At 44.4% G+C, this 45,961-nt stretch carries 42 protein-coding genes, 21 tRNA genes and 2 rRNA genes; 15 read left to right on the top strand and 50 right to left on the bottom strand.

Going from position 1 to position 45,961, the window contains the following annotated elements:
* The first annotated feature begins 34 nt into the window (after nt 1–34).
* Nucleotides 35–265 (top strand): hypothetical protein, encoded by a 231-nt coding sequence (locus tag ACQCVE_RS07925; RefSeq protein WP_426843420.1) that lies wholly within the window; start codon nt 35–37, stop codon nt 263–265.
* Nucleotides 266–611: 346 nt separating this feature from the next.
* Here the strand turns inward: ACQCVE_RS07925 and ACQCVE_RS07930 are convergent, their stop codons facing one another.
* Nucleotides 612–1,586, bottom strand: a complete 975-nt coding sequence (locus tag ACQCVE_RS07930) for a TIGR03943 family putative permease subunit (RefSeq protein WP_426843418.1) — start codon at nt 1,584–1,586, stop codon at nt 612–614.
* A gap of 12 nt (nt 1,587–1,598) precedes the next feature.
* Nucleotides 1,599–2,600 (bottom strand): permease, encoded by a 1,002-nt coding sequence (locus ACQCVE_RS07935; RefSeq protein WP_426843417.1) that lies wholly within the window; start codon nt 2,598–2,600, stop codon nt 1,599–1,601.
* A 158-nt stretch (nt 2,601–2,758) separates the two neighbouring features.
* Between ACQCVE_RS07935 and ACQCVE_RS07940 the strand changes: the two genes are divergently transcribed.
* Complete coding sequence (locus ACQCVE_RS07940) at nt 2,759–3,931, top strand: FAD/NAD(P)-binding protein (protein ID WP_426843416.1); 1,173 nt, start codon at nt 2,759–2,761, stop codon at nt 3,929–3,931.
* Nucleotides 3,932–4,197: 266 nt separating this feature from the next.
* Here ACQCVE_RS07940 and ACQCVE_RS07945 read toward each other — a convergent pair whose 3' ends face one another.
* The 4 genes from ACQCVE_RS07945 to ACQCVE_RS07960 all read right to left on the bottom strand — a co-directional run bounded on the left by ACQCVE_RS07945 (nt 4,198) and on the right by ACQCVE_RS07960 (nt 6,007).
* Nucleotides 4,198–4,536 (bottom strand): hypothetical protein, encoded by a 339-nt coding sequence (locus ACQCVE_RS07945; protein ID WP_426862350.1) that lies wholly within the window; start codon nt 4,534–4,536, stop codon nt 4,198–4,200.
* A gap of 16 nt (nt 4,537–4,552) precedes the next feature.
* On the bottom strand, nt 4,553–4,822 hold the full coding sequence (gene rpsN, locus ACQCVE_RS07950) for a 30S ribosomal protein S14 (RefSeq protein WP_426843414.1): 270 nt from the start codon (nt 4,820–4,822) through the stop codon (nt 4,553–4,555).
* 171 nt (nt 4,823–4,993) lie between these two features.
* The gene (locus tag ACQCVE_RS07955; RefSeq protein WP_426862351.1) at nt 4,994–5,431 is read right to left on the bottom strand and encodes a FixH family protein; all 438 of its coding nucleotides are present in this window, start codon (nt 5,429–5,431) and stop codon (nt 4,994–4,996) included.
* Between the two features lie 102 nt (nt 5,432–5,533).
* Nucleotides 5,534–6,007, bottom strand: coding sequence for an S-ribosylhomocysteine lyase (locus tag ACQCVE_RS07960; RefSeq protein WP_426843412.1), 474 nt, complete (start codon nt 6,005–6,007; stop codon nt 5,534–5,536).
* 148 nt (nt 6,008–6,155) lie between these two features.
* Between ACQCVE_RS07960 and yidD the strand changes: the two genes are divergently transcribed.
* A complete protein-coding gene (gene yidD / locus ACQCVE_RS07965; protein ID WP_426843411.1) occupies nt 6,156–6,389 on the top strand; it encodes a membrane protein insertion efficiency factor YidD in 234 nt (77 codons plus the stop codon).
* On the opposite strand, the gene ACQCVE_RS07970 is transcribed toward yidD, so the two are convergent.
* Nucleotides 6,331–6,933: a beta-class carbonic anhydrase gene (locus ACQCVE_RS07970; protein ID WP_426862352.1), complete on the bottom strand. Its 603-nt coding sequence runs from the start codon at nt 6,931–6,933 to the stop codon at nt 6,331–6,333. The genes yidD and ACQCVE_RS07970 overlap by 59 nt on opposite strands.
* A gap of 125 nt (nt 6,934–7,058) precedes the next feature.
* Here ACQCVE_RS07970 and ACQCVE_RS07975 point away from each other — a divergent pair, with 125 nt between their 5' ends.
* The 3 genes from ACQCVE_RS07975 to ACQCVE_RS07985 all read left to right on the top strand — a co-directional run bounded on the left by ACQCVE_RS07975 (nt 7,059) and on the right by ACQCVE_RS07985 (nt 11,612).
* Nucleotides 7,059–8,243, top strand: a complete 1,185-nt coding sequence (locus ACQCVE_RS07975) for a GTP-binding protein (protein WP_426862354.1) — start codon at nt 7,059–7,061, stop codon at nt 8,241–8,243.
* Nucleotides 8,244–8,383: 140 nt separating this feature from the next.
* Nucleotides 8,384–9,475 (top strand): metal ABC transporter solute-binding protein, Zn/Mn family, encoded by a 1,092-nt coding sequence (locus tag ACQCVE_RS07980; protein ID WP_426862356.1) that lies wholly within the window; start codon nt 8,384–8,386, stop codon nt 9,473–9,475.
* Nucleotides 9,476–9,983: 508 nt separating this feature from the next.
* A complete protein-coding gene (locus tag ACQCVE_RS07985; RefSeq protein ID WP_426843407.1) occupies nt 9,984–11,612 on the top strand; it encodes a M4 family metallopeptidase in 1,629 nt (542 codons plus the stop codon).
* A 56-nt stretch (nt 11,613–11,668) separates the two neighbouring features.
* Here the strand turns inward: ACQCVE_RS07985 and ACQCVE_RS07990 are convergent, their stop codons facing one another.
* The 3 genes from ACQCVE_RS07990 to ACQCVE_RS08000 form a co-directional block, all read right to left on the bottom strand.
* Nucleotides 11,669–11,926, bottom strand: a complete 258-nt coding sequence (locus tag ACQCVE_RS07990) for a type B 50S ribosomal protein L31 (RefSeq protein WP_426843406.1) — start codon at nt 11,924–11,926, stop codon at nt 11,669–11,671.
* Nucleotides 11,927–12,243: 317 nt separating this feature from the next.
* Nucleotides 12,244–12,816 (bottom strand): copper resistance CopC family protein, encoded by a 573-nt coding sequence (locus ACQCVE_RS07995; protein WP_426843405.1) that lies wholly within the window; start codon nt 12,814–12,816, stop codon nt 12,244–12,246.
* Between the two features lie 223 nt (nt 12,817–13,039).
* A complete protein-coding gene (locus ACQCVE_RS08000; RefSeq protein WP_426843404.1) occupies nt 13,040–13,174 on the bottom strand; it encodes a hypothetical protein in 135 nt (44 codons plus the stop codon).
* 169 nt (nt 13,175–13,343) lie between these two features.
* Between ACQCVE_RS08000 and ACQCVE_RS08005 the strand changes: the two genes are divergently transcribed.
* From ACQCVE_RS08005 to ACQCVE_RS08025, 5 genes are all read left to right on the top strand, one after another.
* The gene (locus tag ACQCVE_RS08005; protein WP_426843403.1) at nt 13,344–14,165 is read left to right on the top strand and encodes a sensor histidine kinase; all 822 of its coding nucleotides are present in this window, start codon (nt 13,344–13,346) and stop codon (nt 14,163–14,165) included.
* A gap of 3 nt (nt 14,166–14,168) precedes the next feature.
* The gene (locus ACQCVE_RS08010; protein ID WP_426843402.1) at nt 14,169–14,813 is read left to right on the top strand and encodes a response regulator; all 645 of its coding nucleotides are present in this window, start codon (nt 14,169–14,171) and stop codon (nt 14,811–14,813) included.
* 182 nt (nt 14,814–14,995) lie between these two features.
* Nucleotides 14,996–16,360, top strand: coding sequence for a cytochrome ubiquinol oxidase subunit I (locus ACQCVE_RS08015; protein WP_426843401.1), 1,365 nt, complete (start codon nt 14,996–14,998; stop codon nt 16,358–16,360).
* 28 nt (nt 16,361–16,388) lie between these two features.
* Complete coding sequence (locus tag ACQCVE_RS08020) at nt 16,389–17,435, top strand: cytochrome d ubiquinol oxidase subunit II (protein WP_426843400.1); 1,047 nt, start codon at nt 16,389–16,391, stop codon at nt 17,433–17,435.
* A gap of 61 nt (nt 17,436–17,496) precedes the next feature.
* Nucleotides 17,497–17,658, top strand: a complete 162-nt coding sequence (locus tag ACQCVE_RS08025) for a DUF1540 domain-containing protein (protein WP_426843399.1) — start codon at nt 17,497–17,499, stop codon at nt 17,656–17,658.
* A 178-nt stretch (nt 17,659–17,836) separates the two neighbouring features.
* Here ACQCVE_RS08025 and ACQCVE_RS08030 read toward each other — a convergent pair whose 3' ends face one another.
* From ACQCVE_RS08030 to ACQCVE_RS08080, 11 genes are all read right to left on the bottom strand, one after another.
* The gene (locus ACQCVE_RS08030) at nt 17,837–18,730 is read right to left on the bottom strand and encodes a metal ABC transporter permease (RefSeq protein WP_426843398.1); all 894 of its coding nucleotides are present in this window, start codon (nt 18,728–18,730) and stop codon (nt 17,837–17,839) included.
* Nucleotides 18,727–20,049 carry an iron chelate uptake ABC transporter family permease subunit gene (locus ACQCVE_RS08035; RefSeq protein ID WP_426843397.1) on the bottom strand — a complete coding sequence of 441 codons (1,323 nt, stop codon included), beginning with the start codon at nt 20,047–20,049 and terminating at the stop codon, nt 18,727–18,729. The genes ACQCVE_RS08030 and ACQCVE_RS08035 overlap by 4 nt, the downstream gene beginning before the upstream one ends.
* Nucleotides 20,039–20,815, bottom strand: a complete 777-nt coding sequence (locus ACQCVE_RS08040) for a metal ABC transporter ATP-binding protein (RefSeq protein WP_426843396.1) — start codon at nt 20,813–20,815, stop codon at nt 20,039–20,041. The genes ACQCVE_RS08035 and ACQCVE_RS08040 overlap by 11 nt, the downstream gene beginning before the upstream one ends.
* Before the next feature lie 60 nt (nt 20,816–20,875).
* Nucleotides 20,876–21,796: a metal ABC transporter solute-binding protein, Zn/Mn family gene (locus tag ACQCVE_RS08045; protein WP_426843395.1), complete on the bottom strand. Its 921-nt coding sequence runs from the start codon at nt 21,794–21,796 to the stop codon at nt 20,876–20,878.
* Nucleotides 21,797–22,100: 304 nt separating this feature from the next.
* Nucleotides 22,101–22,265 (bottom strand): hypothetical protein, encoded by a 165-nt coding sequence (locus tag ACQCVE_RS08050; protein ID WP_426843394.1) that lies wholly within the window; start codon nt 22,263–22,265, stop codon nt 22,101–22,103.
* 131 nt (nt 22,266–22,396) lie between these two features.
* Nucleotides 22,397–23,503 carry an o-succinylbenzoate synthase gene (gene menC / locus ACQCVE_RS08055; protein ID WP_426843792.1) on the bottom strand — a complete coding sequence of 369 codons (1,107 nt, stop codon included), beginning with the start codon at nt 23,501–23,503 and terminating at the stop codon, nt 22,397–22,399.
* Entirely contained in the window at nt 23,503–24,966 is a 1,464-nt protein-coding gene (locus ACQCVE_RS08060; RefSeq protein ID WP_426843393.1) for an o-succinylbenzoate--CoA ligase, read from the bottom strand. Before ACQCVE_RS08060 ends, menC begins: the two co-directional genes overlap by 1 nt.
* Before the next feature lie 69 nt (nt 24,967–25,035).
* On the bottom strand, nt 25,036–25,857 hold the full coding sequence (menB, locus tag ACQCVE_RS08065; protein ID WP_426843392.1) for a 1,4-dihydroxy-2-naphthoyl-CoA synthase: 822 nt from the start codon (nt 25,855–25,857) through the stop codon (nt 25,036–25,038).
* Nucleotides 25,858–25,871: 14 nt separating this feature from the next.
* Entirely contained in the window at nt 25,872–26,675 is an 804-nt protein-coding gene (menH, locus tag ACQCVE_RS08070) for a 2-succinyl-6-hydroxy-2,4-cyclohexadiene-1-carboxylate synthase (RefSeq protein ID WP_426862358.1), read from the bottom strand.
* Nucleotides 26,668–28,419, bottom strand: coding sequence for a 2-succinyl-5-enolpyruvyl-6-hydroxy-3-cyclohexene-1-carboxylic-acid synthase (gene menD / locus ACQCVE_RS08075; RefSeq protein WP_426862359.1), 1,752 nt, complete (start codon nt 28,417–28,419; stop codon nt 26,668–26,670). The genes menH and menD overlap by 8 nt, the downstream gene beginning before the upstream one ends.
* Nucleotides 28,406–29,824, bottom strand: a complete 1,419-nt coding sequence (locus tag ACQCVE_RS08080; protein WP_426862360.1) for an isochorismate synthase — start codon at nt 29,822–29,824, stop codon at nt 28,406–28,408. Before ACQCVE_RS08080 ends, menD begins: the two co-directional genes overlap by 14 nt.
* A 245-nt stretch (nt 29,825–30,069) precedes the next feature.
* On the opposite strand from ACQCVE_RS08080, the gene ACQCVE_RS08085 reads away from it, so the two are divergent.
* The 3 genes from ACQCVE_RS08085 (at nt 30,070) to ACQCVE_RS08095 (ending at nt 32,552) form a co-directional block, all read left to right on the top strand.
* On the top strand, nt 30,070–31,008 hold the full coding sequence (locus ACQCVE_RS08085; RefSeq protein WP_426843388.1) for a 1,4-dihydroxy-2-naphthoate polyprenyltransferase: 939 nt from the start codon (nt 30,070–30,072) through the stop codon (nt 31,006–31,008).
* 83 nt (nt 31,009–31,091) lie between these two features.
* Nucleotides 31,092–31,832 carry a yteA family sporulation protein gene (locus ACQCVE_RS08090; RefSeq protein WP_426843387.1) on the top strand — a complete coding sequence of 247 codons (741 nt, stop codon included), beginning with the start codon at nt 31,092–31,094 and terminating at the stop codon, nt 31,830–31,832.
* 258 nt (nt 31,833–32,090) lie between these two features.
* Nucleotides 32,091–32,552 carry a TspO/MBR family protein gene (locus ACQCVE_RS08095; protein ID WP_426843386.1) on the top strand — a complete coding sequence of 154 codons (462 nt, stop codon included), beginning with the start codon at nt 32,091–32,093 and terminating at the stop codon, nt 32,550–32,552.
* A gap of 245 nt (nt 32,553–32,797) precedes the next feature.
* On the opposite strand, the gene ACQCVE_RS08100 is transcribed toward ACQCVE_RS08095, so the two are convergent.
* The 6 genes from ACQCVE_RS08100 to glgB form a co-directional block, all read right to left on the bottom strand.
* Nucleotides 32,798–33,628: a LysM peptidoglycan-binding domain-containing protein gene (locus tag ACQCVE_RS08100; RefSeq protein WP_426862362.1), complete on the bottom strand. Its 831-nt coding sequence runs from the start codon at nt 33,626–33,628 to the stop codon at nt 32,798–32,800.
* A gap of 277 nt (nt 33,629–33,905) precedes the next feature.
* Nucleotides 33,906–36,302, bottom strand: coding sequence for a glycogen/starch/alpha-glucan phosphorylase (locus tag ACQCVE_RS08105; RefSeq protein ID WP_426862364.1), 2,397 nt, complete (start codon nt 36,300–36,302; stop codon nt 33,906–33,908).
* A complete protein-coding gene (glgA, locus tag ACQCVE_RS08110; protein WP_426843383.1) occupies nt 36,289–37,743 on the bottom strand; it encodes a glycogen synthase GlgA in 1,455 nt (484 codons plus the stop codon). Before glgA ends, ACQCVE_RS08105 begins: the two co-directional genes overlap by 14 nt.
* Nucleotides 37,740–38,768: a sugar phosphate nucleotidyltransferase gene (locus ACQCVE_RS08115; protein ID WP_426843382.1), complete on the bottom strand. Its 1,029-nt coding sequence runs from the start codon at nt 38,766–38,768 to the stop codon at nt 37,740–37,742. The genes glgA and ACQCVE_RS08115 overlap by 4 nt, the downstream gene beginning before the upstream one ends.
* Nucleotides 38,769–38,803: 35 nt before the next feature.
* Nucleotides 38,804–39,973, bottom strand: a complete 1,170-nt coding sequence (locus ACQCVE_RS08120; RefSeq protein ID WP_426843381.1) for a glucose-1-phosphate adenylyltransferase — start codon at nt 39,971–39,973, stop codon at nt 38,804–38,806.
* A complete protein-coding gene (gene glgB, locus ACQCVE_RS08125) occupies nt 39,918–41,849 on the bottom strand; it encodes a 1,4-alpha-glucan branching enzyme (RefSeq protein ID WP_426843380.1) in 1,932 nt (643 codons plus the stop codon). Before glgB ends, ACQCVE_RS08120 begins: the two co-directional genes overlap by 56 nt.
* A 433-nt stretch (nt 41,850–42,282) precedes the next feature.
* On the opposite strand from glgB, the gene ACQCVE_RS08130 reads away from it, so the two are divergent.
* Complete coding sequence (locus ACQCVE_RS08130) at nt 42,283–42,801, top strand: GNAT family N-acetyltransferase (RefSeq protein WP_426843379.1); 519 nt, start codon at nt 42,283–42,285, stop codon at nt 42,799–42,801.
* A 31-nt stretch (nt 42,802–42,832) separates the two neighbouring features.
* On the opposite strand, the gene ACQCVE_RS08135 is transcribed toward ACQCVE_RS08130, so the two are convergent.
* The 23 genes from ACQCVE_RS08135 to ACQCVE_RS08245 all read right to left on the bottom strand — a co-directional run.
* Nucleotides 42,833–42,904: transfer RNA gene (locus tag ACQCVE_RS08135), tRNA-Glu, on the bottom strand.
* 14 nt (nt 42,905–42,918) lie between these two features.
* A tRNA-Ser gene (locus ACQCVE_RS08140) sits at nt 42,919–43,009 on the bottom strand.
* A gap of 61 nt (nt 43,010–43,070) precedes the next feature.
* Nucleotides 43,071–43,145, bottom strand: a tRNA-Asn gene (locus tag ACQCVE_RS08145).
* A gap of 10 nt (nt 43,146–43,155) precedes the next feature.
* Nucleotides 43,156–43,229: transfer RNA gene (locus ACQCVE_RS08150), tRNA-Ile, on the bottom strand.
* A 20-nt stretch (nt 43,230–43,249) separates the two neighbouring features.
* Nucleotides 43,250–43,323: transfer RNA gene (locus tag ACQCVE_RS08155), tRNA-Gly, on the bottom strand.
* Nucleotides 43,324–43,329: 6 nt separating this feature from the next.
* Nucleotides 43,330–43,405: transfer RNA gene (locus ACQCVE_RS08160), tRNA-His, on the bottom strand.
* Between the two features lie 10 nt (nt 43,406–43,415).
* Nucleotides 43,416–43,491, bottom strand: a tRNA-Phe gene (locus tag ACQCVE_RS08165).
* A 170-nt stretch (nt 43,492–43,661) separates the two neighbouring features.
* Nucleotides 43,662–43,738: transfer RNA gene (locus ACQCVE_RS08170), tRNA-Asp, on the bottom strand.
* A 4-nt stretch (nt 43,739–43,742) separates the two neighbouring features.
* Nucleotides 43,743–43,819, bottom strand: a tRNA-Met gene (locus ACQCVE_RS08175).
* 183 nt (nt 43,820–44,002) lie between these two features.
* A tRNA-Ser gene (locus ACQCVE_RS08180) sits at nt 44,003–44,095 on the bottom strand.
* 12 nt (nt 44,096–44,107) lie between these two features.
* Nucleotides 44,108–44,184, bottom strand: a tRNA-Ile gene (locus ACQCVE_RS08185).
* A 5-nt stretch (nt 44,185–44,189) separates the two neighbouring features.
* A tRNA-Met gene (locus ACQCVE_RS08190) sits at nt 44,190–44,266 on the bottom strand.
* A gap of 17 nt (nt 44,267–44,283) precedes the next feature.
* Nucleotides 44,284–44,359: transfer RNA gene (locus tag ACQCVE_RS08195), tRNA-Ala, on the bottom strand.
* A gap of 12 nt (nt 44,360–44,371) precedes the next feature.
* A tRNA-Pro gene (locus ACQCVE_RS08200) sits at nt 44,372–44,448 on the bottom strand.
* An 8-nt stretch (nt 44,449–44,456) separates the two neighbouring features.
* A tRNA-Arg gene (locus tag ACQCVE_RS08205) sits at nt 44,457–44,533 on the bottom strand.
* 10 nt (nt 44,534–44,543) lie between these two features.
* Nucleotides 44,544–44,629 (bottom strand) — tRNA-Leu (locus ACQCVE_RS08210).
* Between the two features lie 10 nt (nt 44,630–44,639).
* A tRNA-Gly gene (locus ACQCVE_RS08215) sits at nt 44,640–44,714 on the bottom strand.
* A gap of 7 nt (nt 44,715–44,721) precedes the next feature.
* Nucleotides 44,722–44,806, bottom strand: a tRNA-Leu gene (locus tag ACQCVE_RS08220).
* A 19-nt stretch (nt 44,807–44,825) separates the two neighbouring features.
* Nucleotides 44,826–44,901 (bottom strand) — tRNA-Lys (locus tag ACQCVE_RS08225).
* A 175-nt stretch (nt 44,902–45,076) separates the two neighbouring features.
* Nucleotides 45,077–45,152, bottom strand: a tRNA-Thr gene (locus ACQCVE_RS08230).
* Between the two features lie 26 nt (nt 45,153–45,178).
* Nucleotides 45,179–45,254 (bottom strand) — tRNA-Val (locus ACQCVE_RS08235).
* A 328-nt stretch (nt 45,255–45,582) separates the two neighbouring features.
* Nucleotides 45,583–45,698: ribosomal RNA gene (gene rrf / locus ACQCVE_RS08240) — 5S ribosomal RNA — on the bottom strand.
* Between the two features lie 135 nt (nt 45,699–45,833).
* Nucleotides 45,834–45,961 (bottom strand): 23S ribosomal RNA (locus ACQCVE_RS08245); the annotation flags it as partial.

Genomic DNA, 45,961 nt, shown 5'->3' on the forward strand with positions numbered 1-45,961 from the left:
TATAAAGGAAGAGATAAGAAAGGACGATTCAGTTATGAGTTTTGAAAAAATGCTATATTTCATGGTCCATTTAGCCGGCCCGCTCATCTATCTTATTTCAAATTTAGTGTGGGGAATCTTTGGGCTTTCGAAGAACTGGTGGGAGGTTCTTTCCGATCACCTCTCAATCCTAGGGATTTACTATTTAGGGGTAAGCATCCTTTGGATAACCAATTTGGACGCAATCAAAAAGACTGGCAAAGATATAAAAAAAACAGATGGGTAACCGAACCCGCTATTGCAGTTTGAACTAACTAAATCACTCAAATCTGCATCCTGTTTTTTCTAGCGTTTCTTCTTTATTCGAGCATTTCTTTTACGAGCAGTGGACCAGAAAACAATGAGGCTTTATTTTCTAATGGTGTATGAACTAATACAGCGAATCCTATCAGCTGAAAAAGCGCTGCTATATGCATCATCAACGATTTGTGATTTGCTTTGTTTGGATTTTTTGATATTTATGTTATTCCTCAATGTTTAGGACCCGCACGACTCGTCAGAGACCCCACAGCAGATTAAGAATAATTAAGCAGTTGCAGCCCGGAAGCTTACAACTGCTAATATTGGCAGCGTTAATAATTTTCGTACACATAGGGTGTGTCAGGCTGCTTGATTTTTTGAATGTTCGTGATGCTTATGACAGGCAGTTCTTTTCCATTAAAGTCAGCATGAGAAAGAATGCCTTCCACTTCGATCCATTCATCTTTTTTAAATTTTTCCGCTTCCTCATATTCTCCAATCATTCCATAAACCGTGGCATCCGCCACACAGCATGATATGCCAAAGCGGGCAATGGCAAGCTGATGATCAGAAAAACCCGGCTCGCGATACACAAATCCTTTCAGCTTTACTTTCTTGCCTTTATACATTTGGGGATTCTCATCGAGGATGTTGGTCATTTGAATAAAATCATCATCCTTGAACGAAAGAAGCTCTTGCTTTCTCATTTCTTTTTCTTTTTTACTGTAAGCTTTTTCAATCACTTCATCCTCAACGATGACTCCATCAGGATTTGCCTGAAGCATTTCCTCACGGGCTTTTTTCGTTTCTTCCTCCGTGGCTTTTGTTCTTTCTTCCAATTGCTTCATGTAGCCTTCCGGATCCTCCATATATGCCTCTGCAAGGCTTGTATCCTTGCCCTCCTCCGGTTGGCTATTACTTGAAGCTGCTCTTGCAATACCTGATTTAAATCCTCTTTTTTCGGCTACTGAACTGTCAAGGATGACCTCCGGGAACATAAAGCCGGTTAAGACCGGAAAGATAAAAATAAGATAGATGGCGACAGACACCCAAGGCTTTTTAGGGGGACTATGGTCCACTCCGCATCCGCAGGCACTCTTTTCCTGCTTCTTGGAACCGCTCCTCCACATCTGCATCATGCCAAGTATGAGAAACACAAGCATAGCAAAATACATAAACGGGATCATTCGGGGTGCAATAAAGTTCTGGATGTTTCCAGTAATCATCAATTTAAAAATCAGCATAGAAAACCCTGTTAAAATCGTTCCTCTTACAAACAGATGAAATTTAAAATCCTTTTCCTCCATGAGTGCACCTCCTTAAACCATCAATACTTGATAAATTAAAATAACTCCATACACGACCGCTGTAATGACCAGCAACAGGACGAATACAAACTTTGTGCGAAAATAAGCAAGGAGCATGATTGTATTTTTCAAATCAATCATGGGTCCGTAAACTAGAAACGAGAGAATGGCTCCTGCAGAGAACATTCCGCCGAAGGAAGCGGCCACGAAGGCATCTGCTTCGGAGCATAAGGAAAGGATATAGGCAAATGCCATCATAATTACCGGAGACTGCAAGTCATTGGAACCGATTGACTCCAAAACAGACCGGTCAAGGAAGGTCTGAAATAAACTTGCAATCGCAGCTCCGAAGATTAAATATTTTCCCATATCAAAAAACTCGTCGGCTGCATGATATAGAGTTGCTTTAAATCTGCTTGGTTCTACTTCTGAATGATCCCCATGCTCATCAGCAGCAGGGACTGACCTTTTAAGCTGATCTGAGTTCCTGAACACCAAATAAATAATGAGCCCTATCAGCAGGGCTGATATGAATGCCAGTCCCATTCTTCCATAAGCAATTTGAGGGTTGGATTGAAATGCGTAATAGGTAGAAGCAAATACAACAGGATTCAATACAGGCCCGGCCGCCAGAAAGACCATCCCTGTGTGCAGCGGCATCCCTTTTTTAATCAGCCTTCTGACAACGGGCACAATGGCACACTCGCAGACTGGAAAAATAATGCCGAGCAAGGAAGCGGGAAAAAGAGCCAGCAGTGGGTTTTTCGGGATTAGCCGCTGTACGGTTTCCTCGGACACAAAAACTTGAATCAGGGCGGAAACAAATACTCCGAGAATAATAAACGGGATAGCTTCAAGGATAATGCTTAGAAAAATCGTATTGATCGTGAGCATATAGGATGGAATATTCCATGTATCCATATGCACATCCGCAAACAGGAATAAGTAAAGAAAAATTGCAATTAAAATATACGAAGCTAAATCTCTTATCCATGATTTTTTTTGTAGGTTCATTCTATTAATCTCCTAAAGCAGTTCTTAGATAAATGATATGAGCATTGTCCACCGGATATGATTGAGCATATACAGTTTAACAAGGATTGTTGAAAAACGGAATAGAATCCGTTAATATAAATCGTAATAATTTCGTTTTATTTCAGGAGGAAGATAGTATGCTAGAATGGACGATTATTGGAGGCGGTATTCAGGGAATTGCAGCCGCGTCGTTTTTAATTGAAAGCAGGAAAGCCTCAGTAGAGGACATCCGGATTATTGACCCTAATTCTGAACCGCTCGCCCATTGGAAAAAATGCACATCGCTCATTTCCATGCCCTTTCTCAGGTCTCCATCTGTTCATCACCTAGAGTGCGATCCATTTGGACTGCTGAAATACGCTAAAGAAAAGGAGAGCTCCGGTTTATTCTACGGCCGCTACAAGAGGCCTGCGTTAAATTTATTTAATGAGCATTCTGATCAGCTAATTGAATCAGCCGGACTGCAATCCAGCTGGATTCAAGATCGGGCGAAGTCAATTGTCCGTGATGGCCAAAAATGGCGAATCACTGTCGAATCCGGTCAGTTTTATGACTCTAAAAATGTGATTCTGGCTATTGGGATTGGAGAACAGCCCGCACTGCCGAAATGGGCTGAAGACTATGCCTGTAGCTGCACAGAGCAGGTGTATCACATCTTTAACGATCATCTGCCCCCTCTCCATCAACTAAAGGGTCCCATTACAGTGATTGGCGGAGGGATTACCGCAGCCCACCTCCTAATTAAGCTTGCCGGGCTTTACCCGGGGAACATTCATCAAATCATCCGGCATAAGCACCGGATCATGGATTTCGACAGTGATCCAGCCTGGATCGGGGAAAAAAACCAAGCCCCTTTCCGAAAAATCCGCTGCTATTCAGAGCGCCGCAGAAAAATTAAAGAGGCGAGACACAAGGGCTCGATGTCAAGAGAACTCTCACTGAAGCTGCGCCGGCTCGAAGCGGAAAAGAAACTAAGCGTTGCTTACGGAAATCCTTCTTCTATCGATAAAGTGAACAGCCACTTATACAGGATTAGCTTTTTTGATCAGGAACCTTCCGTTCAGGCAGGGACAATATTGTTCGCTACTGGCTTTGAGAACAAAATTCCAGGAGCGGATTTACTGGCTCCGTTAATAAAGAATGAAAACCTCCCATGCGCAGAATGCGGCTTTCCGATCGTCACAGAGAAGCTCGAATGGGCTCCCTCCCTCTATGTCATGGGCGCGCTTGCTGAGCTTGAAATTGGTCCTATCTCAAGAAACATAGCCGGTGCAAGGCAGGCAGCAGAGAGAATTATTTCGAGTAACTAAAAGAAATTGCCGGGGAGATAGATGGAGCTTTACTATGTTAAACAGACGAGGAAACTTATATATGATTGACCGTTAGGGAAGGTGTGGAAGCATTAGTAGGGCAGTAAAAACATGGACAGGTGCAATGCCAGTCTCCTGCCTTTTTAACGCGAAGCGGGTCAGCCTCTATTAAAAAGTGCTCAGAGCATAGTTAGCTCTGAGCACTTTTTTCCATGTTCCGTTCCCCATAGAGTTCCCGTTTTTCATCTATCCATTTGGAACGGCTTTTATATCCAGCAGAGAAACTGCAGTTTTGAAGGAGTATTCTCCAAATCGGAATAATCAATCCATTTATAGGATTGGCTCTTTTCTTCCATCCGCTCCGTTATTTTATCCTCAATCATATGCATCAGTTTAAGAGTATCCTCTATGCTCATGTTGAAATGAGCCGCAGCCTGATGATGCGGTGAATAGCGAGTCAGAAGGCCCATAAACTCTTCCTTTGTGTGACTTTGCCGTGCAAGCTCGTCTTCAGTCCTTACAATATATTGATAGACATCCTTTTCTTTCTCTGGAAGTGACGCAACAATGGTGCGGACGAGAATCTCCATTACGTGTTCATTCATCCAATGCTTCCTCTCCTTACCAGCTGGCTTTTTTAACACCCGGAATCTGGCCTTTATGGGCGAGCTCACGGAAGGCAATCCTCGACATATCGAATTTTCTCATGTATCCCCTTGGCCTTCCTGTCAACTCGCAGCGGTTGTGCAGCCTGGAAGGTGAAGAGTCTCTCGGCAGCTTGCGCAGACCCTCGGTGTCTCCTTTTTCCTTCAGCTCTTTTCTGATCTCTGCATACTTAGCCACCATTGCTTCCCGTTTCTTTTCTTTCACTACTTTTGATTTTTTCGCCATAGCAGATCTTTCCTCCTGTTTTTAAATCGTAATAATTACGTTTTATTATTAAAACATATTCCCTAGATCTTATCAAGCAAAGGAAAGAATCTAAATCGTCATATTGCAGAATGTAAGGGACAATTAAAATTTCAGCCAGCGCAGAAAAAGAAAAACCCCGCAAATGCGGAGTCAATGATGGTGATGGTGTTCTGATTCTGTCTGCTCTTCCTCATGTTCTGCTGCCTGTCCAATTGTAAACGACGCTTTGGGCATAACATGCATGTCTTTAGCTGTCACATGAGTTTGCACATAATATGTACCATCGTGGTCAAACGTTTTATCGATTTTATAAATCCCTTTCCCGTCATGCGGCGCCTTAATCATTTCACTATCTTCTTTTGACCCGGACTCCCAGATTTCAAATTCCACGATGCTCGCATCCTGTACGATATCCCCACCTTGTGTGACCCTTACCTTAAGTTCATGGGATTCTCCTGCTTCCATCTTCTCAGGAATCATAATCTCAACTTCCACCATTTCAGGAACATCTGACGCTTTGCCTCCCTGACAGCCTGTAAAAAAAATAACGGCCGCCGCAATTGCAAAAAAATAAGTTAGCTTCTTCAAGGCATCACTTCCTTAAATCCATTTTCTTCTATTATAAAGGACCTTGTAAGCGGTTTCTATATCATATAAAAAAAAACTGACAGCACAATGCTGTCAGCCGGATTACCCAAAAACCTTTTCTAGCTCTTTTTTATCCTGGTCCAGCCAGAATTTCATTAAGCGCTTGGCTCCGCTTAAATCATGGAGCTTTGCCTGTCCGCACTGCTTTTCGTTTGCAGCCGGAATCTCTTCTGTATCCATTGCAGCTTTTAGGGTATCCTCAAGCAAATCAATGATTTCTGTAACGGCTGGCTCACCGCTTACCACAAGATAATATCCGGTTTGGCAGCCCATTGGGGAAATGTCAATAATATCGAAGTGGTCATATTTTTCCGCATGATCACGGATATTAAACGCCAGAAGGTGCTCGAGTGTATGGATGGTATCCGGCTTCATTGCCTGTTTATTAGGCTGACAGAAACGGATATCGAATTTATTAACCAAACCGTCCGATCCGACTTTATGAACGCCGCAATGTCTTACATATGGAGCTTTTACGGCATTATGATCAAGCTCAAAACTTTCTACTGAAGGCATTATCTCTCACTCCTCTATGATTTACTGACTATATTGTAACAATTCCGATTAAAACCATCAATATTATTGGCCTTTTGGCCGAAACAGTTTCTTTTGCTTTTTTATTCGGATTCGCTTAAATTTATTACATATAACAGGAGGGTTCAAAATGAAAAACCTTTTTTTAAGCTTCATCCGTTTTTATCAAAAATTTATCTCCCCGCTCACTCCGCCTTCATGCCGTTTTTATCCTACCTGCTCCAATTATGGATTGGAGGCCATTCAAAAGCATGGAGCCATTAAAGGCAGCTGGATGACCATTATGAGGATTCTGCGCTGCAATCCTATGCATCCTGGCGGGTTTGATCCGGTCCCTGAGAAGAAGCAGAAGCATAGCCATTAATTACTTCATCCAGTTTTCCTGTTCCCGGATCAATAACCAGCCCGTGAACCGGTACACCTTCCGGAAGCAGCGGGTGATTTTTTATCGCTTCTACGCTGTGAGTGACACTGTCCTCTACTTTTTCAAATCCCTTCAGCCATTCCTCCAGGTGTACACCAGAGTATCGCAGCATATCAATTTTCTCTGCTGATACCCCTCTTGCCTCTGCTTTTCCCAAAAATGAACCGGCATCCAGCTTGCTCATTCCGCAGTCATGATGTCCGACTACACAGATTTCATCTGCCCCGAGCTCATAGACGGCAACTAGCAGACTTCTCATGATGCCGCCAAAGGGGTGGGCCACAACTGCACCTGCACTTTTGACGATCTTTACATCACCGTTTTTAAAATTCATCGCTTGAGGAAGCAGTTCGACCAGCCTTGTATCCATACATGTAAGGATGACCATTTTTTTATCCGGAAACTTGCTCGTTTGAAATTCCTTGTATTTTTCTGTTTCAACGAAAGTGTGATTATGCTCTAAAATTTGATCTAAAAGCTTCAAGATTCCCGTCTCCTTTATTTGCAGTTTCTTATAATATAGCATACCCCTTGCATGATATGCCCCTGTGAAGTATGATATTTAACAAATCGTAACGATTACTATTTAAACGCTGGGAGCTATGAATAATGAACTTAATTCCTGTTACAGTCATAAGCGGATATCTTGGTTCAGGGAAGACCACTCTTTTAAAACATATTCTTCAAAACCTTGAAGGCAAAAAGATTGCTGTCATTGTCAATGATATGGCCGAGATCAATATAGACGCCAGTTTGATAAAGAAAGGAGGGTTTACCCGGACGGATGAAAAACTTGTTGAAATGAAGAACGGGTGTATATGCTGTACGCTGAGAGAAGATCTCCTTATTGAAGTAAAAAAGCTGGTACGGGATGGAGAGATCGATTACATTGTAATTGAATCCTCTGGAATTAGCGAGCCTGTTCCCGTGGCCCAGACTTTTTCATATTTTGATGAGGAAACTGGTATTGATCTTTCAGAGGATTGCAGGCTGGATACGATGGTAACCGTTGTAGACGGAAGCCGTTTTTGGGATGACTATGCATCAGGAGAAAGCCTGCTTGACCGGGAGCAAGGCACGGATGAATCAGATGACAGAGAGATAATTGATCTTTTGATTGACCAGATGGAATTTGCAAATGTCGTAATATTGAATAAAACGGATCAGTTAGGAAAAGAAGAGCAAATGGAACTATCCAGTCTTTTGCAAAAATTGAATCCCGGAGCCAAAGTTATTCCTTCCAGCTTTAGCCGTGTACCGCTTTCTGAAGTAATAGACACCGGACGATTCCATTTTGAAGAAGCCAGCCAGCAAGCTGGCTGGATAAAGGAATTGAACGGGGATCATACCCCGGAAACCGAGGAATACGGCATTTCCTCAATGGTTTACAGAAGAAATAAGCCTTTTCATCCAACAAGGCTGATGAACTGGCTTGAAGAATGGCCTGTTGAAATCGTAAGAGCGAAGGGTTTTTTCTGGCTTGCTTCACGCAATACAACGGCTGGGCTGCTATCCCAGGCAGGAAAATCTCTTATGATCCAGGGAGCAGGAGAATGGGTTGCAGAATATCCAGAGGAAGAAAAACAGCAGGTCCTGACTGAGGATCCAGCGCTTTTTAACAGATGGGTTGAGAATTTTGGAGATCGATTGACCGAATTAGTATTTATCGGAATTAAAATGAACCCGGAAAAATTGGCTAAAACACTGGACACATGTCTTTTGACAGAGAAGGAAATGCACTCCGATTGGACAAAATTTGATGATCCTTTACCCGAGTTTATTACAGAGGGCTGATTTTCCCAAAAGGGTAGTATAAACTATCTTTTTTTTTAGTCATTGAAGGGATCTCTGGCAATTCATGAAAAATTAACAGTTCTCAAATCGTAATCTTTACGATATAATGACTGAAGATGATAACCTGAGAGGAGAAAACAATGAAAAAGTTAGCTTTTGCCTTAAGTTTGATGCTTGCTGGAGCAGCATTCCTCGCTGGATGCTCAGCCGGAGAAGATTCAACTCAAGGAAGTAATGATAAATTGAAAGTCTTCACAACAATCTTCCCGATTGAGGATTTCACAAAGAAAATCGGCGGTGATTTGGTAGAAGTGGAAAGTGTCTATCCACCGAATGCTGACGCTCATTCCTTTGAACCAACGACAAAAACAATGGTTAAAATTGCTGAAAGTGATGCATTTATTTATACAGGTGCAGGAATTGAAGGATTTGCTGATAAAGTAGCCGAAACGTTAAAAAATGAAAACACCGAAATCGTAAAAGCAGCAGAAGGCATCAGCCTTATTGAGGCAAAATCCCATTCCCATGAGGAAGAAGCCCATACTGAAGAGGAGCATAGCCACGAAGAAGAAGCTCATTCCGAAGAGGGCCACAGCCACGAAGAAGAAGCTCATTCTGAAGAGGGCCACAGCCATGAAGAGGAAGCTCATTCTGAAGAGGGCCACAGCCATGAAGAAGAAGCTCATTCTGAAGAGGGCCATAGCCATGGTGACCAGGATCCCCATTTATGGCTTGATCCTAGGCGTTCCATTGAAATGGGAGAAACCATCAAAGATGCTCTTATTAAAAAAGACCCTGAACATAAAGAGACGTATGAGAAAAACTTCGCTTCTCTAAAATCTGAATTAGAAAAGCTGGATAAGGAATTTCAAACCACTCTAGCCGATACGGCAAAAAAAGAAATTCTTGTTTCTCATGCAGCTTACGGGTACTGGCAGGATCGATACGATATTGAACAAATAAGCGTAATGGGCCTTTCCCCTACACAGGAACCGTCCCAAAAACAAATCAGCACCATTATTGAAGAAGCTAAAGCACACAACATCCAGCATGTAATTTTCGAAAATAACGTCAGCAGCAAAATCTCTAAAATCGTACAGAACGAAATCGGAGCCGAACCTCTGACAATCAGCAATCTTGAATCCATTACAGATAAAGACAAGAAAAACAATGAGGATTATTTCAGCTTAATGAGGAAAAATCTGGACACTCTGAAAACTGCCCTTCAATAGTGAAAAACGCCGATTCCCGGCGTTTTTTTATTGGTAAACATTGGCCATTGGGGCTATCGTCTCAATATTTCTGCGGTTCACCGCAATTCCGCATATGGCTCTCCCTTGCAAGATGTCGAAAAAAATGATTGGTTTTATTAGGTTGGATAGGGCTATTACCATTTGCCGATTTGTGCTAATCCCTTCTATTACAACTATTTCATACACAATTATTATTCTAGTAAATTTTAGCGTTGGTATAGTCCGGAGTATAAATGAGAAGGATTATCGCTGCAACCGCCCTGTTAGCCCCATTAATCTTAGTTAAAATTTCGTTATTTTCCCACTTCAAAATTTTACCTATGTTAGGTGATCTTCCGTTTGCATCGTATTTCCTAGTAATTATTGCTTTATATGAGTCACAGTGATCATTTTGAATTTTTAGAAAATTTTTCAATGTATTTTCTCTCAAATGGTGCTACGATTCTATTTGTAATACTCAATTTTATATTTTGAGAGGGGAATTCATTTGAACAAAAAGTTTGCTGCAATAGTGATTGGTACCGCTTTAACATTCAGCTCCGCTTTGCCTTCCGCCTCTGCACAATCCGCCCCAAAGGAAAAGGCACTTCAGGAAAAAGCACAGCTCGTTCAGCAGCAATGGTTAAAAGACAAAGGAAGTCCTTCCTTCAGCTCTGGAAAATTGTCAGCTGCCAAGGTTACAAAAGAAGCAGAAGCCAGAAACTTTCTTAAGCAGCATAAAGCAGGAATAATCGATCCTGCCAATGAACTGACTCTTGTAAGCAGCGAAACAGATGAGCTGGGAATGACTCATTATAAATATGTCCAATCTGTAAATGGTGTGCCTGTTGATGGGGCTGTTTATATTGTTCATGCTGACAAGAACGGCAACGTCGTTGCTGCCAATGGTTCCCTTCACGAAAATATTAAAGCTCAAGTTAAATCAACTAAAGCAAAGATTTCAACCAGCAAAGCCATTCAGCTGGCTTGGAAGTCTGTAAAACTCGAAAAAAAGGATACAGAGATTGCTGGACAGAAAATACAGCCTGGACCTGTAAAGAAAAAAAGCGCTGAAAACACAGTGGAAAAAAGCGAGCTCCTCCTTTACAAAAAGAACGGACATTTTCACTTAGCCCACAAAGTACAGCTTCAGTTCATTAAGCCTTACGGAGCGAACTGGCAAATCTATGTGGATGCTAAAACCGGAAAGGTCATTGATTCCTATAACGCGGTCACAGATGCTGCTACGACCGGAACAGGAACGGGAGTGCTCGGAGACTCAAAGTCGCTGAAAACTTATTTCTCCAACAATACGTACTATCTTTATGACACAACGAAGACAGCACTTGTCGAAACGTTTACTGCAAATAACGGCTCCAGTCTTCCCGGCTACTATTCAGTAGACAGCAATAACGCGTTTACGGCTACCAACCAGCGAGCTGATGTCGACGCCCACTTCTATGCCGGAAAAACCTTCGACTATTATAAAAACACTCATGGCCGCAACAGTTATGATAATGCAGGAGGAACCATTCGTTCTACCGTTCACTACGGAAACCGCTATAACAACGCATTCTGGAATGGCTCCCAAATGGTATATGGAGATGGAGATGGAACAACTTTCCGTGCTCTGTCCGGAGCACTTGATGTGGTAGCCCATGAACTTACTCATGCTGTAACAGAGAGAACGGCGAACCTGCAGTATCAGAATCAATCAGGGGCACTGAACGAATCCATGTCTGATGTGTTCGGCTATTTCCTGGATCCTGACTTCCTTCTCGGAGAAGATGTTTATACTCCTAATCGAAGCGGAGACGCACTGCGCAGCCTGTCTAATCCTGAAGCATACGGCCAGCCAAGCCACTTCAGTGATTATGTCTACACTTCTTCTGATAACGGGGGCGTTCATACAAACAGCGGCATTCCGAACAAAGCATTTTACTACACCGTTCAATCCATTGGAAAATCGGCATCTGAGAAAATTTACTACCGTGCTCTGACGAGATACCTTACCCCGACAAGCAGCTTCAGCGCTGCCCGTGCAGCTCTCCTGCAATCAGCGGCTGATTTGTACGGCAGCGGCAGCAGCACATACAACAGTGTCGCAAGCGCATGGAGCCAGGTGGGAGTAAACTAATAATCAAAAAGCACACTTCCTGTTCGGGAAGTGTGCTTTTGATTACTGTGAGCCTCTTACTCTGCTTCACTCTTCATATTGTATTTCTTCCTGAAGCGCTCAGCCCGGCCGCCTTTATCTGCAAACTTCTGTCTGCCCGTATAGAACGGATGGGTATCTGCGGTCGTTTCCATTTTAATCAAAGGGTAGATGTTGCCATCCTCCCATTCGACTGTTTCGCTGGAGCCTTTTGTTGAACCGCTCAAAAATTTAAATCCGCTATTAACGTCCATATAGACGACTTTTTGATAATTTGGATGGATATTGGGTTTCATTTAGCATTCTCCTTTCAAGGCAAAACGTAACGTTTACGATTTAAATTATATCAAAGACGCTTATGGCTGTCAATTTTGCAGGCTCATCTGCTCAGGTGCTTCATACCTGAGGTCCTTGGTTAATAGCTACTGATCTTTATATGCAGCAGGATAATCATCTTGAAGCATGAAGCATAGTGAATGAATAGGAAAGACATGAGACCTTTACAGAAACCAGGCAGCCCTAATTTTAATTTTTTTTTGAGAGCATTTGATGATAAATTACCAATACATTTTAAAAAAAGCATCGGGCTTTTGCCGGATGCTTTTTTATTATCCTATTTTTTCTTTCTCATGCTGATTGCAATTACAATCACGGCAAGAACAAGGATACCTCCTATAATTGGCAGCAGGAAGGAGGACTGACCTTGTTCATTATCAGAAGAAGTTTCCTTCTCGGTGCTTTCTCCTTTCTGCAGCTCCTCGTCATCAGGTGGGGCTGTCTCTTCCTTCGGTTCTTTCTCCTCAGGGGTTTGTTCTCTTTCTTCGTCAGCAGCTTCCTCTCTTTGTACAGTAAAACTCAACGAGTCTTTTATGACATGAGTATCTGCACCAACGATATCCCAATTCACGCTATAGGAACCATTCTCCAGATTCTCAGGTACAGTTCCGCTTAGTGTATCCCCCTCAATACTGATATTCTCCACAGGGATGTCCTTCTCACCTTCATAAAGAAATGTAAATGTACTTGATTCTTCAATTTCCGTATTAAATTTAAGGGTTATTTCAGAAAGCGGGCCTGTAACGGTCTCCCCTGCTTTTGGGGATGAACTCTCAAGCTTCGAATGGGCGCTTGCCTGCTGATTATTTACCATCAGCGCAATTAGTAATAGCATTATTATTTTTTTCAATGTAAGCATCTCCTTTTGTAATTTGCCAGGATGTCAGTTAACTAAGCATGTAATCGTTTATTCCCTTTTAATGATAAACCGTTCGATTTGAAAAACAGCAGGAATGAATATTCCCACTAGCGGCAGAATGATACTTGCCCAGACAATTCATACTGTGATACCTAAGCTGTACTTAAGCTGTAACGGAAAAACCTTACATAGTCTATCAGCAGACTTTCCCAGCTCAGGAAATATCCACTTTACCATTTGCTTTTGAATGGTGATGCTTATGATTTTCATGTGAATCCTTTGCATCCGAGCAAGCTGCTGCTGTTAATAGCAGGAGGATGCAAAAAGCCCCAAGAACTGTTCTGTTCATTCGCCGTCCTCCTTTAAAAGAGCTTATGGGTAAACTGCTTATCCGACTCCCATTATAGACAAGCTGTCCATAGCAGCAATGACTCTAAAGAGTGATTATTTTGAAGTTAACCGCTAAATCTTGAACAAAATGATAAAATATAAGTATCTTTGCGGAAAAAGGTGAGAATTTGACTTATAAACAAATTAAGTGGCTGATTCTTATTCTTCCAACCGTCACCATCGGCTTATGGGAGTATATCAGACATGCATTTCTGCTGCCCTATCTATCAATGGACATGGGAAATATTCTTACTCCCGTTATTGTGTTTGCCATTACTATAATCTTTTTATTAAAGCTATTTTCAATGCTTGAAGGGATTCAGGAAGAGTTAAAGTTTGAAAAAGCAAGGAAAGCCGCACTCATCGAGAGGGAAAACCTGGCGAGAGAGCTGCACGATGGCGTAGCCCAGTCCTTATTTTTACTTTCAGTCAAACTGAATAAAGCAGGCAAAAAATCATCTGTTGAAACGAACCCTGAGTTCCTCGAAGCGAAACAGACATTAAAAAAAATATATGAGGACACCCGGCAAGCCATTGAAAATCTTAAACAGCTTCCAGACCCCGATATGTTCAGCTGGAAAGAAACCATTCACCTTTATTTGTCGGAGCTCGAAAAAAACCAATCCATGAAAGTCCATTTCAAGTGGGGGATTTCAGACGATACGCTTTCAGCCAAAGAAAAGATCGAATTGTTTGCTTGTATTAAAGAAGCCGTTACAAACGTAATCAAACATGCGGAAACAAGTGAGGTTTGGATAAATGGCTCGGAATCCGCAGGCGGATGGACTTGTGTAATCCGGGATAACGGCATTGGACCTCAACAGGATATCAATACCGCTAAAGGATATGGACTGCAGATTATTGAAAGCCGAGCCAGGGAAATGAATTGGGTCTTTTCCATCGATCGAATCAATGAGGAAACTTTATTTAAGCTAAAGAAGGTGAACTAGCCAATGCAGCCCTTTCGAATATTGGTTGTAGACGACCACAGTCATGCTAGAGAAGGAATTCGGATTATATTAGAGGAATACAGCGATTTTGTTATTGTTGGAGAAGCGCAAAACGGTAAAGAAGCTATTGCTCTTACGGAAGAATTAATGCCCGATATTATTCTCATGGATATCCAAATGCCTGAGATGGATGGCCTTGAGGCAACAAAGCGGATAAAAATAAAATTCCCTTATGTCAAAATTGTCATGATCACCGTTTCAGATGATGTAACCGACTTATTTGATGCCTTAAAACAGGGAGCTCAGGGATACTTGTTAAAAAACATACAATCCCAGGATTGGTATGAATATCTTAGAGCGTTTGCACTGGATGAAGTGCCGATGTCCAAAGAAATTGCTTTTCGGATCCTAAAGGAATTCCCACAGTCAGAACCCGAGATGAACCAGCATCTCACTCCATTGTCTTCTAGAGAATTAGAGGTGCTTCAGCTGGTAGCTAAAGGTATGTCCAATAAAGACGTATCCGAAGCATTATTTATTTCAGAGCATACGGTTAAAAGCCACCTCAAAAATATACTAGGGAAACTTCATTTGGAAAACAGAGTTCAGTTAGCGAACTATGCATTCCAGCGGGGATTGATCCGTTAAAAAAATTAGCATCCGGTTATACCGGGTGCTTTTTATTTTTCTCCACTTTAGATATCGGCCTAACCCTTTGCCGTTTTTCAGCAGATTCTGCCCGTTCCGGATTTCAAAACTTTTTAAGGAATAACGTTTGGTAAAAAGCGGATAATAAGGAAAGGAAATTAGAAGGAAAGGCGGATTTTTTCATGACGGATTTAGTGTTTGCCAGATCCCTTTTCGGTACAACGATGGGATTTCACATTATCTTTGCTACGCTTGGTGTCGGACTCCCATTAATGATCCTGTTTGCTGAGATTATGTTTCAGCGAACAAAAGACATTGATTATTCCATTATGGCTAAGCGGTGGACAAAGGGTCAGGCAGTGCTGCTTGGAGTGGCGATTCCTACCGGGACCATTGCCGGTGTTCAGCTCTCTCTTTTATGGCCTGGATTTATGGAGGTCATCGGCAAGGTCATGTCCCTTCCATTTCAGATTGAGATTTATGCTTTTTTTATTGAAGCACTGTTTATGTCGATTTATGTATATGCCTACGATAAAATTGGCCCTAAAACCAGAATATTAAGTGTGTTTTTTATCTTTCTTGGCGCTACCGCCTCAGCGGTCCTGATTACAAATGTCCACGCATTTGAAGGAACACCGGCTGGCTTTCGGATTCAAAACGGTGAGATTGTCGATGTCGATCCGTGGGCTGCTTTTTTTAATCCAAGCTTTCTCGTCTCGGCTGCCCACGTTGCTTTTTCGGCATTCATGACCGGAGCCTTTATGATCACAACGATTGCTGCATTTAAGATGCTGAAAAACCGGAAAAACGACCGGTTGTTTGCGTTTCACCGCAAAGCCTTTATCATGAGCCTGCTGATTGGTCTTATTACTTCCTTTTTGACGGCCATTAACGGCCATGAATCAGCTCAAATGCTCCACGAGTATCAGCCTGAAAAGCTGGCAGCAGCGGAAGGGCTGTTTGAAACCCAAAAGTATGCCGGCCTGACCATCGGAGGCTTTACGGACCGGGAAACACAGGAAGTTAAATATGGGATAGAGATCCCGTGGGCCCTCAGTTTCCTCTCGGGCAACAGCTTTGACACTGAGGTAAAGGGGTTAAATGATTTTCCTGAGGATTATTGGCCGCCGCTTTTCGTCCACACGCTTTTCAACGCCATGGTTTTGATTGGAAGTGCCTTAATCGGAGTCTCCCTTTTCGGGCTGGTGTGGAAACGATTTGTCAAAAAACCTTTTCCTAAATGGTTTTTATGGATATGTGTTCCGGCCGGGCCTCTATCTCTCCTCTCGATTGAATTCGGATGGATATTTGCCTGTACAGGCCGTCAGCCTTGGGTCATCTACCGCCTTCTGCGAACATCAGAGGTCGTGACAAAATCCGGACAAATTGGAACGCTGTTTTTCGCATTTACGATTGTATATGCCATATTAGGCGCTGCTGTTCTTCTTGTCCTGCTTTACTACTTTAAGCGGAATCCTGTTGAAAAGGATCTGGAGGCCGCAGCCCGGGGAGATTCTGATAAAGGAAATGGTGTAGATGTTTACTGAGGTGCTTATACAAGGAGGCTGCACATAAATGGGCGTATCCGCTGATGCTTTGCTCGCAATAACCGTCTTATGGGGGTTTATCTTTATCTACGCGGTCATGGGGACCATGGATTTCGGTGCTGGATTTTGGTCTATGATTTATCTGAATCAGTCCAAAACAAAAGCGACCAATATTGCAAACCGATATTTAAGCCCGACTTGGGAAGTAACGAATGTATTTATCGTAGCAATCGTTGTAGCGGTATTCAGCTTTTTCCCTGGAGCAGCATTTATTTTAGGGACTGTTCTTTTAATTCCGGGAAGCCTGATCCTGCTGCTTTTGGCCATTCGAAGCGGTTTCCTCGTCTTTTCGCATATAGCAAAGGATTACGAACGGGCTCTTACCTATATTTCAGGTATTTCTGGTTTTATCATACCGGCTTTGCTGATTTCCATCCTCCCGATTACCCACGGGAAATACATTAAAGTAGTGGACGGAGCCCATCAGCTTCAGCTTGGAACCGTTTTGACAAGCCCAAATGTACTTGCGTTTATCGGCTTTGCGATCAGCAGTACATTGTTTCTTTCATCCCTGTTGCTTGCTGATTATTCCAGGAACCTTGCAGGAGAGGAAAAAGCCTATGAGGTATACAGAAGAGATGCATTGATTACCGGACCCATCTCACTTGTTATGGCCTTCCTGATCATGGTGACTCTCCGCACAGAAGCCAGCTGGATTTATACAAATATGATGGAATACATGCCTGCACTGATAGGTTCTGTCGTCATGTTTTTAGTTGCGGGAGCTGCCCTTTTTATCCCCGCCAAAAACCGGCATACACTCGGCAGACCCCGGGTGGCCATGGTAGCTGTCCTCCTTCAGTATTTTCTTGCCAGCTATGCCTATGGCAACGCGCATCTGCCTTATATGATCTATCCGGATATTACATTGGATGCCGGATTTACACACCCTAACACATTTCGGGCGTTGTTTATAAGTTACATTGTGGGATTTGCCATTCTCTTTCCAGGTTTTATCTTCTTTTGGAATCTTTTCATGAAAAACCCTAAAACAGCCAATAAAAATGAATCATGAAACCAAGTATGAAGTGACAGAGCCCAGTTAAAAATAAAAAGAAACCGAAGGAGGAATCAAAATGGCGGATCAGAAAGTACAATGTGAAGTAAACAACTGCACGTATTGGGGCCAGGGGAACAACTGTACAGCTGATGCTATATACGTGGTGAGCCACACAGGCAAGCATGCAAGCAGAAGCGAAGAGACCGACTGCAAAACCTTTAAGCCGCAGAGTCTTTAATTAAGAAAAGACTTGAAATTGAAAACCCCCGGCGCTCCGGGGGTTTTCATCGTGAAACATCAGGTAGGCTGACAGGCATGCACAAATGTGGAGCGGGCTTAGAACGGACGGATCGAACAAGCTTAACTGGCCAATCGGGGCAAAGCCTTTACACCCCTGCCAGATCCTTTCAGCCATGTTACGCAGCGGCCTTTTTGTTTTTCCCAAGCCTTCTTTGGTTTTGCCTTTTCGTAAGCAGGCCGTGGGAAGGCGAAAAGATAAAGGCAAGGGCAAAGAAGATGCCAGTCATAACAGCCATCGCCCCTGCTATCGAAACGTTCATGGCGAGGGCTGCATAATAGCCGATAATAGCGGAGGCTGCTCCAATCACCGAGCTGATCACCAGCATATTCAATAGCTTTTCCGTCAGCAGGTAGGCCGTGGAAGCCGGTACAATGATCATGGCCACGACAAGGATCGCCCCTACACTGTCAAAGGATGCCACCGTTGTAATCGAGAGCATTCCCATTTGCAGATAATGAATGACCAGGACAGGAATTCCTATGGCAGCCGCCATTTGCGGATCAAACGAAGTGATCTTAAATTCTTTATAGCAAAAGAAAATAATCAGCAGGTTCAGAACAAATACAAAACCAAGCATCCAAACGGCGGAAGGACCGAGATTCATGCCGTTCCATTCAAAGAGGTCCCAGGGAACAAAGGTAATATCCCCCATCAGTGCATGCTGCACATCCAGGTGAACATTGCCGCCGTAAACGGAGAGCAAGATGACCCCAACAGCAAACAGCGAAGTGAACACCACACCAATCGAAGCATCGGATTGCACTCCTTTTCCGTTTAACAGCTGGACAAGAAACGCAGTAAGCAGCCCAACAATTGCTGCTCCTATAAGCATAGCAGGGCCATCAATAAATCCTGTTACAAAATACGCGCCCACGATTCCAAGCAGCACGGTATGGCTGATGGCATCAGCAAGCATTGCCATTTTACGCAAAACAAGAAAACAGCCGATCATCGAACAGGTGATTCCAACAAGAGACCCCGTTATCAAGATCCAGGCTTCATAGCTCATTGAACAAGACCTCCCTGCTTCGCATGGACTCGAGCCTTACCTGGCAATAAAGATGGCATACGCTTATGTTTGTTTAACAGGATGGATAACCTTGCTTTTAACTCACCGGATAAATCGCCGGCGTCTACATCCTCTTTATTTAACAGCTGGACGTTCGCCAGTTCCATTTCATGCATTAAATACATCTCATACATGCGCTGGTTTAATACTAAATCATAGGCTACACCGAGTCCCTGCTCAGTCAGCTTCCATGCATCCCCCTGCTGTATAACCCATTCTTTCTTTTCGAAATCGTTTAAGACGGCTTCAAGCAGGCCAGAAGAAACCGGCCGTTTTTTTACCAGGTCCTCCTTGGTAAACTGAGCTTCCTTATTGCTTAATTCAGCTTTTTCCATTAAATCATACAAGGATAATAGAACGTGCTCCATGGCTGTCGCCTTTCTTACCTTAAGCTTTTTGTAAAGAATAGAAATCAATCCGCGCTTTGGAGCGAAAATTAGAGAAACAAGGAACAGGAAGGTTGCCGCCATAATAATAAGCGGTCCAGTTGGCATCCCTTCCGTTATCGTGCTCAAAAATGTTCCGGCAATGCCTGAGATACCTCCAATAACACCGGACAAGACCGTCATAACATGCAGTTTTTCGGTCCAATACCGTGCAGCTATAGAAGGGGTAATCAGCATGGCTGCCATCAGCACGACGCCCACCGTCTGCAAGCCAATCACGACCGCACTTACAATCAGGGTCATTAAGAGCCCATTTAGAAAAGAGACCGGCAGACCCGCGCCTTTAGCAAATTGCGGATCGAACGTAAGCAGTTTAAATTCTTTAAAGAATAGAAACGTCAAAAGGAGAAGGGTAGCAGAAGCAATGGAAATCAGCCGGACGTCTTCTCCAACCATCGATGCAGCCTGCCCGAAAATAAAGTCATCAAGACCGCTCTGGCTCCCGGATGACCCTTGCTGAATATACGTAAGAAGCACAATTCCGAAGCCGAAAAATACAGAAAGCACAAGACCCAATGCAGAGTCTTCCTTGATTCTGGAGTGACGTACGATCGTCTGGATCATCCAGGTAGCAATCAGGCCGGCAATGGCTGCACCAGCCAGGAACCAAAGCAGAGACTTTTGGCCATAGAGAAGAAAGGCAATGCATACACCCGGGAGAGCAGCATGAGCCATTGCATCCCCTATTAAGCTCTGTTTACGCAATAGAGCGAAGCTTCCGAGTACACCGCTTGCCGTTCCAAGCAGAAGCGTCCCGAAAAGTACCCATTGTGTATTCGGGTCCTGAAGCTGATAAAGCAATTCATTCAACATGCTCAGCACCCCTGACTTCATGAACTGCTGCAGGAGCGGATTTATCCTTTAAAAAAGCAAGTCGTCCGCCATACGTTTTTTGCAGATTCTCTACCGTAAACGTTTTATCAGTCGGACCATATGCGATCTTTCTCATATTGAGCAGCAGCACCCAGTCAAAATACTCATCCACCGTCTGCAAGTCATGATGGACGACAAGTACCGTTTTCCCTCTGTTTTTCAAGTCGTTCAGCAGAGCAATGATGGCTTTCTCAGTTGCTGCATCAACACCGACAAACGGTTCATCCATAAAGTACACATCTGCATCCTGCGCAAGAGCCCTGGCCAGGAATACACGCTGCTGCTGCCCCCCGGATAACTGGCTGATCTGTCTGTCTGCATAATCAAGCATGCCTACTTTATCCAGGCTTTCTTTTGCAAGATCTACATCCTTCTTTCCAGGCCGTTTAAACCATCCGACATGACCATACCGCCCCATCAGTACCACATCCAGAGCATTCGTCGGGAAATCCCAATCCACCGAACCTCTTTGCGGGACATATCCTACAAGCTTCCGCTGCTTGCTGTATTCTTTTCCATAAATTTCAACCTGTCCGGACGCAGCCGGAATCAATCCTAAGATCGCTTTAATCAATGTTGATTTTCCAGCCCCATTCGGCCCGATAATTCCAATTAGTTTTCCTTTTGGCACTTCAAAGGACACTTCCTGAAGAACAGGTTTTTTATGATATGCGACTGTCAAATTTTCAATTTTAACCGGATTCAACTATATGCCCTCCCAGATTTAATGGATGTTTGGAGCCTGCCGCTCCAGATCGCAATATCTCTATTTTAAAGAAGATACAATCGCATCAACATTATGCTTAAACATCCCCAGATACGTTCCTTCCTCCGTTCCTTTCTTGCCCATCGCATCGGAATAAAGCTCTCCGCCAATTTCTACCTCATGTCCTTTTTCCCTGGAACCCTGAACAACGGCATTAATGGATTTCTCGGATATGCTGCTTTCCACAAATACTGCCTTAATGTTTCGTTCCGAAAGCACGCCGACAAGCTTCTGCACATCCTTTAGCCCATATTCAGAATCTGTACTTAGTCCCTGAAGCCCCATAACCTCCAGCCCATATTCCTCTCCAAAATACTGGAATGCATCATGAGCCGTTACAAGCACCCTGCTTTCTTCGGGGATGGCGGCAATCTGTTCTCTCGCGTAAGCATCCATTTCCTCGAGCTTTTTCTTATAAGCTTCTGCGTTTTTCTTAAACTCGTCTTTATGCTCAGGCATTTCCTTGCTAAGTTCAGCCTCAACTTTATCCGTCACTTGAATCCAATTCGGAATGCTGAACCAGACATGCGGATCATGAGCATTAGCACTGCCCTCCACCTTTAAAATTCTCTCAGCATCAATGGACTCTGCAACAGGGATTACCGGCTTGGTTTTCGAAACCTTTTCAAAAACCTCTCCCATCTTCCCTTCCAGATGAAGACCGTTATACATGATCATATCCGCCTGGTTCAGCTTTTGGATGTCCCCCTGGGATGCTTTATACAAGTGGGGGTCTACTCCCGGACCCATCAAAGAATCAACCTGCACTTTATCTCCTGCCACATTTTTCACCAAATCCTCAAGCTGGGCAATCGTTGTTGTCACCTTAAGCTTTCCGTTTTCCTGAGTTCCAGCTGAACTCGAACAAGCTGAAAGGAGTCCAAACACGATAACTACTGCTGCAATCCATAATCTTTTCATTTTACCAATTCCCCCTTAATGAAGTTGATGTTCGTAAGCAGCCTCTTTACTGGACTCTTTTAATCTATGTGGATTTTATAGAAAAGTACCACAGTGTTAGTCCAAAGAATAAAATTAACATAAGTTTAAAAATATTGCCCTCACGCAAAACTTTAACTCATGTATAATATAGTTGTCAACGGTGAAAGTTCGACAAGGACAAGGATTCTTTATTTCCCCCGCCAGCAGATCTGCTGTTCCTCCATACAAAAAAACACCAGCTGATTCAGCTGATGTAAATGGATGAGCGCAAAGGGAGTTTGAATTAGTTTGAAGTGTGCTTTTGGATGAGAATCTCCATTTCATTTTCCGGAAGATCCGTAAGTTTTTGGATGGTTTCGTGGGAAACACAGTGTTTGAGCAGCAGATGGGCTATAAAAATTTTTCTTTCATGCGGATCGTTTGCTGATGATTCTGGGCCAGTGATCATTATGGGTTCATTCCTCCTTTCTCTGCCAGTATAAATTAGCAGGCAGTTAACGGGCAAAAGACGGTTATGCCTTTTCCCGGGTAAGTTTTCGTATTTATCTTAGAAAAAAAATAAAACCTCCAGGCAGGAGGCTATTTTTTAAATATAAAACGCTGTTTTGTGTATTTCTTTAATTTTCCCCGGTCAATATCAAATCCTATTCCAGGTCCTTCAGGAACTGCCACCTTACCGTTGTGAATGGTGACCTCCGGGTAAATAAGATCTTCTTTCCAGTATCTTGAAGAGGCTGAGATGTCTCCCGGAATCGTAAAGTTTGAAAGGGACGCTGCAGCGATATTATGCGCTCTCGAAATACCGGTTTCAAGCATTCCTCCGCACCAAACGGGAATCCCATTCGCAGCACATAGATCATGAATTTTTTTTGTTTCGGTTAAGCCCCCTACTCTTCCAGGCTTAATGTTGATCACTTTACAGCTTCCCAGTTTTATGGCCTTCCGGGCATCCTCTGCAGATTCAATGCTTTCATCAAGGCAAATCGGAGTTTGAAGCATCTGCTGAAGAACGGCATGGTCCACGATATCGTCTGCTGCAAGCGGCTGTTCGATCATCATCAGTCCGAATTCATCCAGAGCCTTTAATTGTTCCGCCTGATCGAGCGTGTAGGCTGAATTGGCATCTGCCATCAATGATACATCCGGATAATAGCGGCGGATTTGCTTTATAAGCTGATAATCATGACCGGGCTTGATCTTTATTTTCAATCGTTTATACCCTGAAGCAAGAGCCTGCTCAATCGCTTCCAGCATTTCAGGCAGGGGAGCAAGTCCAACAACGATTCCTGCATCAACCGACTTTCGTACTCCTCCCAGCAGGCTTGATAAGGACCTGCCCTGCTGCTTTCCATACAAATCCCACATCGCCATTTCAATGGATGCCTTGGCCATCCTGTTTCTCTTTAGACCTGAAAAAGAAGAGGCTGTATCTTCCGGATGCTGATAGTGCCGGCCAAAACTTATAGGAATCAAAAACTCACTGAGCATGTGCAGACTTGTCCGTACGGTTTCTTCTGTATACCATGGTGATGAGAAAGCAACACCCTCTCCCCATCCGACCGTACCGTCCTCGTCTTCTGCCTCCACCAGGATGCTCTCCCGGTTTTCCACTTTTCCGATACTCGATTCAAAGGGCTTTACGAGCTGCATTTCGGTTAGATGGAGGGTAACTTTTTTTAAACGAATCATAGCTCCTTCCCCTTCAGCAGATGTCTTTGGAGTTTGCGGGATGCGTTTCTTGGCAGCGCGTCCGTAAAGATGATTTTCTTTGGGACTTTATATTTTGCAAGCCGCTCTGAACAGAATTGAAGTAATTCATTTCCAGAAATGTCCTGAGAGACTGCAACATAAGCATGCGGAACTTGTCCCCATCTGTCGTCAGCCACTCCGGTGACACCTGCTTCGAGCACTAAAGGGTGTTCTTGAAGCACAGATTCGATTTCAGCAGGATAGATGTTCTCTCCTCCGGAAATGATGAGATCGGAGCGCCTGTCCATCATGAACAGGAACCCTTCTTCATCGATCCTGCCAATGTCTCCCGTCTTTAGCCAACCTTGATGCATAGCCTTCCGGGTGGCCTCTTCATTGTTCCAATACCCCTTCATGACATTTGGTCCTTTCACCATAATTTCACCTGGCACATTCACACCGGCTTCATCTCCGGACCCATCCACCACTTTAATGCGGCATGGAAAAAGAGGCTTTCCGGCAGATCCTGACTTTTGAAGGGCATATTCAGGCGGCAAAGTCGCAAATTGGGAAGAGGTTTCTGTCATCCCGTATGTCTGGAATACAGGGATGTTTTTATCCTTACAGCGGGATAGCAAGGATGCGGGTGCCGGACCTCCGCCTAAAAGCATGCATCTGAATGTTTCAGGATAGGTGCCGCCGTTCAAATCCTGTACAAGTGCAGCAAGCATGGTGCTTACTGCAGATACGATGCTTACCTTTTCCTTTAAAATCGATTGATTGACGGTTTTCGCGTCGAATTGTTCGTGCAGCTGAACCGTTATTCCGTAGATTACACTTCTAAAAAGAATCGACAGGCCGCTGATGTGAAAGAGGGGTACAGCTGCCAGCCATTTATCTTCTGTATGCAAGCCCAAATTCAAAGCGGATCCGACAGCGCTCCAGTAATGGTTGCCAAAGGTTTGCATAACCCCTTTAGGTTTACCGGTTGTACCTGACGTGTACATGATGACGGCTGTTTCAGCAAGATCAAATTCTGTTTCAAATTCCACTGGCAGCCGGAAGATTGGTTCAGCCTGTACTGCAGTAAATGTTTTAATGTCCATTTCTTGGACCTGTCCGGAAAATTCTGCACCTGTTATCAGAAGGGCAGCCCCGGAGTCTTTGATTTGGTAGTGCATTTCGCTTGCTGAGAGGCGTGTATTAAGCAAAACAGCTGCTCCTCCGCAGTAAAAGACAGCATGAATCATATGAACCATTTCACTGCTGTTTTTCATTAGAATGGCTACCCGGTCCCCTTTTTTCACTCCAAAGCTCATTAGTGCTCCGGCTCTCTTTAGCGCCATCTCATGCATTTCTTTAAAGGTTAATGCATTCTCCTTTGTTTCCAGGCCTATGCGTTCCGGCGTCAGATAAGCCCGCTGCATTAGCCAGTTTGGAATAATCGCCAGATCAGTCATACGTTTTCCTCCTTCTCTTGCGGTATACAAAGACAGGCAGCCCCGATTGGCTGCCTGCTAAACTTCTGTTTAAGGAAAACGGGGGAATTGCTTGAAGTCAGGGCTGCGTTTGTCTTTAAATGCATCTCTTCCTTCCTTCGCTTCATCCGTTGTGTAATATAAAAGAGTGGCGTCCCCGGCAAATTGCTGAATTCCTGCAAGGCCGTCTGTATCGGCATTGAATGCAGCTTTAAGGAAACGGATCGCTGTCGGGCTTTTTTCGAGAATTTCTTCGCACCATTGAACGGTTTCTTTTTCAAGCTGTTCAAGAGGCACTACCGTGTTGACCAGACCCATATCCATTGCTTCCTGAGCACCGTATTGGCGGCACAGGTACCAAATTTCCCGTGCTTTTTTATGACCGACGATGCGGGCAAGATAGCCTGAACCGTAACCGGCGTCAAAGCTTCCAACCTTTGGACCTGTTTGGCCAAATACCGCGTTTTCCGCCGCAATCGTTAAATCGCAGACGATATGAAGGACGTGTCCGCCGCCAATTGCATACCCTGCTACCATTGCGATAACCGGCTTTGGAGTTACACGGATCAGCCTTTGCAAATCGAGAACGTTCAGGCGTGGAATTTGATCCTCACCTACATATCCGCCGTGGCCGCGTACCTTCTGGTCTCCGCCTGAACAAAAAGCCTTTTCTCCCGCCCCTGTAAGAATGATGACTCCAATGTTTGAATCATCTCTTGCATAAGCAAAAGCGTCAATTAGCTCAGTTACCGTTTTAGGACGGAATGCATTATGTACTTCCGGACGGTTGATGGTAATTTTCGCGATTCCATTGTACGTTTCATAAAGAATGTCTTCATAGTTGCGTTCTGCAACCCATTCAAATGCTGACATATTGAAATACCTCCCTATTGTTTTAGAAACCCATCTACTATTGTACCAAATATTCGCGGCTGTTCCACATGGATCGCATGGCCTGTGCGTTGAATTTCGATGTGCTCGCTGTGCTCAAGCAAATGGTGCATCTCTTTGCCAATCTCACAAAACTTCTCGTCCCATTCTCCCGTTAGTATCAGGACAGGAATCTTACATTTTTTCAAATGAGGCCACCAATTTGGCTGTACTCCCGTGCCCATGCCGGTCAGGCTGCCGGCGAGTCCTTCCGCTGTATGGGAAAGGCGCTGCCGGCGGATGGCTTCCTGCTTTACGCTTCCAAGACTTTTCTGGCTGAAGAAAAGAGGGGTATTCTCCCACTTGTCAACAAATGCCCGGACGCCGTCCTCCAGTATGCTTTTTGCCAGTATGCGGTCACTTTCAGCCCGGCTGTCCCGATCCCTGCTATTTTTGATACCGGGTGAAGCACTTTCGAGTATTAATTTTTTCACCCGCCCCGGATTGTACATTGCAAAGGATAATGCCGTTCTTCCCCCCATGGAATACCCGGCGATATTTACTTTCTCCACATTCAATCCTTCTAGGAGAACGGTTAAATCACAGCAGACCTCCTCCATTGAAAACCGGGACTGATCATAAGGGATCTCTGTATTTCCATGGCCAATCAAATCTACCAAAATCAGCTTGTAATCGCCCAGAAAAGGAACCGTTTCCTTCCAGTCAGATGAGGAACCGGTAAACCCATGCAAAAGGAGAAGCGGTTCTCCCTCTCCGATTATCTCGATGTAATAGCGGATGCCTCTTATATCTTTATACATTTTTTATATCTTTCATTATTTCCTGGGAAACAGATTGCAGCAGATCCCGATGAATTTTGACACGTGTATGCCGGTTTGTCGGAACTTCAATAATATGAAGTCCCTTCTTGTTAATAAACTCCTTAAACGAAGATCTGAATTCGCTCCAGCTTTTCACTCTTATAAAATCTGCTTCATAAAGCTGGGCTGCTTTTTCATAATCCAACCCAATAGGAGTGCCAAAAAGCGTTTCGAAGTGCGTTTCATCGGAAGATTGAGGCAAAAATGAAAATATACCTCCCCCATCATTGTTCAGAAGCACAATCGTCATGGAAACACGATTCAGTTTCGCAGCGAGAAGCCCATTTAAATCATGGTACATCGACAGATCCCCAATCACAAGAACAGTCGGGGACTGAGAAGCCGCCGCCGCTCCAAGGCTTGATGAAACGACTCCGTCAATCCCATTCGCTCCCCGATTTGCATAAAGAGTAATATTTTTTTCGGTTACCTTAAAGTAGGAATCGGCATCTCTAATCGGCATGCTGTTTCCTACGAAAAGCTGAGAATCTTCTGGCATAAGCCCGCTTAACTCAACAAATATTTTCCCCTCAAAAAGATCGCCGCCCTCCTGGATTGACGGGAGGTGTTCTCTGAAAATGTCATTGGCTTTTTTCCACAGGGCTGCATATTCATTGGTGCTATTCCCTTCAATCTGATCCGTCAGCTGCCGGCAAAAGTCAGCTTCGCTCACCGAATATATTTCGGCGGCTGTAAGTGCAGGATCCCTCCACTTTCCGTTCTGATCGGCAACAACCTGATAAATTTCAGGTGAATTTTTGAGCATAAGAAAAAGAGGTTTTGAGACCGGCATTGAACCAAGCCGGATTACCATCTCAGGCTCTAACACAGTTCTCAGCTCTTCCCGGCTCAGAATGGAGGTGAAGTGTTCTATAATCATTTCCTTGTCGAGTTTTCCCGCGCGCATGTTTGAAAGCGGATCTGCTAAAACAGGGAAGCCAGAAGAAGCAGCCAGCATGGCAACAGCCTTTCTGCTTTCCGGATCAGAAAGTTCCCCGCAGACGATCAATCCCTTTTTCACAGTGCTGATTAACCGGGCCAGTCTTTTCATATCGGCTTCAGCAGCCATGGGCACGATTTGTGCTTTTACAGAATGCTTCGTTTTCCTTCCCTCACTGCCCCATAAATGAGGAAGCTTAAGGTTTGGAAGGAGCGGTTCTCTGAAAGGGAAATTAAGGTGTACAGGCCCCTTGGGAATGGCTGATGCATGTCCGGCTGCCCTGCTTGCAAGCGTTCTTGCGTATCGATGCATTTCCGGCTGGTCTTCTGGGATCGCTGCATCCACAAACCACTTTGCATATTTACCGTACAGATCAATTTGATCAATCGCCTGCGGTGCGCCTGTATCTCTCAGTTCGTGCGGCCGATCCGCTGTAAGCACAACTAATGGCACGCTGGAATAATGAGCTTCTATAATCGCCGGAAAATAATTGGCGGCAGCCGTTCCCGATGTACAAAGCAGCGCGACCGGTCTTTTAAGGCGTTTGGCCATTCCAAGTGCATAAAAACCTGCCGATCTTTCATCGATCTGCAGATGCGTATGGACGGAGGGATGCTCGGCAAGTAAAATCGCAAAGGGCGTTGACCGGGAGCCGGGGCTGATAACAGCATCTGTTACTCCCTGTGCCGATAATTCATCAATAAACTCTGCAGCGTAGCGGGTTAATGAATCAGATCCTGTCATACTTAAGGCCTCCTAAAGCTGAAAGCATCGGCCTTAGCTTAATTTTTGTTTCTTCGTATTCAAGCTCTGGATCCGAATCTTTAACAATTCCGCAGCCTGCATATAAAACAGCCGTACGATCCTCTACAAGACCGGAACGGATTGCTACTGCGAATTCCCCATTGCCTTTTGAATCAAACCATCCTACAGGGGCTGCATACCAGCCTCTGTCCATCGGTTCAATTTTGCGGATCATCTCCACTGCCTCCGCCTGGGGCAAGCCCCCAAGAGCAGGTGTTGGATGCAATCTCCTTACAATTTCCAGAAGAGAGGATTCTTTTTTTAAACGACCATTTATCGGTGTATACAAATGCTGAACATTTTTCGTTTTATAGATTCCAGGAGCGTCCGGACAATCAAGAGAAGAGCAATAATTCTCAAGTGCACCTTTAATCATTTTGACGACATATGCATGCTCTTCCAGGTTTTTATGATCATTGAGAAGCTCCTGCTCGAGCCGCTGATCCTCTTTCTTAGAGGACCCGCGCCTGATCGTGCCTGCCATACAGGCAGAGTGTACGTGCTGGTCTTTCATTTTAACAAGACGCTCAGGTGTCGCACCGATAAAGCTGGAAGATCCGTTCTCGAAACTAAACCGGAAGGAGGACTGCTGGTCGCTCACCAGCGTATGCAGTGCACTGAGCCTGTCAAATCCCTCATCCGAATGGAGAGTGACCTCTCTCGCCAAAACCACCTTGTCAAGCTCCCCTCTCCGGATAGCTGCGGTCGCTTTTGAGATGGATTGAAGCCATTCTTCTGTATGATGCTCATTCAGCTCAAAAGGAGCCGGCGTTCCGGCACCTTCCGCCTTTGATTGGCTCAGGTTTTTTATATAAAGTGCTTTTTGTATAAAATCAGCCTCTGCTTCTTCTGCTGTCTCCTCAGGAAGAATAACCTTGCTGATTGTGACTTCTGGCTCCCGGCCTTTTTTCCAGGATCCCAGGAAAACGGGAAGCACAAAACGGCCTTCCTTGTAAGGCTTCCAGCGGAGATTTTCGTTTTTCAAAGGGTCAAAGGAAAATCCGCCCATTAAAACCGGTCCGGGCTTATCTCTGGAACCCGGGTAATCTGTATATTTTTTAAAGCGCTTCCATTCCGTTTCAATCTCACTAAATCTTGCACTGGACTGCTCTGCTGTTTCAATGATCCATTCATTTCCAGCTCCAACCATTGCTCTCTCTGAATCAGGCGACATCCAAAACGTTCTCTCGCCAGCATAAAGATCCTCTGCTGCAGCATAAAAATGAAGGGGGGTCATATTCGAAATTGGAATGGTCCGGCTGACAATAACCTTTTGTCCTTCCCGGGCTTCATTCACAGCTAAGGCTAAAGTCTGCCTGAATGTTTTGCGCATTGTGGTAATCACCTGGCATACCCCCGTATTCCGTAAAATCGCTTTTTCTAACATACACCCGCTTCAATGGTGTGTCAATAGAATGAAACAGGCATTTTCTGCTTCTTATCCTTATTATAATACGTTTTTCAATTTCAATAAATCGGAAACACTTCTCACGCTCTCCATTGCACTCCAGATTGACAGTAGGTACCTATTTAACTAAACTTAACAGGAAGAGAATTGACTTCTATTGTGAACTAAAGGAGAGAAAAGAAATGCACCCTGATACACAAACGCATTCGGCTCCTTCCGTAGAACCTGATAAGAATTGGCGGATTTGGTGGATGCTCATGAGGCCTCACACCTTGACGGCAGCCTTTATTCCGGTTGCAATTGGAACAGTAATGGCCATGAAGGAAGGATCATTCAATGTATGGCTGTTCGCAGCTATGCTTGCTGCGTCGGTGCTCATACAGGCAGCGACGAATATGTTTAACGAGTACTTTGATTACAAAAGAGGCTTGGACAATGAAAACTCTGTAGGAATTGGCGGAGCCATCGTCCGAAATGGAGTAAAACCTAAGACCGTCCTCACACTTGCCTTTATCTTCTTCGGAATCTCGACCTTGCTTGGTGTATATATTTGTCTGGAATCCAGCTGGTGGATCGCTGTCATCGGCACCCTGTGCATGATTGCCGGCTACCTTTATACAGGCGGACCGCTGCCGATCGCATATACTCCATTTGGAGAACTGACAGCCGGTCTTTTTATGGGCGTAGTCATCATATTAATTTCATTTTACATTCAGACAGGTACCGTAAGCATGAACGCATTTTTAATCTCATTGCCCGTTTCCCTGTTGGTAGGGGCGATTCTTCTTTCCAATAACATCAGGGACCTGGATGGGGATAAAGAAAACGGCCGCAAAACATTGGCTATTTTAATGGGCCGCAAAAAAGCAATTGATTTTCTTGCCATCATTTTTATTTGCTCTTACATCTTCATTATTGCGTTTATTCTTGCAGGTACGGCCTCTTTATGGAGTCTTTTGGTTTTCCTGAGCGTTCCAAAATCTGTTTTTGCTGTAAAAGCATTCAGAGGAAAAAGCCGTCCGATTGAAATGATGCCTGCAATGGTGGCAACAGCGCAAACGAATACTCAATTTGGCCTGCTGCTCGCAGCCGGATTGCTGATCAGCTACCTCGTTTCGTAACACGGTCTTCCGGACCGTGTTTTTTTTATTTTCTTGTTCATACTAAGCAGAGCATAAAACAAATAAAGGGAGGAATACCCCCTATGCTTACAGATCAGCAGCTGACTGCTTTTCAGGAACAGCTTCAAAAGTCAAAGGAAGAGCTTGAGCAGCGCTTTAAGGAAAATGGACATTTCGGTCTTGAGGCAGGACACCCGCATGATACAGTGGGAGAATTGTCCAGTTATGATAATCATCCCGGAGATGAAGGAACTGAGCTTTATGAACGCGAGAAGGATGTTGCATTGAACGAGCACGCCGAAGAAGAATGGAGGGATCTTAACCGCGCCCTCAAAGCTATGGAAAACGGAACGTATGGAACGTGCGAAGTGTGCGGAAAGGATATTCCTGTGGAGCGGCTGGAAGCCATCCCGTCTGCTGTCACATGCAAGGAGCACTCCCCAAATCAGTCCGTCTCTTTCGACCGCCCGATTGAAGAAGAAGTATTAGCCCCTCCATTCGGGAAATTTGTTTATGATGGCTCTGAAGCTTTTGATGCGGAGGATGCCTATCAGGAAACAGCCCGCTTCGGTTCATCAGAATCTCCATCAGATTTCGAATATCCGATGGAGAACTACAATGACGCGTATATTGAATCAGAAGACAACATCGGTTACGCAGAAGATTACGAAAACTTTGCAGGAACAGATATTGAAGGGAAAAATCTGACGGTCTATCCAAATAAACAGCATGAAAAGTACGAAGATGAATTAGACGAATGGGGAATTATGACCGCTTTCGGCGATCTGCCTGCATCCGAAAAAGAGCCATATTCAGAGAAATAAAGGAAAACAGAAAGCCTTCTAAATGAGGAACAATATTCGGGGTCGGAGGAATGCTCCAGCCCCTTTTTTCTGCCTGTCCGGGAGCGGAGCAGAGATCTTGTGCGGCTCTGGCAAAGCTTCCCGGCAGCTAAAGTATAAAAGAAATTTACCATTGGGCTTCGTACACCCTTCATGCATAAGCTATTTGAGCCTATCCTAACGTTTGAATGGTACTGCAATGGTGAAAAGGAATGAGTAAGTTATAAAGGAGGGATATCTATGGTTCGTTCCATTTTCATTTTTGTTTTTACATATGCACTATTTTCGATCAGCGGATTCCTGTTTCAAGTAGATCAAAGCTGGTATGATTCATTAAATAAGCCGGAATGGACTCCTGCTGGAGGTACAATCGGCTTAATTTGGGCCTTCCTGTTTGCACTTATTGCAGCATCCATCACATTGATTGACCGTAAAGCTGGGTTAGGAAAGCTTTCAGGCTTTTTTTGGGCCACCCTGATTGTGAATTACCTTTCCAATCAGCTGTTCAGCTTCTTTCAATTTGCTCAAAAGAATCTTTTAGCTGCCGCGGTAGACTGTGCCGTGGTGGCAATTTCAGCTTTGGTGCTTGCCGTTCTTGTATACAGGATCCGAAAAATAGCGGGTATTCTGCTTATTCCATATGTTTTATGGACGTTCTTTGCTCTCTATTTATCCTATTTGTTTTATTCGATGAACGTTTAATCTCATGCCTGGCTGAGTTTGAAAAGCTTTTTGTTCGCAGTAAAGCCTTTTTCCAGGCGCTCACGGGCTATAGGAAGGGTGCTGCGCCTGCGCGGCGTGTTCCGTCTCAATCAGCCTGCCCCATTCTGTTAGAACAAAACAACACTGGCATAGAAACCCCCCGGTGCTCCCGGGGGGTTTCCATTTCTGCATTTTTTCCTATCCGGATTTTTCAGACAGCCCCCTTGTCATTAGCAAGAGATCCGTTAGCTTAATTCCCATTCTACTAAATAAGGATAAGGATTAATGGCTTCAAATTCAGCGTCATACAACCCGAAATGCAAATGGGAAACAAATTTTCCGCTCGTTCCTTCCGGTCCATATCCAGTATCCCCTACATATCCGATCAGCTGGCCCCTTTTTATTTCGGAACCTGCGTCAATCCCGTCTGCATACTTTGAAAGATGGGCGTAATAAGCGTTAAACCCATCTGGCGTCTTAACGGTCAGCCTCCATCCTCCAAGCTCGTTCCAGCCTTTACGGGCAATGCTTCCATCTGTAGCTGCATATACAGGAGTTCCCTCCTCGGCAAATATGTCCGTGCCTTCATGAACTCTTGCTCCGCCATATTCTCTGGATTTTCCCCAAGTGTCTACAAATGGATGATAGGTTCCTTCTTCCAGAGGAAATATACCTGTATCAAGGGTCGAACGTTTCTCCTCTGTCTTAACTTGAAGCTCCTGACCGGCATAAATGACGTCAGATTGGAGATTATTCAAGGTTTTGAGCGAGGCAGCCGTTGTATGGTACTGTAGAGAAATCCCGCTTAGTGTTTCTCCGCTTTGAACCTTATGTACCAAAGTTCCTTTTACAGACATGTCTTCCCCTAAATCTATTGATTGTCCAGTATAAATCGTATCATCAGAAAGGTTATTGCGCTGCATTAATTCATCGATCGAGCGCTGATGCTCGGCTGCAAGTTCTGAAAGGGTATCCCCTTCTTTTACTGTTATTGTGCTTTCTGCGGATGCCGGCAGCGTAACCGCACCTGCAGAAAGGGCTGCAGCCAAAGCCATTGGAATATATCTTTTTTTCATGTAACCGCATTCCTCCTCGTTGTAATTGGATGACACCTATCACATGAGAGGATTCGATGCTGACAAACCGTTTACATCGCAGTTAAAAAAATTCAATAAAATCGAACTACAAACAAGTGATTTTTCCCAGTTATCGGGGAGTTCCGTCCGGCAGTAATCCTCAACTAATTTCATGCCTTCTCACTAGATTTTGGATAGCTGCTTTGCGATGATTAAAACATCCCCTTTAAACCTCTTACATAAAAAAGTGCTTCCCAGCAGGAAGCACCCCTTATACTTAAATTGGTTTGATTCTCCATATTCCTTCAGCATATTCCTTAATGGTCCGGTCACTTGAAAACGAACCTGAATAAGCAATATTCAGAAGGGACTTTTCCTGCCATTCCCCTTTATTGATAAAGGTCCGCTCTACCCTTTCCTGTGCTTCTGCATAGGAGGAAAAATCTTTTAGTACAAAATACTGATCATTATGAGCAAGCAGCGAATCGAAGATGGCTTCAAACTCTCCCTCTGTTTCGTGAAAAAAGCCATTAACAAGCTGGTCTACTGCCTGGCGAATTCTTGCATCATGATGGTAATACTCAGTTGAACGATAGCCGCCGTTTTCATAATAATCGAGAACCTGCTCGGCTGTCAGGCCAAACGTGAAGATATTGGACGGCCCGACGGATTCCAGTATTTCCACATTTGCCCCGTCCAGGGTTCCAATTGTCAGAGCCCCGTTCATCATGAACTTCATATTTCCGGTTCCTGAAGCCTCCTTAGAAGCTGTGGAGATCTGCTCGCTCACATCCGCTGCAGGAAAAATGGATTCGGCCAGTGACACACGGTAATTTTCCATAAAGACAACCTTTACCATCTGTGAAACTTTCGGATCTGAATTCACCTTTTCTGCTAAGGCATTAATGAGTTTAATGACCTTTTTAGCATAGTAATAGCCAGGCGAGGCTTTTGCCCCAAAGATGAATGTACGCGGATAAACAGTGAAATTGGAATCTTCTCTAATTCTGTTGTAAAGATACATAATATGAAGTACATTCAGCAGCTGCCTCTTGTAGGCATGCAGCCGCTTCACCTGTACATCAAAAATAGAAGATGGATCTATTTTTAAAGAGGATTGCTCAAAGATTTTATGGGCCAGAATCTCTTTACGGGCCTGTTTGATTTGGGCATTCTTTTCCTTCATTCCCTCGTCATATATGAACCGTTTCAGCTGGATCAGGGATTCAGGCTCTTTGATCCACCGGCTGCCGATTGCTTCTGTAATTGCATCAGACAGCTCAGGGTTTGCTTTTAAAAGCCATCTTCTATGGGCAATTCCATTTGTTTTATTATTGAATTTTTCTGGTTCAAACTCATAGAACCGCTTCATTTCACGCATCTTTAAAATATCGGAATGGATTTTAGCCACACCGTTTACACTATGGCTTCCAGCTATCGCAAGATGCGCCATTTTCACAAGACCGTGAGCAAGAATGGCCATATGCTCAATCCTGCTCCAATCGCCCGGGTACCTCTCCCACAATGCTTTGCAATAGCGCTCATTTATTTCTTCAACAATTTGATAAATCCTTGGCAGAAGAGGCTTAAACAAGTAAATCGGCCATTTTTCCAGCGCTTCGGATAAAGTTGTATGGTTCGTGTAGGAGATCGTATGGGTCGTTATATGCCAGGCTTCCTTCCATTCCAGATGCTCTTCATCCAAAAGGATCCTCATTAGTTCAGGAATGGCTAATACTGGATGAGTGTCATTAATATGCAAAGCAACTCTTTCATGAAAATCATGAAGGCTTCCATTCTTTTTCCGATAGGAACGGATGATGCTTTGAATACTGGCGGAAACAAGGAAATACTGCTGCTTCAGCCTTAAAATTTTCCCTTCATCATGCGTATCATCGGGATACAGAAACTCAGAAACCGCTTCTGTTTCACGTTTGTATGTAAGCAGGTCCCGGTGCAGAGGAGGATGATGTGCAGGCTCTGCACTCCAGAGTCTCAGCGTATTAACGGTATTCGTTTCATATCCAATAACAGGCATATCATAAGGCACGGCAACGATTGTTTCTGCCGAAGTATGAGTAAACTCCAGCTTGCCATCTGTTTCCCGGCTCTCAATGGTTCCCCAGAACAAAATGTCCACCGCCTGATCCGGTTTTCGCACTTCCCATATGTTTCCATGGCGCAGCCATTGTTCAGGATACTCTACTTGATAGCCGTCTGCTATTTTCTGGTCAAACAAACCGTGCTTATATCGAATGCCGCAGCCATGACCCGGCAGATCCAAAGAGGCCAGAGAGTCCAGGAAGCAGGCGGCAAGACGTCCAAGCCCGCCGTTTCCAAGCCCGGCATCCGCTTCTGATTCTTCAATTGCGGACAAATTTATGCCAAGCTCCTCCAGGCCTTTTTCAACCACTTCACGAATTCCGAGGTTTAAAAGGTTTTGTCCCATCAGTTTACCCAGCAAAAATTCGATGGATAAGTAATAAACCTGCTTGTTGTTAGCTGAACGGTTTTTCTCGTTTGTCTGGATCCAGTTTGCACTGATGTATTCTCTGACCATAAGGCCTAAAGTGTTGTATTGATCCCTGCTGGATGACTCTCTGAACGTTTTGCCATAGGTCATTTCCAGCCTTTTAAGAAAATTCTTCTGAAAAGACTCTTTACTTGAGAACAATACTCCCACTTCCCATCAGATCAGAATAGAGCTCATAATACTGGCTGGCTGATTTAGCCCAGCTGTAATCCTGGCTCATGGCATTTATGACAAGATCATTCCATAATTCTTTGTCCTCTCTGTAGACCGTGACTGCTCGCCTGATGGTATGCATCATATCATGTGCATTAAAATTCCGGAATGAAAATCCATTGCCTTCTCCGGTAGCTTCGTTATAGGAAAGGACCGTATCGTTTAATCCGCCCGTCTCCCTGACTACTGGAATAGCCCCGTACCTTAGGGCAATCAGCTGACCCAGCCCGCATGGCTCGAACCGAGAAGGCATGAGAAAAATGTCAGCCCCTGCGTAAACCTTGTGTGCTAAGGGCTCATCAAAGCCTATGTGAGCTTTCACCCTTTCAGGATACTTATATTCCATATGCCTGAAATAGTTTTCAAATTCCTCTTCTCCCGTGCCAAGGATGATCCACTGCGTATCTTCATTTACCATCTCCTCCATAACATGCCGGACGAGATCAAGCCCCTTTTGTCTTGTCAGCCTTGTAACCATCGTAATCAGCGGAACATCCGGACGCTCGGGAAGCCCAAACAATTGTTGAAGTGCTGCTTTATTTTCCTGCTTCTTTTCTATTTCGGCGACATCGTATGAGGCTTCAATTAAGGAATCATTGGCAGGATTGTATACTGTGTCATCGATTCCATTAAGAATGCCGTGCAGGGAATCCCCTTTAGACCGCAGCAGACCGTCCATCCGTTCACCGTAATATGGAGTCTGAATTTCATCCATATAAGTCGGACTCACGGTTGTAATGGCGGAAGAAGAGATAATGGCTGCCTTCATAAAATTTACACATTGATAGAATTCCAGTTTGTCCGCAGTAAAATCTTCATGCCCGAGATTCAGGAGATCATAGATGATCTCCTGAGGAAAAATACCCTGAAACTCAAGGTTGTGAATCGTAAAAACGGTTCTGATTTCAGAATAGAACGGATCGGCTGCATACACTTCGTTTAAGAAGTAAGAGACCATTCCGGTGTGCCAATCATGGCTGTGAATAAGGTCCGGCTGAAAATCAATGGCCTTCACTGCCTCCAGAACGCCTCTTGAAAAAAATGAAAACCTTTCCCCATCGTCGTAATGCCCGTAAAGAGAATCCCGGTTAAAATAGTATTCATTGTCCAGGAAATAGTACGTTACACCATCCAACTCGTATTCTTCAATTCCGCAAAACTGCGAACGCCACCCGACAGCCACTTGAACTTCCTTGATCTTAGTCATTTCCGCTTTGTATTTTTCCGGAATCTGGCCGTATTTCGGCATCATGACTCTTACATCAGACCCCATCCGTTTGAGTTCCTTCGGCAATGCTCCGGCTACATCAGCAAGACCTCCCGATTTGACGAAGGGCACACATTCTGCTACGGCAAATAAAATTTTCACGACTTGATCAGCACTCCTTGAACCGAACCTTTTCGAAGCACAATTGGATGCTCCTTTGTTCCTTTAAGAACTTCATGACTGCCGATTTTGACGTCTTTATCCAAAATTACATTTTCCAGCACACAATTTTCTGCTATGGAAGATTTCTGCATAATAATCCCGTTTTTGATGACGGTATCTTTGCCTATGTGGACCGCCCTGAATATAATTGAGTTTTCAACATGCCCTTCAATCCGGCTGCCATTCGCAATCATTGAGTTGCGGACATAGGAAGACTTCAAATATTTTGTTGGCGGCTCATCTTTGACTTTTGTATAGACAGGCGCTGCCTTTGGAAACAGCTCTTTCCAAACATCCGGCTTTAATAAATCCAGGCTGTATCGGAAATACGATTCGATTGAATCGATAACAGAAGCATAACCCGTAAAAGAGTAATCGCAGATGTTAAGCTGAGATCTTCCTTCAGTGACTACCTGATTTAACGTTTTAAGCCCCCGCTCATCGTAGGTAGAAATCAAATCCTTTAACAGAGAAGTTTTGAGCACATACATTTGGAGGGATTTCCCATCCTTTGTGATTTCCGTTACATCACAGCCCATTTCCATATGATGCTTGAGCACCTTGCAGAAATCGATGTTGCAGACCGTATGGCTGTTTGCAATTACCGCGTATTCCTGCCTGCTTCTTTTAAAATAGTCAAAGTGATCTTTAAATTGCCTGAATGAACCGAACTCGTCATACTCATCATGAAGATGTGGAGATGGAAAAAAGAACAAGCCATCACGCTTGCGGTTTAAGTCCCATTCCTTTCCTGATCCAAGATGATCCATAAGTGACCGGTACTGGTATTTAGGGAAGATAGCCACACTGTCCACTCCTGAATTCACCATATTGGATAGGACAAAATCGATTAATCTGTAGCGTCCTCCAAACGGAATAGCGGCCATAGACCGGTTTTGTATTAAATCATCAATATTCTGACTATGCGCCGTAGCATCTATTATTCCAAGCAGGGTATTGTTCATGCTTACCCACCTCTTCCTTTTGTAGTATGTGCCGTTTATTCAGTGACTTCCGCATCGCGGAGGGCCACTTGCTGCTGTCTGATATAGTCCGGAGTAACAAGGAGGACTTCATCGAGTTCTGTATTGGAGCGGATCATCGTACCATCTTCAATCGTCATGCCCTCAGGTACAATGGCATTCTCAATGTATACGTTGTCCCCAATAACCGCATCTGGCATAATAACACAATTCTTTAAAAATGAATCCTTTCCAACCGTTACACCCTGGAAAAGGACGGAATGCTGAATGGTTCCATATACTACGCATCCTTCATTGACAAGAGAATCTGTTACTTCAGCTTCTTCTGAAATGTATTGTGGCGGCTGGTTCGGATTAACTGAATAAATTCTCCAGTCCTGGCTGAACAGGTTAAGCTCGGAATCCTCTTTTAAAAGATCCATGTTTGCATCCCAAAGGCTTTTCACTGTACCTACGTCCTTCCAGTAGCCTTTAAACGGATAGGCAACAAGCTTCTTTTTCTCTTCAATAAGGAGGGGAATGACGTCTTTCCCAAAGTCATTGCTGGAATATGGATTTCTTTCATCCATCTCTAAATATTCTTGAAGGATAGACCATTTAAAAATATAGACGCCCATTGAAGCAAGATTATTTTTAGGATTTTGAGGCTTTTCATCAAAATCAACGACATCCAGCTGTTCATTTGTATTCATTATTCCAAAGCGGTTTGCTTCTTCCCAGGGAACCTCAATTACTGAAATGGAGACATCCGCGTTTCTTTCAATGTGGTAATCCAGCATTTCTGAATAATCCATCTTATAAATGTGATCTCCTGAAAGAATTAATACATATTCAGGATCATACTGCTCCAGATAGTTCAGATTCTGATATATAGCACTTGCAGTGCCCTTATACCATTTTACTTCGGAGGATTCAGCGTATGGCGGCAGTACTGTAACCCCTCCATTTTTTCGGTCTAAATCCCATGCACTTCCGATTCCAATATAAGAGTGAAGAACGAGCGGCTGATACTGGGTAAGTACCCCTACTGTGTCAATTCCGGAGTTCGTGCAGTTGCTGAGCGGAAAATCGATAATTCTGTATTTCCCTCCAAATGGTACAGCCGGCTTTGCCAGATTCTTTGTTAAAGAACTAAGACGGCTGCCCTTTCCCCCTGCCAGAAGCATTGCTACGCATTTCTTTTTCATTGTTGTTCTCCTTTCTCTTTTTAATGGCTCTCAACAAGCTAAAACCAAATGGCGGCACCGTCATTTTAATGCTGTACGGCTGGCCATGAAGTTCCTCAGCTTCGGCTTTCATTTCTTTTCCGTTTATTTGTCCGGATCCACCGAACGAAGGATCATCGCTGTTTAAGATTTCTACATATCTTGTATCAGCAGGCACCCCGATTTTGTAATCGTGGTACACATCGCTTCTGAAGTTGCAAACGGCAATCAGCAGTTCTCCATCCTTTAATCCTCTTCGTATAAATGAGTAGATGCTTTGACCCGCATTATCAGCATCAATCCATTCAAACCCTTCTGGAGAGTGATCCAATTCGTAAAGCGGCCGCTGCTTTTTGTAAATACTCATCATCTCTTTAAAATAGACCCTTGTTTTTCTATGAAGCTCATAATCTTCTAAAAACCAATCAAGCTCCTCCAAATCCTTCCATTCATCAAACTGACCGAATTCGGATCCCATGAAAAGAAGCTTCTTGCCTGGATGGGCGAGCATATATCCCATTAACAGCCTTAGCTGAGCAAACTTTTGCCAATAGTCCCCCGGCATCTTATTTAACAGCGATTTTTTGCCGTGTACCACTTCATCATGGGAGAAAGGAAGAATGAAATTTTCATTGAAGGCATACATAAGGGAAAACGTCATTTTGTGATGAATATCGCTGCGGGCATGCTGATCTGTCTCCATATACTCCAGGACGTCATTCATCCAGCCCATATTCCACTTGTATTGAAATCCAAGTCCTCCCTCGGAAACAGGTGCGGTTACCAAAGGCCAATCCGTAGAATCCTCCGCTATCATCAGTGCGTGAGGGTCGAATTCATGAACCTTTTCATTCAGCTTTTTTATAAAGCTTACCGCGTATGGATTCTCAGCATCTGAATCGGAATTTGGCCAGTACAGCATATTAGCTACGGCATCAACCCGGAAGCCGTCAATATGATATTTCTCCAGCCAGAACAAGGCGTTGGAGATTAGAAAGCTATGTACTTCCGGCTTGCCCAGATCAAAATTGGCTGTACCCCAAACTACATTTTCTCTGTCACTGTAATTGCTGTATTCGTAAACCGGCTCTCCATCAAACATATAAAGGCCGTGTGCATCCTTACAAAAATGGCCGGGTACCCAGTCCATAATGACGCCCAAATCGTTTTGATGACATAGGTCAATCAGTTCCATAAACTCTTCAGGTTTGCCATACCTGCTGGTAGCTGCAAAGTACCCTGTTCCCTGGTACCCCCAGGACCTGTCAAAAGGATGTTCAATCACCGGCATTAATTCTATATGCGTGAAACCGTGTTCAATAACGTACGGTATCAATTCATCCGCAATTTCCTTATACGTATAAAAACTTCCATCGTCCTTCTTTTTCCATGATGCAAGATTTAGTTCATATATAAAAAACGGCTTTTGATAAACAGTCTTTGCCTTCTTTTTCTTTTGCCACTTCTGATCATTCCAGGTATAGCCGTCAATATTGGCGATTACCGAAGCAGTGTTCGGTTTTACTTCAGAATAAAAAGCAAAAGGGTCTGCCTTGAGCAGTCTTGATCCATTTCTGGTGATCAGCTCATATTTATACACATCACCTTGCTTTAAATCAGGGAAAAAACCAGACCATATTCCTTCTCTGCTCACCTTTTCAAGTGAATATCCGCTTCCCTTCCACTTATTAAAGTCTCCGGCTATCCTGACATCCTTCGCATGCGGCGCCCAAACAGTAAATTGGACTCCATTTACCCCGTTAATTGCTTTTAAATGGGCCCCGAATTGTTCATAGCTCTTAAACAGATTCCCTTCATGAAACAAATGAACTTCAAAATCTGTAGGACTGGCAATCATCCAGAATGAACCCTCCTTTGCTAATTAGAGTGTATCTCAATCTATATACCCCTATTTCTCTTTCTTAATTCACTAATAAGTGAAAAATCCCTTTTGTGCAAACGCTTTTATATTTTGACATAATCCTACAAACTCCATGTACTCTCATTATAAACATTATTTTTCAAAACAATTGCTGGAAAAGAATAGAAAAAATAGAAAGAAAGTTCGCGAATAATAAAGTCTCTTTTATAACGCACAGTTATAAGTATTATTTTACAAACATATGAAAGTGCAAATAATGTCGAAGAATATCGTATTTTTTTCCAGTCTCCGATGAGAAATCAGCTGATATCGCAGAGCAAACAGAGAAGGATAGTCAAAAATTCGTTGCAACTTTATGAAATTTGTAATATAGTTCTAAAAACTAGTTACCGGGCTAAGGGGTGATCTGATGCTAAAGTTAGTGGAGCCTGACGAGAGGTATAGAGAAGAATATATGGATTTCTACAGGGATTGGATTCACTCCGGTGAAAAAGTTGTCCCATGGGTCGTTTCTGAAGACCCTTCTGATTTTTTTGATTATATACAAGAATTAAAGGCACAGAAACTGGAAGAAAACGCCCCGGAAAATTTTGTTCCTCACTCCACCTATTGGCTGCTGACCGAATCAGGGAAACTGGTTGGAGCTGCAAATGTAAGGCACAGGCTAAATGAGTATTTAAGGATACGCGGGGGCCATATTGGCTATGGAATCAGGCCATCAGAAAGAAAAAAAGGATATGCAACTGCCATTCTGTCGATGACTTTGGAGAGGATCAAAAAGCTGGGGTTATCCGAAGTGTTGGTTACGTGCGATAAGGACAACATCGCTTCGGAAAAAACAATTCTAAAGAACGGTGGAGTCTTCGAAGCAGAGTTCATAGAAGAGGACGGTAATGCAATAAAGCGCTTCTGGATCCAAAATAAATAAAAAACGCTGCGATTGCAGCGTTTTTTATTTATGACCCGTACGGGATTCGAACCCGTGTTACCGCCGTGAAAGGGCGGTGTCTTAACCGCTTGACCAACGGGCCGTATTAATAATAGATGGCGGAGAAGGAGGGATTTGAACCCTCGCGCCGCTTACACGACCTACACCCTTAGCAGGGGCGCCTCTTCAGCCACTTGAGTACTTCCCCGCAAATATAGAGAGGATCTGTGAAAAAAATCCACAAACCTGACTGATGCCTATAAGTATGATGGCTCCGCAGGCAGGACTCGAACCTGCGACCGATCGGTTAACAGCCGATAGCTCTACCACTGAGCTACTGCGGAACAAAATAAATGGGCCTGAATGGACTCGAACCATCGACCTCACGCTTATCAGGCGTGCGCTCTAACCAGCTGAGCTACAGGCCCATATTCAATGGAATTGGAATTGGAGCGGGTGATGGGAATCGAACCCACTACATCAGCTTGGAAGGCTGAGGTTTTACCAGTAAACTACACCCGCATTCTATGGGGCGACTGATGGGAATCGAACCCACGAATGTCGGAACCACAATCCGATGCGTTAACCACTTCGCCACAATCGCCATAAAAAAATGGTGGCTCGGGACGGAATCGAACCGCCGACACATGGATTTTCAGTCCATTGCTCTACCGACTGAGCTACCGAGCCATCTAGCTTCGGCTTTCACTAAGCTTAAATCTCATCGTCAGCTCCCCCGTTCCCATCCACTCGTATCTAGATACGGAGCGGTGTTCACTAGGTCGCTTCCCTGAATTTCTTGCTTATTAAAACCCTCTAGCATTTAATATAGATTATCTTATGTATCAAGAAAACGTAAATGGCGGTCCGGACGGGACTCGAACCCGCGACCTCCTGCGTGACAGGCAGGCATTCTAACCAACTGAACTACCGGACCATTTTGGTTGCGGGGACAGGATTTGAACCTGCGACCTTCGGGTTATGAGCCCGACGAGCTACCAGACTGCTCCACCCCGCGATAATAAAAAGTATTAAGTTTAGCTATGCTCATTGTTTGTAGACTGTCCTCGCCTCAGGAAGCAAAATCAAGCAGTGTCTCGGCGAGTACAACTCGAAGCTTATTCGTGGAAGCAGCGCTCGTTGCTCCACCCCGCGATAATAAAAAGTATTAAGTTTAGCTATGCTCATTGCCTGCAGAAAATGGAGGAGGAAGAGGGATTCGAACCCCCGCGGGGTTTGACCCCCCTGTCGGTTTTCAAGACCGATCCCTTCAGCCAGACTTGGGTATTCCTCCGTGTAAGGGAAATGGTGGACCTTGTAGGACTCGAACCTACGACCGGACGGTTATGAGCCGTCTGCTCTAACCAGCTGAGCTAAAGGTCCCTGTATGGTAGCGGCGGAGGGGATCGAACCCACGACCTCACGGGTATGAACCGTACGCTCTAGCCAGCTGAGCTACGCCGCCATATAGGTTATTATAATTGGTGGAGCCTAGCGGGATCGAACCGCTGACCTCCTGCGTGCAAGGCAGGCGCTCTCCCAGCTGAGCTAAGGCCCCAATTATGTAAAATGGTCGGGAAGACAGGATTCGAACCTGCGACCCCTTGGTCCCAAACCAAGTGCTCTACCAAGCTGAGCTACTTCCCGAAATATAATGGCGCGCCCGAGAGGAGTCGAACCCCTAACCTTTTGATCCGTAGTCAAACGCTCTATCCAATTGAGCTACGGGCGCTTAATAAAAGTGCCGAGGACCGGGATCGAACCGGTACGGTAGTCACCTACCGCAGGATTTTAAGTCCTGTGCGTCTGCCAATTCCGCCACCCCGGCGCTGTAAAAATGGAGCGGAAGACGGGATTCGAACCCGCGACCCCCACCTTGGCAAGGTGGTGTTCTACCACTGAACTACTTCCGCGTAAACATGGTGCGGATGAAGGGAGTCGAACCCCCACGCCCGAAGGCGCCAGATCCTAAGTCTGGTGCGTCTGCCAATTCCGCCACATCCGCTTACTGTATAAAAATCGAATGGTGAGCCATGAAGGACTCGAACCTTCGACCCTCTGATTAAAAGTCAGATGCTCTACCGACTGAGCTAATGGCTCCTTATATTACCTACACCCAGAGCATGTAAGACGCCCCAATCTCAGAAAGCTTATTCAAGCAGCAGCTCCATTTGGGCGCTGATGCTTCACTTCGAAGATCACTCGATCGTGCTCTGCCGACTGAGCTAATGGGTCATTCATTTACACTCTCTCAGGTTATACAATACCCTGTGAATGGTGCCGGCAAGAGGACTTGAACCCCCAACCTACTGATTACAAGTCAGTTGCTCTACCAATTGAGCTACACCGGCCAAGTACGAATTACCGAAGTATAGGATGGTGGAGGATGACGGGATCGAACCGCCGACCCTCTGCTTGTAAGGCAGATGCTCTCCCAGCTGAGCTAATCCTCCATATAGTTTCGGCTTGCGATGAGCGGCGCATTGCGTTGTCGCTTTCAGTCGTTCGCATCCTCACGCACTCATGTGCGCTCCGGGGCTCACTCCTTCGGCTCCTAGCACTGCTTGCTCCTCCCAACCCTCTTACGTTCACTTTGTTGGGTGATGCTTTCGGCTTGCGATGAGCGGCGCATTGCGTTGTCGCTTTCAGGCGTTCGCATCCTCACGCACTCATGTGCGCTCCGGGGCTCACTCCTTCATGCACGAATGTGCACTAGGTTGTTTATTCCTTCGGCTCCTGGCATTGCCTGCGGTTCACAAACCTCTTAAAAGAAAAAGATACGCCTGGCGGCGTCCTACTCTCACAGGGGGAAACCCCCAACTACCATTGGCGCTGAAGAGCTTAACTTCCGTGTTCGGTATGGGAACGGGTGTGACCTCTTCGCCATAGTCACCAGACATATTCTTTCTTTTTAAAAAAGAGACAAGATTTATTATAGGTTGATTTCAGAAAAAATCAAGGCCTTTTTAATCTTTTTGCTCTTTCAAAACTAGATAACGATATTGGTTCACGAGTCAAACGCCTTACGTAATTTGGTTAAGTCCTCGACCGATTAGTATCCGTCAGCTGCACATGTCGCCACGCTTCCACCTCGGACCTATCAACCTGGTCATCTTCCAGGGGTCTTACTTCAAAGAATGGGAAATCTCATCTTGAGGGG

Source organism: Metabacillus sp. 113a (assembly GCF_050107635.1).
Taxonomy (GTDB): Bacteria; Bacillota; Bacilli; order Bacillales; family Bacillaceae; genus Metabacillus_B.

Bases quoted from the DNA above. Each gene is read 5' to 3' on its own strand.
- ACQCVE_RS08120 (WP_426843381.1), bottom strand. From the start codon at position 39,973: ATGAAAAAGAAATGCGTAGCAATGCTTCTGGCAGGGGGAAAGGGCAGC.
- ACQCVE_RS08020 (WP_426843400.1), top strand. From the start codon at position 16,389: ATGGGCGTATCCGCTGATGCTTTGCTCGCAATAACCGTCTTATGGGGG.
- yidD (WP_426843411.1), top strand. From the start codon at position 6,156: ATGAAAAACCTTTTTTTAAGCTTCATCCGTTTTTATCAAAAATTTATC.
- ACQCVE_RS07935 (WP_426843417.1), bottom strand. From the start codon at position 2,600: ATGAACCTACAAAAAAAATCATGGATAAGAGATTTAGCTTCGTATATT.
- menH (WP_426862358.1), bottom strand. From the start codon at position 26,675: ATGTATAAAGATATAAGAGGCATCCGCTATTACATCGAGATAATCGGA.
- ACQCVE_RS08100 (WP_426862362.1), bottom strand. From the start codon at position 33,628: ATGAAAAAAAGATATATTCCAATGGCTTTGGCTGCAGCCCTTTCTGCA.
- ACQCVE_RS08010 (WP_426843402.1), top strand. From the start codon at position 14,169: ATGCAGCCCTTTCGAATATTGGTTGTAGACGACCACAGTCATGCTAGA.
- ACQCVE_RS07940 (WP_426843416.1), top strand. From the start codon at position 2,759: ATGCTAGAATGGACGATTATTGGAGGCGGTATTCAGGGAATTGCAGCC.
- menB (WP_426843392.1), bottom strand. From the start codon at position 25,857: ATGTCAGCATTTGAATGGGTTGCAGAACGCAACTATGAAGACATTCTT.
- ACQCVE_RS07990 (WP_426843406.1), bottom strand. From the start codon at position 11,926: ATGAAACCCAATATCCATCCAAATTATCAAAAAGTCGTCTATATGGAC.
- ACQCVE_RS08030 (WP_426843398.1), bottom strand. From the start codon at position 18,730: ATGAGCTATGAAGCCTGGATCTTGATAACGGGGTCTCTTGTTGGAATC.
- ACQCVE_RS08130 (WP_426843379.1), top strand. From the start codon at position 42,283: ATGCTAAAGTTAGTGGAGCCTGACGAGAGGTATAGAGAAGAATATATG.
- rpsN (WP_426843414.1), bottom strand. From the start codon at position 4,822: ATGGCGAAAAAATCAAAAGTAGTGAAAGAAAAGAAACGGGAAGCAATG.
- menD (WP_426862359.1), bottom strand. From the start codon at position 28,419: ATGACAGGATCTGATTCATTAACCCGCTACGCTGCAGAGTTTATTGAT.
- ACQCVE_RS07925 (WP_426843420.1), top strand. From the start codon at position 35: ATGAGTTTTGAAAAAATGCTATATTTCATGGTCCATTTAGCCGGCCCG.
- ACQCVE_RS08000 (WP_426843404.1), bottom strand. From the start codon at position 13,174: ATGAACAGAACAGTTCTTGGGGCTTTTTGCATCCTCCTGCTATTAACA.
- ACQCVE_RS08115 (WP_426843382.1), bottom strand. From the start codon at position 38,768: ATGAACAATACCCTGCTTGGAATAATAGATGCTACGGCGCATAGTCAG.
- ACQCVE_RS08085 (WP_426843388.1), top strand. From the start codon at position 30,070: ATGCACCCTGATACACAAACGCATTCGGCTCCTTCCGTAGAACCTGAT.
- ACQCVE_RS08025 (WP_426843399.1), top strand. From the start codon at position 17,497: ATGGCGGATCAGAAAGTACAATGTGAAGTAAACAACTGCACGTATTGG.
- ACQCVE_RS07960 (WP_426843412.1), bottom strand. From the start codon at position 6,007: ATGCCTTCAGTAGAAAGTTTTGAGCTTGATCATAATGCCGTAAAAGCT.
- ACQCVE_RS07975 (WP_426862354.1), top strand. From the start codon at position 7,059: ATGAACTTAATTCCTGTTACAGTCATAAGCGGATATCTTGGTTCAGGG.
- ACQCVE_RS08090 (WP_426843387.1), top strand. From the start codon at position 31,092: ATGCTTACAGATCAGCAGCTGACTGCTTTTCAGGAACAGCTTCAAAAG.
- ACQCVE_RS08060 (WP_426843393.1), bottom strand. From the start codon at position 24,966: ATGACTGATCTGGCGATTATTCCAAACTGGCTAATGCAGCGGGCTTAT.
- ACQCVE_RS08050 (WP_426843394.1), bottom strand. From the start codon at position 22,265: ATGATCACTGGCCCAGAATCATCAGCAAACGATCCGCATGAAAGAAAA.
- ACQCVE_RS07945 (WP_426862350.1), bottom strand. From the start codon at position 4,536: ATGAATGAACACGTAATGGAGATTCTCGTCCGCACCATTGTTGCGTCA.
- ACQCVE_RS07930 (WP_426843418.1), bottom strand. From the start codon at position 1,586: ATGGAGGAAAAGGATTTTAAATTTCATCTGTTTGTAAGAGGAACGATT.
- ACQCVE_RS08045 (WP_426843395.1), bottom strand. From the start codon at position 21,796: ATGAAAAGATTATGGATTGCAGCAGTAGTTATCGTGTTTGGACTCCTT.
- ACQCVE_RS08095 (WP_426843386.1), top strand. From the start codon at position 32,091: ATGGTTCGTTCCATTTTCATTTTTGTTTTTACATATGCACTATTTTCG.
- ACQCVE_RS08015 (WP_426843401.1), top strand. From the start codon at position 14,996: ATGACGGATTTAGTGTTTGCCAGATCCCTTTTCGGTACAACGATGGGA.
- ACQCVE_RS07980 (WP_426862356.1), top strand. From the start codon at position 8,384: ATGAAAAAGTTAGCTTTTGCCTTAAGTTTGATGCTTGCTGGAGCAGCA.
- glgB (WP_426843380.1), bottom strand. From the start codon at position 41,849: ATGATTGCCAGTCCTACAGATTTTGAAGTTCATTTGTTTCATGAAGGG.
- ACQCVE_RS08035 (WP_426843397.1), bottom strand. From the start codon at position 20,049: ATGTTGAATGAATTGCTTTATCAGCTTCAGGACCCGAATACACAATGG.